Origin of the sequence: Blautia sp. HCN-1074 (genome assembly GCF_037890165.1) — a bacterium.
GTDB lineage: Bacteria > Bacillota > Clostridia > Lachnospirales > Lachnospiraceae > Blautia_A.
On record NZ_JBBKBP010000011.1, the window covers coordinates 57,672 to 115,342 of the forward strand.

The 57,671-nt window shown below is 40.0% G+C and carries 52 protein-coding genes, 2 pseudogenes and 1 riboswitch (1 of these 55 only partly in view); of the genes and pseudogenes, 45 read left to right on the plus strand and 9 right to left on the minus strand.

Annotation, left to right across the window (positions count from 1 at the left end; genetic code table 11):
• From WKT11_RS10875 to WKT11_RS10895, 5 genes are all read left to right on the plus strand, one after another.
• Positions 1-916, plus strand: the 3' portion of a protein-coding gene (locus tag WKT11_RS10875) for an ABC transporter ATP-binding protein (RefSeq protein WP_117674263.1). Its footprint begins 59 nt before the window's first position; only the last 916 of its 975 coding nucleotides appear in the window; its start codon lies beyond the left edge, outside the window; the stop codon is at positions 914-916.
• A gap of 80 nt (positions 917-996) precedes the next feature.
• Entirely contained in the window at positions 997-1,779 is a 783-nt protein-coding gene (locus WKT11_RS10880; protein WP_340284282.1) for a DeoR/GlpR family DNA-binding transcription regulator, read from the plus strand.
• Positions 1,780-1,876: 97 nt separating this feature from the next.
• Positions 1,877-2,623 (plus strand): copper homeostasis protein CutC, encoded by a 747-nt coding sequence (locus WKT11_RS10885; RefSeq protein WP_117674469.1) that lies wholly within the window; start codon positions 1,877-1,879, stop codon positions 2,621-2,623.
• A complete protein-coding gene (locus WKT11_RS10890) occupies positions 2,623-5,124 on the plus strand; it encodes a transglutaminase domain-containing protein (RefSeq protein ID WP_340284286.1) in 2,502 nt (833 codons plus the stop codon). The genes WKT11_RS10885 and WKT11_RS10890 overlap by 1 nt, the downstream gene beginning before the upstream one ends.
• A 24-nt stretch (positions 5,125-5,148) precedes the next feature.
• Complete coding sequence (locus WKT11_RS10895; RefSeq protein WP_118247381.1) at positions 5,149-6,459, plus strand: alpha-L-fucosidase; 1,311 nt, start codon at positions 5,149-5,151, stop codon at positions 6,457-6,459.
• Between the two features lie 221 nt (positions 6,460-6,680).
• Here the strand turns inward: WKT11_RS10895 and WKT11_RS10900 are convergent, their stop codons facing one another.
• Positions 6,681-7,199 (minus strand): hypothetical protein, encoded by a 519-nt coding sequence (locus WKT11_RS10900; protein WP_117845042.1) that lies wholly within the window; start codon positions 7,197-7,199, stop codon positions 6,681-6,683.
• Positions 7,200-7,442: 243 nt separating this feature from the next.
• On the opposite strand from WKT11_RS10900, the gene cobI reads away from it, so the two are divergent.
• The 4 genes from cobI to WKT11_RS10920 all read left to right on the plus strand — a co-directional run bounded on the left by cobI (position 7,443) and on the right by WKT11_RS10920 (position 12,993).
• Positions 7,443-8,138 carry a precorrin-2 C(20)-methyltransferase gene (cobI, locus tag WKT11_RS10905; RefSeq protein ID WP_117674268.1) on the plus strand — a complete coding sequence of 232 codons (696 nt, stop codon included), beginning with the start codon at positions 7,443-7,445 and terminating at the stop codon, positions 8,136-8,138.
• On the plus strand, positions 8,135-8,977 hold the full coding sequence (locus WKT11_RS10910; RefSeq protein ID WP_118247380.1) for an ABC transporter ATP-binding protein: 843 nt from the start codon (positions 8,135-8,137) through the stop codon (positions 8,975-8,977). Before cobI ends, WKT11_RS10910 begins: the two co-directional genes overlap by 4 nt.
• A gap of 161 nt (positions 8,978-9,138) precedes the next feature.
• Positions 9,139-9,870, plus strand: a complete 732-nt coding sequence (locus WKT11_RS10915; RefSeq protein WP_118136757.1) for an ABC transporter permease — start codon at positions 9,139-9,141, stop codon at positions 9,868-9,870.
• Positions 9,871-10,191: 321 nt separating this feature from the next.
• Positions 10,192-12,993, plus strand: coding sequence for an EAL domain-containing protein (locus tag WKT11_RS10920; RefSeq protein ID WP_182439650.1), 2,802 nt, complete (start codon positions 10,192-10,194; stop codon positions 12,991-12,993).
• Between the two features lie 3 nt (positions 12,994-12,996).
• Here WKT11_RS10920 and WKT11_RS10925 read toward each other — a convergent pair whose 3' ends face one another.
• Positions 12,997-13,893 (minus strand): selenium metabolism-associated LysR family transcriptional regulator, encoded by an 897-nt coding sequence (locus WKT11_RS10925; RefSeq protein ID WP_118247378.1) that lies wholly within the window; start codon positions 13,891-13,893, stop codon positions 12,997-12,999.
• A gap of 205 nt (positions 13,894-14,098) precedes the next feature.
• A complete protein-coding gene (locus WKT11_RS10930) occupies positions 14,099-15,262 on the minus strand; it encodes an aminotransferase class V-fold PLP-dependent enzyme (RefSeq protein ID WP_118136751.1) in 1,164 nt (387 codons plus the stop codon).
• 326 nt (positions 15,263-15,588) lie between these two features.
• Here WKT11_RS10930 and yedE point away from each other — a divergent pair, with 326 nt between their 5' ends.
• The 14 genes from yedE (at position 15,589) to WKT11_RS11000 (ending at position 29,060) form a co-directional block, all read left to right on the plus strand.
• Positions 15,589-16,671 (plus strand): YedE family putative selenium transporter, encoded by a 1,083-nt coding sequence (yedE, locus tag WKT11_RS10935; RefSeq protein WP_117674274.1) that lies wholly within the window; start codon positions 15,589-15,591, stop codon positions 16,669-16,671.
• Between the two features lie 89 nt (positions 16,672-16,760).
• The gene (locus WKT11_RS10940; RefSeq protein WP_117674275.1) at positions 16,761-16,967 is read left to right on the plus strand and encodes a sulfurtransferase TusA family protein; all 207 of its coding nucleotides are present in this window, start codon (positions 16,761-16,763) and stop codon (positions 16,965-16,967) included.
• Positions 16,964-17,206: a DUF3343 domain-containing protein gene (locus WKT11_RS10945; protein ID WP_008706323.1), complete on the plus strand. Its 243-nt coding sequence runs from the start codon at positions 16,964-16,966 to the stop codon at positions 17,204-17,206. Before WKT11_RS10940 ends, WKT11_RS10945 begins: the two co-directional genes overlap by 4 nt.
• 301 nt (positions 17,207-17,507) lie before the next feature.
• Positions 17,508-18,515, plus strand: coding sequence for a LacI family DNA-binding transcriptional regulator (locus WKT11_RS10950; RefSeq protein WP_118136749.1), 1,008 nt, complete (start codon positions 17,508-17,510; stop codon positions 18,513-18,515).
• 233 nt (positions 18,516-18,748) lie between these two features.
• Positions 18,749-20,023, plus strand: a complete 1,275-nt coding sequence (locus WKT11_RS10955; protein ID WP_118136747.1) for an ABC transporter substrate-binding protein — start codon at positions 18,749-18,751, stop codon at positions 20,021-20,023.
• A 16-nt stretch (positions 20,024-20,039) separates the two neighbouring features.
• Positions 20,040-20,927, plus strand: a complete 888-nt coding sequence (locus WKT11_RS10960; RefSeq protein WP_117674277.1) for a carbohydrate ABC transporter permease — start codon at positions 20,040-20,042, stop codon at positions 20,925-20,927.
• A complete protein-coding gene (locus WKT11_RS10965; protein WP_026649842.1) occupies positions 20,924-21,766 on the plus strand; it encodes a carbohydrate ABC transporter permease in 843 nt (280 codons plus the stop codon). Before WKT11_RS10960 ends, WKT11_RS10965 begins: the two co-directional genes overlap by 4 nt.
• Positions 21,767-21,809: 43 nt before the next feature.
• On the plus strand, positions 21,810-23,483 hold the full coding sequence (locus WKT11_RS10970; RefSeq protein ID WP_118136745.1) for a glycoside hydrolase family 13 protein: 1,674 nt from the start codon (positions 21,810-21,812) through the stop codon (positions 23,481-23,483).
• Positions 23,484-23,675: 192 nt separating this feature from the next.
• Positions 23,676-23,954 carry a hypothetical protein gene (locus tag WKT11_RS10975; protein WP_118136743.1) on the plus strand — a complete coding sequence of 93 codons (279 nt, stop codon included), beginning with the start codon at positions 23,676-23,678 and terminating at the stop codon, positions 23,952-23,954.
• Positions 23,955-24,185: 231 nt separating this feature from the next.
• A complete protein-coding gene (locus tag WKT11_RS10980) occupies positions 24,186-25,250 on the plus strand; it encodes an FUSC family protein (protein WP_118136741.1) in 1,065 nt (354 codons plus the stop codon).
• Positions 25,251-25,466: 216 nt separating this feature from the next.
• Positions 25,467-25,634, plus strand: coding sequence for a hypothetical protein (locus tag WKT11_RS10985; RefSeq protein ID WP_178761153.1), 168 nt, complete (start codon positions 25,467-25,469; stop codon positions 25,632-25,634).
• A gap of 22 nt (positions 25,635-25,656) precedes the next feature.
• Positions 25,657-25,795, plus strand: a riboswitch (FMN riboswitch).
• A gap of 186 nt (positions 25,796-25,981) precedes the next feature.
• Complete coding sequence (locus WKT11_RS10990; protein ID WP_117674282.1) at positions 25,982-26,617, plus strand: ECF transporter S component; 636 nt, start codon at positions 25,982-25,984, stop codon at positions 26,615-26,617.
• 328 nt (positions 26,618-26,945) lie between these two features.
• A complete protein-coding gene (locus tag WKT11_RS10995; RefSeq protein WP_118411074.1) occupies positions 26,946-27,935 on the plus strand; it encodes an AEC family transporter in 990 nt (329 codons plus the stop codon).
• Between the two features lie 342 nt (positions 27,936-28,277).
• Positions 28,278-29,060 carry a ZIP family metal transporter gene (locus WKT11_RS11000; RefSeq protein WP_118629460.1) on the plus strand — a complete coding sequence of 261 codons (783 nt, stop codon included), beginning with the start codon at positions 28,278-28,280 and terminating at the stop codon, positions 29,058-29,060.
• A 321-nt stretch (positions 29,061-29,381) separates the two neighbouring features.
• Here WKT11_RS11000 and WKT11_RS11005 read toward each other — a convergent pair whose 3' ends face one another.
• The gene (locus WKT11_RS11005; protein ID WP_340284310.1) at positions 29,382-29,696 is read right to left on the minus strand and encodes a hypothetical protein; all 315 of its coding nucleotides are present in this window, start codon (positions 29,694-29,696) and stop codon (positions 29,382-29,384) included.
• 409 nt (positions 29,697-30,105) lie between these two features.
• Here WKT11_RS11005 and WKT11_RS20010 point away from each other — a divergent pair.
• The 14 genes and pseudogenes from WKT11_RS20010 to WKT11_RS11070 form a co-directional block, all read left to right on the plus strand.
• Positions 30,106-30,204, plus strand: a pseudogene (locus tag WKT11_RS20010) (S8 family serine peptidase); the annotation flags it as partial.
• A gap of 117 nt (positions 30,205-30,321) precedes the next feature.
• Positions 30,322-30,528 (plus strand): helix-turn-helix domain-containing protein, encoded by a 207-nt coding sequence (locus tag WKT11_RS11010; protein WP_118247404.1) that lies wholly within the window; start codon positions 30,322-30,324, stop codon positions 30,526-30,528.
• Positions 30,518-31,375 (plus strand): KilA-N domain-containing protein, encoded by an 858-nt coding sequence (locus tag WKT11_RS11015; RefSeq protein WP_118629454.1) that lies wholly within the window; start codon positions 30,518-30,520, stop codon positions 31,373-31,375. The genes WKT11_RS11010 and WKT11_RS11015 overlap by 11 nt, the downstream gene beginning before the upstream one ends.
• A 133-nt stretch (positions 31,376-31,508) precedes the next feature.
• The gene (locus WKT11_RS11020; RefSeq protein ID WP_118247367.1) at positions 31,509-31,850 is read left to right on the plus strand and encodes a hypothetical protein; all 342 of its coding nucleotides are present in this window, start codon (positions 31,509-31,511) and stop codon (positions 31,848-31,850) included.
• Between the two features lie 164 nt (positions 31,851-32,014).
• Positions 32,015-33,586 carry an AAA family ATPase gene (locus WKT11_RS11025; RefSeq protein ID WP_340284312.1) on the plus strand — a complete coding sequence of 524 codons (1,572 nt, stop codon included), beginning with the start codon at positions 32,015-32,017 and terminating at the stop codon, positions 33,584-33,586.
• Positions 33,587-33,650: 64 nt separating this feature from the next.
• Entirely contained in the window at positions 33,651-35,372 is a 1,722-nt protein-coding gene (locus WKT11_RS11030; protein WP_340284314.1) for a S8 family peptidase, read from the plus strand.
• A gap of 195 nt (positions 35,373-35,567) precedes the next feature.
• Positions 35,568-35,915, plus strand: a complete 348-nt coding sequence (locus WKT11_RS11035; protein ID WP_118392771.1) for a TnpV protein — start codon at positions 35,568-35,570, stop codon at positions 35,913-35,915.
• A 110-nt stretch (positions 35,916-36,025) separates the two neighbouring features.
• A complete protein-coding gene (locus WKT11_RS11040) occupies positions 36,026-37,864 on the plus strand; it encodes a DNA primase family protein (RefSeq protein WP_227233690.1) in 1,839 nt (612 codons plus the stop codon).
• Between the two features lie 194 nt (positions 37,865-38,058).
• Entirely contained in the window at positions 38,059-39,003 is a 945-nt protein-coding gene (locus WKT11_RS11045) for a ParM/StbA family protein (RefSeq protein WP_227235235.1), read from the plus strand.
• On the plus strand, positions 39,000-39,452 hold the full coding sequence (locus tag WKT11_RS11050; RefSeq protein ID WP_117674288.1) for a hypothetical protein: 453 nt from the start codon (positions 39,000-39,002) through the stop codon (positions 39,450-39,452). Before WKT11_RS11045 ends, WKT11_RS11050 begins: the two co-directional genes overlap by 4 nt.
• A 223-nt stretch (positions 39,453-39,675) precedes the next feature.
• Positions 39,676-39,873: a hypothetical protein gene (locus WKT11_RS11055; RefSeq protein ID WP_340284322.1), complete on the plus strand. Its 198-nt coding sequence runs from the start codon at positions 39,676-39,678 to the stop codon at positions 39,871-39,873.
• A gap of 400 nt (positions 39,874-40,273) precedes the next feature.
• A complete protein-coding gene (locus WKT11_RS11060; RefSeq protein ID WP_181976052.1) occupies positions 40,274-40,654 on the plus strand; it encodes a plasmid mobilization protein in 381 nt (126 codons plus the stop codon).
• On the plus strand, positions 40,603-41,844 hold the full coding sequence (locus tag WKT11_RS11065; RefSeq protein WP_181977639.1) for a relaxase/mobilization nuclease domain-containing protein: 1,242 nt from the start codon (positions 40,603-40,605) through the stop codon (positions 41,842-41,844). Before WKT11_RS11060 ends, WKT11_RS11065 begins: the two co-directional genes overlap by 52 nt.
• A 13-nt stretch (positions 41,845-41,857) precedes the next feature.
• Positions 41,858-42,517 carry a DUF6040 family protein gene (locus tag WKT11_RS11070; RefSeq protein ID WP_233435631.1) on the plus strand — a complete coding sequence of 220 codons (660 nt, stop codon included), beginning with the start codon at positions 41,858-41,860 and terminating at the stop codon, positions 42,515-42,517.
• A 41-nt stretch (positions 42,518-42,558) separates the two neighbouring features.
• Here WKT11_RS11070 and WKT11_RS11075 read toward each other — a convergent pair.
• From WKT11_RS11075 to WKT11_RS11090, 4 genes and pseudogenes are all read right to left on the minus strand, one after another.
• A pseudogene (locus WKT11_RS11075) lies at positions 42,559-42,657 on the minus strand (cysteine-rich KTR domain-containing protein); the annotation flags it as partial.
• Between the two features lie 108 nt (positions 42,658-42,765).
• A complete protein-coding gene (locus WKT11_RS11080) occupies positions 42,766-43,392 on the minus strand; it encodes an ABC-2 transporter permease (protein WP_015541856.1) in 627 nt (208 codons plus the stop codon).
• Positions 43,389-44,246: an ABC transporter ATP-binding protein gene (locus WKT11_RS11085; protein WP_015541857.1), complete on the minus strand. Its 858-nt coding sequence runs from the start codon at positions 44,244-44,246 to the stop codon at positions 43,389-43,391. Before WKT11_RS11085 ends, WKT11_RS11080 begins: the two co-directional genes overlap by 4 nt.
• 11 nt (positions 44,247-44,257) lie before the next feature.
• Positions 44,258-44,629 carry a GntR family transcriptional regulator gene (locus WKT11_RS11090; RefSeq protein ID WP_015541858.1) on the minus strand — a complete coding sequence of 124 codons (372 nt, stop codon included), beginning with the start codon at positions 44,627-44,629 and terminating at the stop codon, positions 44,258-44,260.
• 323 nt (positions 44,630-44,952) lie between these two features.
• Between WKT11_RS11090 and WKT11_RS11095 the strand changes: the two genes are divergently transcribed.
• Positions 44,953-45,171, plus strand: a complete 219-nt coding sequence (locus WKT11_RS11095) for a hypothetical protein (protein ID WP_117674290.1) — start codon at positions 44,953-44,955, stop codon at positions 45,169-45,171.
• A 95-nt stretch (positions 45,172-45,266) separates the two neighbouring features.
• Here the strand turns inward: WKT11_RS11095 and WKT11_RS11100 are convergent, their stop codons facing one another.
• Positions 45,267-45,818 (minus strand): helix-turn-helix domain-containing protein, encoded by a 552-nt coding sequence (locus WKT11_RS11100; RefSeq protein ID WP_015541859.1) that lies wholly within the window; start codon positions 45,816-45,818, stop codon positions 45,267-45,269.
• Positions 45,819-46,462: 644 nt separating this feature from the next.
• Between WKT11_RS11100 and WKT11_RS11105 the strand changes: the two genes are divergently transcribed.
• From WKT11_RS11105 to WKT11_RS11135, 7 genes are all read left to right on the plus strand, one after another.
• Positions 46,463-46,708, plus strand: a complete 246-nt coding sequence (locus WKT11_RS11105) for a DUF6870 family protein (protein ID WP_008369874.1) — start codon at positions 46,463-46,465, stop codon at positions 46,706-46,708.
• Positions 46,709-46,837: 129 nt separating this feature from the next.
• Entirely contained in the window at positions 46,838-48,511 is a 1,674-nt protein-coding gene (locus WKT11_RS11110) for a recombinase family protein (protein ID WP_015541860.1), read from the plus strand.
• The gene (locus WKT11_RS11115; protein WP_015541861.1) at positions 48,512-50,167 is read left to right on the plus strand and encodes a recombinase family protein; all 1,656 of its coding nucleotides are present in this window, start codon (positions 48,512-48,514) and stop codon (positions 50,165-50,167) included.
• On the plus strand, positions 50,160-51,731 hold the full coding sequence (locus WKT11_RS11120; protein WP_015541862.1) for a recombinase family protein: 1,572 nt from the start codon (positions 50,160-50,162) through the stop codon (positions 51,729-51,731). Before WKT11_RS11115 ends, WKT11_RS11120 begins: the two co-directional genes overlap by 8 nt.
• Positions 51,732-51,804: 73 nt before the next feature.
• Positions 51,805-55,290, plus strand: a complete 3,486-nt coding sequence (locus WKT11_RS11125; RefSeq protein ID WP_015541863.1) for an SIR2 family NAD-dependent protein deacylase — start codon at positions 51,805-51,807, stop codon at positions 55,288-55,290.
• Positions 55,291-55,536: 246 nt separating this feature from the next.
• A complete protein-coding gene (locus WKT11_RS11130) occupies positions 55,537-56,865 on the plus strand; it encodes an AAA family ATPase (protein WP_117674292.1) in 1,329 nt (442 codons plus the stop codon).
• A 3-nt stretch (positions 56,866-56,868) separates the two neighbouring features.
• Positions 56,869-57,492: a hypothetical protein gene (locus tag WKT11_RS11135; RefSeq protein ID WP_015541865.1), complete on the plus strand. Its 624-nt coding sequence runs from the start codon at positions 56,869-56,871 to the stop codon at positions 57,490-57,492.
• The last annotated feature ends 179 nt before the right edge of the window (positions 57,493-57,671 follow it).

The following is a 57,671-nucleotide window of genomic DNA, read 5'->3' on the forward strand; positions in this document are numbered from 1 at the left end:
AATGTTCAGCAAGAAGAAATTTGTCCATGCGGTAAATGACGTATCTTTTGATATTTATCCAGGCGAGACTTTCTCTCTGGTAGGAGAGTCCGGATGTGGTAAATCCACGACAGGTAAACTGATCGATCATCTGATCACACCTGACTCCGGTGAAATCTGGTTTGAGGGAAAAGAAATCTCCAAACTTTCAGAGAAAGAAATGCGCCCGTTACGTTCAGATATCCAGATGGTTTTCCAGGATCCATACGGTTCCCTGAATCCGAGAATGAAAGTTCAGGATCTCATCGGTGAGCCACTTCTGATTCACACAAATATGAGTGCAGGAGAGCGCCTTAAGAAAGTACATGAACTTCTCGGCACTGTAGGATTAAGCCCGTCTCATGGAGAGCGTTACCCGCATGAATTTTCCGGTGGTCAGCGTCAGCGTATCGGAATTGCCAGAGCACTGACTGTACAGCCAAAGCTTATCATCGCAGATGAGCCGGTATCTGCCCTTGATGTTTCTATCCAGGCGCAGGTATTAAATCTTCTGCAGCAGTTACAGAAAGACTTTAATCTTACCTATCTGTTCATTTCCCATGACCTGAGCGTCGTTGAAATGATTTCAGACAGAATCGGTGTCATGTATCTTGGCACGATCGTAGAGACAGCACCGAAGAAAGAACTTTATGCAAACCCGAGACATCCATATACAAGAGCACTTCTCTCCGCAGTTCCGATCCCGGATCCGGAAGTGAAGAAAGAGCGTATTACTCTGAAAGGTGACCTTCCAAGTCCGAGTAATCCGCCGAGTGGCTGTCTGTTCCACACACGTTGTCCGCATTGTACAGAAAAATGTAAGACACAGGTGCCGACACCTGCTGAAATTGCACCGGGTCATATTGTAAAATGTCATTATCCGGAACTTACAGAATAGGAATTCCGAAATAACAATATCACACCTGGAGATGAACAGTGAAGAAAACAGGATTCACTGAGAGATACAGGTCATTATGAATGGATGAGGAAAGAGGGGCTATGTTTACTGAGGAAAGACAAAGCGCAATAGAGAATTGTCTTCGTGAAAACGGAAAAGTCAAGGTTAAGGAATTGAGTGAAATCTTTCAGGTCACAGAAGACTGTATCCGAAAAGATCTTAAGATTCTTGAAAACGCCGGTAAGTTAAAGAGAACCTACGGCGGTGCAATCCTTTCACAGGATTATCCGCTGAAAAGAGACGTAGTAGACAGACGCCAGTTTAACCTTGACAAAAAGAGAACAATTGCAGCCAAAGCATTTAAACTGATTAAGAATAACGAAACGATTTTCCTTGATATTTCTACCACAAATATCGAACTGGCAAAGCTTCTTGCCACGTCAAATATGCGTGTGGTAGTGGTGAGCAATATGATAGATATCCTGCAGATCCTTGCCACAAATCCGTCTATTACTGCAATCGGTACAGGGGGAACAATGTACCAGACAGTAAACGGATTTATGGGAGCTGCAACGATAGAAGTGATTAAGCAGTATAGCTTTGACCGTGCATTTATAGGAAGCTGCGGTGTGGATATGACTGATTGTGCAATTACTACATTGGGGGTAGAGGACGGATTGACAAAGAAAGCAGCCGTGTACAGCAGCAGACATAAATATGTTGTTATGGAAAGGGATAAATTCTATTTCAACGATTCCTATAAATATGCATACTTTGATGATATCAGCGGAATTGTTACGGATGAATTTCCAGATGATACGATCGTGAGTACACTGGAGAGAGCAGGGGTGAAATTGTTCTGATACAGGTAAGTCTTCGGGGGACTTATCTGATCTGGTTAAATCAGTCAGCAGAATGGATGATCTGTCTGGCTTAAATGAAAAAGATGGAGGCAAGTACGTGAAAGAATATATTTTGGAAGCCTGTGTAGATTCTGTAGAATCTGCTATGGCAGCGGTTGAGGGAGGCGCAGACAGGCTGGAACTCTGCGGCAACCTGATCATCGGCGGAACCACTCCGGGACCGTGGCTTTTTGATGAGATAAGGAAGCGTTCGGATATCAGGATTCATGCCCTGATCCGTCCGCGTTTTGGAGATTTCTGCTATACAGATGCAGAATTTTCCATGATAAAGCATGCAGTAGAAGATTTCAGAAAAATGGGTGCCGAAGGTGTTGTATTTGGGGTGCTGAAACCGGATGGCACATTAAACATGGAACAGATGAAAGAACTGATGGAGGCGGCAGGGGATATGTCAGTGACCCTTCACAGAGCTTTTGATGTATGCGTGGATCCAATAGAAACAATGGAACAGGCAATCTCACTGGGAATCAATACGATCCTTACTTCAGGCCAGCGCAATGTATGTCTGCAGGGGGCAGATCTTTTGCGGGAACTCGAGGAAAAGAGTCGTGGACGTATCACAATCCAGGCAGGAAGCGGTGTCGGCGCATCGGTGATCCGACAGCTTTATCCTCTGACAGGAATAAAAGCATATCACATGACTGGTAAGAGAGTAATCGACAGTGAGATGCAGTTCAGAAAAGACGGAGTGAATATGGGACTCCCGATGCTTAGTGAATATGAGATATGGCGTACGGATGTAGATAATATCCGCGCCGCAAAGAAAGTTCTGGAGGAATTATAATGGCAGAACCGAAGATTTTTTTGAAAGGGAACAGGGATCGAATTGAAAAGAGCTACCTGGAGCAGGCGAAGAACCTGCCCCGGGTTTTTGCGCCTGTAGATGAGAAATTACAGAAATGTACAGAGGAAGTGGCGCTTGCATGTAAATATTTATATGCGTTTATGCCGTACAGCGATATTGGCAATTATCCGTTTGAAGTATTTCTGGACTATGCAGAGAATGGTGTGAATCTCTGGAAAGAGAATCCACAGGTTGCAGATCTTCCGGAAGAAATCTTCCTGAATTATGTGCTGTTTCACAGAGTAAATGAAGAAGAAATTGCTCCTTGCAGAACTTTCTTCCGCACAGAGATTGGAACCAGAACGCAGGGAATGAATTTTAAAGAGGCAGCCCTGGAAGTGAACTACTGGTGCGCCGAAGAAGCAACCTATCACTGTACAGATGACCGTACTTTATCTGCGGTTTCCGTATATCGAAGAGGTAATGGAAGATGTGGTGAGGAGTCTGTATTTACAGTGAATGCCCTGCGAAGTGTGGGCGTTCCGGCGCGCCAGGTGTATGCGCCGAAATGGTCTCATTGTGATGACAATCATGCATGGGTAGAAATCTGGTGTGACGGTGAATGGTATTTCCTTGGAGCATGTGAGCCGGAAGAAATCCTGAATAAAGGATGGTTTACGAATGCTTCTTCCAGAGCGATGATGATTCACTCCCGTGTATTTGACACAAAAATTCCGAACGGAGAAGTGATCGGCAAAGACGGCATGGTTACTATGCTGAATGAATTGAAGAGATATGCTGTTACAAAGGAGATTACAGTATCCGTAAAGGATGAACAGGGAGCTCCGGCTGAGGGCACAGAGGTTTCTTTTGAAGTACTGAATTACTCTGAATATGCACCGATCGCAGAGAAGAAAACAGACAGTAAGGGAACCGCCAGACTGACAACAGGACTTGGGAGTCTGCATATTTCCGCAAGAATGTGTTCTGACGGCGAGTGGTTCTATGCGGAAACAGTTATGAACACTGAGAAAGAAGATAACTGTGAACTTTGTCTGGTACCGCAGGATAAAAGAAATGACGGCGAATCAGAAAAGTGGACAGCAGCAGATATATTTGCTCCTCATGACGCACCTGTAAACACAGACATGCCGACTTTAGAACAGAAGGCGAAGGGAAATAAGCGTCTGGCAGCAGCCAATGCACACAGAGAGCAGAAAGTAAGAAACTGGTCAAATCCGGAATGTGAACGTTTTCTGGAAAAAAAGGTAAACAGGATAGAAGAAGCCATTGCTGCCTCATACAGAGAGGATCTCCTGAGGGTTCTCACAGAGAAAGACAGAACTGACTGTATCAGTGACGTTCTGGAGGAACACCTGGAGCTGGCAATTCCATATCATGGTATGATGAAAAAGGATACCTTTGTATCTTATGTGTTAAATCCAAGAGTAGATGATGAAGTTCTTCAGAAATATAGAAGAGAGATTAAGAAGCATTTTTCCAGAACTGAGAAACAGGAGCTGAGAGATGACCCTTCCAGAATCTGGAATCTGATCGAGAAGGCAATTGTTTCCAGACCGGAGAAAGAGCGTTCCAGTGTGATCACAACACCGGCAGGATGCATAAGGACCTGTACAGGAAGCTTCCTGTCAAAGAAAATCCTGTTTGTTGCAATAGCGAGAACCTTTGGAGTAGCGGCAAGACTGAATCCACATGATTGTTCTATGGAATATATGGAAAACGGAAGATTCGTTCCTGTGCTTGCAAGAACAGAGAAGAACTGTACTCTGATCCTGAAAGCAGGAGAGACTGTAAAGTGGAAATATTTCCAGAACTGGAGTATTGCAAAACTGGAGAATGGAAGATATACATCACTGAAACTGGGAGCAGAGAATTTCGAAGATCAGATCCTGAATCTGCCGTTGGAATCCGGAAACTACAGGATTCTTACTTCAAACAGACTTCCAAATGGAAATATGTTTGCAAATGAATATCATTTTGAAATTCAGCCCGGAGAGACAAAGGAGATTGAGCTGGTACTCAGGGAAGCAGATCTGGAGGATATGCTGGAGAATATTTCCATGCCGGATTTTATGCTGAAAACTGAGGATGGTACAGAGTTGAAAGCATCTGACCTTACAGCAGACGGAAAACATATCCTGATGTTTCTGGAAGAAGAAAAAGAGCCTACTGAACATATCTTAAATGAAATGATGGAGCAGGAAGAAGCTTTTGCAGGATATGCAGAGCAGATTATTTTTGTAGTGAGAAGTAAAGAAGCACTGGAGACACCGACACTGTCCAAAGCACTTGCAAAGTTAAAAAATATTCAGATTTATTATGATGATTTCTCAGAGATTATCAATACTCTGGGAAGACGTATGTACGTAGACCCGGATAAACTTCCGCTGATCATTGTGACAAATGGAAGCCTGAACGGAATTTATGCGACCAGCGGCTACAATGTAGGAACCGGGGATATGCTGTTGAGATTAATGTAATGAAGAATTGTAGGAGAAAAAATTATGTATCAGTTTAACAGAAAAGAATATGAAGAACGTATGAAATGGTATCAGGATGCCCGTTTCGGAATGTTTATCCACTGGGGCTTATATTCTATTCCTGCAAGAGGAGAATGGGTACGCAGTACAGAGGAGATGCCTGAGGAAGAATACCTTCCGTTTATGAAAGAATTTGATGCCAGAGACTATAACCCGAAACAGTGGGCAAAAGAGGCAAAGGCAGCAGGTATGAAATATGTGGTTCTGACTGCGAAACACCATGATGGTTTCTGTTTATTTGACAGTAAATACACAGATTATAAAGTTACCAACACACCTGCAGGAAGAGACCTGATCAAAGAATATGTGGAAGCCCTTCGCGAAGAAGGCCTGAAAGTCGGTCTGTATTTCACCTTGCTTGACTGGCATCATCCGGACTATCCTCATTACGGAGACCGCATCCATCCTATGAGAAACCATCCGGAATGCAGTAATGAAAACAGAGATTTTTCTCGTTATATAGAGTATATGTACAATCAGGTGGAAGAGGTCTGCACAAATTATGGAAAAATCGATATTATGTGGTTTGACTTTTCATATGATGATATGCGGGGCGAGAAATGGGGAGCAACAAGACTGATAGATATGGTCCGCAGATTACAGCCGGGAATCATCATTGATAATCGTCTGGAAGTCAGCGGTGAGGGAAGAGGTTCTCTGTATGACTGCAATCCGACACCATATCATGGCGATTTCGTAAGCCCGGAACAGATCATCCCGCCGGAAGGAATCTGCGACAAAGAAGGGAATCCGATGGTATGGGAAGCATGCTTCACCATGAATAATAACTGGGGTTACTGTGCAAATGACCACTATTACAAACCTGCTTCCATGCTGATCAAGAAGCTGGTAGAGTGCGTTTCCAAAGGTGGAAATATGATTTTGAACGTAGGACCTGATGCGAAAGGTAAATTCCCGAAAGAATCCTCTGCGATCCTGGCGGAAATCGGACGCTGGATGGATAAGAACCATGACAGTATCTATGGATGCGCTCCGGCAACAGATATCCCGAAACCGGATTACGGACGTATCACCAGAAATGGAAACAAATATTATGTCCATATTTATGAGAATACATTAGGACCACTGCCGCTGATTGGCTTTGACAAGAATAAGATTGTGAAAGTACGTGCCCTGGATGACGGACATGAAGTGCCGATTTCTACTTTATGGGTGCACAGCGATTATCCGAATATCGCATTTGTTGACCTTGGTCCGGATCCTGTACTGCCGGATTCCGTAGACTATGTGCTGGAAGTGGAGATGGCAGAATAAAAACAGGTGATAAGCCCTAAAAAATTTATATTTGCTATTATCTTGCTTAAAAGTTTAACCGAATTAAGTAAGTCCCCCTGCGGAGGTTGCGAATATCCGATTGACAAGCCTTTTGTATCAATAGGAATAATTTGCAGACAATATAAAAACGAGTTGCTATATTCTTTGTTTCTGGAATATAGTAACTCGTTTTTTTGGGAAAAAAACAGATACCTTAAATTCTAACAGCGGTTTCTCTTATTAACAAAGTAGTTCAAAATCCCGCCGCCCACAATAATTACAAGAGCAACCGCAACAACTCTCTTAGCGGCTTCCTGTGGCATCTGGCTTTTGGAACCAATGGATTCTGAGTAGAATGTAAGCGTATAATTAATCTCATGAGGTGCGCCCATTGCAGTGGTATCTGCAATCACAGGCATGCCTTCATCCAGCGCAGTGACAGGAATTTCAAATTCTGAATTTGCTCCCTCTTCATTAACTGGGAGATACTTTTCCCCGTCCACGATCATATAATCATAGTTGGAACTGCTCCACTGAATTTTGGCGGTCACACTGCCATCTTTTACAGTGATAAGAGTCGGAGTAGTAACACTTGCCTTTCCACTTCCTCCCTCTAAGTCCACCTGGATAGAATATTCTCCATCTTCTTTATCAAGAGTCAGAGACTGCGCAGCAGGCACAAAACTCCACATCGACAGACAACAGATCAATGCTGTCAGAAATGCAAAAATCTTTTTCATTTGTTTTTTCCTCACTTAAATTTCAGTAATTTTCATCATCCCACAATTGAAATTAATTGTCAATACTTCGTTGAAAAAGTGGTTGGGCTTTAGTATAATAGGGATGTTGTCCGTAAGTTAAATAGAAGACAATAAAAAGGGATATTTCTGATAGAAACATTCAAACAGAGGCTTGAGGTGTAAGATCTTTGAGACAATAAAAAGGAAATTAAAAAAGAAACCATTATACAGGAGGATATAAGAATGAGTGGAATTTTATACGGAGTAGGAGTAGGCCCTGGAGATCCGGAACTTATGACATTAAAGGCAGTACGCCTGATTAAAGAAAATGATATTATTGCAGTCCCGGGAGCAGATGTCCGCGAGACTGTTGCATACAAGATCGCAGTACAGGCAGTTCCGGAACTGGCTGACAAAGAACTTCTTCCAATCTATATGCCTATGACACATGACAAGGCAGAACTGGAACTTAATCACGAAAAAGGTGCCAAAGCCCTTGAAGCAGCTCTGGATACAGGTAAGAATGTTGTATTCCTTACTCTGGGAGATCCGACAATCTATTCTACATTTACATATGTACAGAAGAGAGTAGAAGCAGACGGCTATCAGACAAAACTGGTAAGCGGTATCACTTCCTTCTGCGCAACAGCAGCACGCTTAAATATCCCGCTGACAGAGTGGAACCAGCCACTTCATGTACAGCCGGCAGTACACCGCCTTGACAGTGAACTGGATCAGCCGGGAACCTATGTACTTATGAAATCCGGCAAGAAGATGAATCAGGTAAAAGAAATTCTGGCAAGAAGCGGCCGCGAAGTCCGCATGGTCGAAAACTGCGGTATGCCGGATGAGCATATTTACAACAGTGTGGAAGAAATCCCGGATGACGCCGGATACTATTCCCTTATCATTGCCAAAGAGAAAGCCGAAGAGAAATGATAGAGACAAAAAATCTGACGAAAACCTTTGACAATTTTACAGCAGTGGATTCCCTGAACCTGAAAATTGAAAAAGGTGAGTTTTTTGGTCTTCTCGGACCAAACGGAGCAGGCAAGACAACGACCATCAGTCTGCTCTCAACCCTTCTTCTTCCGACAAAGGGAGAAATCCTCATAGATGGTCAGCAGCTTACGAGAAAGCGCCCGGACCTGAAAAGAAAAATCAGTGTGATCACTCAGGAGTATTCCATGCGCCAGGATATGAATATGGATGAGATCATGGAATACCAGGGGCGTCTTTATTTCATGCCGCGAAAAGAAATCAAGGCAAGAACAGAGGAACTTCTGGAATTCTGCGATCTTATCAAATTCCGCAAGCGTACAGTCCGTAAGCTCTCCGGTGGAATGAAGCGTAAGCTGATGGTCTGTCGCGCACTTCTGACAGAACCGGAAATCCTGCTTCTGGATGAACCCACAGCAGGAATGGATGCTCTTTCCAGGAGACAGATGTGGAATCTCCTGCGTAAGCTTAATGAGAAAAACCTGACGATTCTGCTGACTACTCATTATATGGAAGAAGCACAGAGTCTCTGCAATCGTGTGGCACTGATGGATCATGGTAAGCTGGAGGAGGTAAGTACTCCGTCAGCACTGATCGAGAGTCTTGGAGCCTATGCGGTAGATGAGATGACAGCAGATGGAACAAAGAATCACTATTTCCATACACGTCAGGATGCAATCCGGTATCTGGAAAATCTTACAGGGCAGGCCTCACTTCGCGAGACCACACTGGAGGATGTTTTCGTAGAAAGAGCTGGAAAATACCTGATTTCCAAGTAACAGGCGGTTGTTCGCCACTTTTGCTGCGTGGTTTTACACCGGATACTCCTTGGGCTTTACTCAAGGAGATTCATATTTTCTGCATTGCATAGCGTGTTACCGGGCACAGAGTGAACAGTTACGAATAAATGAGAATATAAATGAACTTGGAGAAAAGAGTAATGGGAATTATAACAATATTATGGGAGAAGTGGGTAGAATTCCGCAGAGATTTTTACAAGATCACACTGGCAGCCATGATCGCGCCTCTGATGTATCTGGTCGTATTCGGAATGGGAATCCAGACAACTTCTCATGGACAGCCATACCTGAACTTTTTGATTCCAGGTGTGGTATCACTTACAACTATGAATGGAAGCTTCAACGCCATCGCGCAGAACCTGAATGTCCAGAGACTTTATGAGAAAGCCTTTGACCAGGTTATGATCTCACCGACTCCACTGTGGCAGTTTATCGCAGGCCAGATTATCGGAGGAAGTCTGCGTGGACTGTATGCAGGAGGAATTATCCTGCTCCTCACAGCACCAATCGAGACAGGCCTGATCTTCAACGGCTGGTCATTTCTTGTGATGTTCCTCAATGGAGCGGTATTTTCTGCTATCGGAGTGGTAGTATCATTTCTTGCAAAAAATCATGCAGACGTGCCGAGATTTTCCAACTACATTATCATGCCTATGGCATATTTATGTAACACCTTTTTCTCAACAGAGAAACTTCCGGGATTTGTAGGCAAGTTTGTATCAGCTTTGCCATTATCCCAGACCAGCCATCTGATGAGAAGTATTTCATCAGGTGAGGCGGTGAATTACACCGGTATTGGGATTCTGCTTCTTTATCTGCTGGTGTTTACTGTAGCAGCATCATGGTTTATTTATAAGAAGAAAAACCTGTAATAAGAAGAAAAAAATCTGTAACTGACTGACAAGGAGGAGTCTGTGCTCCTCCTTGATCTGGTTATGCATTATATATCAATGTGAATCTTTGTAAAGAGAAAAAGGGGAATCATTTACTGGCAATGTACGAAAACGTTACTGTTCACTCTGTTCTCAGTAATCCTTTTACCGGTGAATAGCAATGAAATGGTATATTCCAATTATTGACTTTTATTCTTTGAATGATATACTTAAATTATGCATAACCGAGCAGCTGTTTTTGGCATCTGTCCGGTTAAATTTTCACACAGCCATAATAACAGAAGAAAGGGCATACATTATATGAGTAAGCCAAAGATATTGATCGTTGATGATTCACAATTAAACAGAGAGCTCCTTGCCTGTATGCTGGAAGATAACTATGATATCTGTGAAGCTGAAAATGGAGAGCAGGCAGTTGAAATCCTTGAAAGATGCCATAAGGATTTCAAGCTGGTGCTCCTTGACCTGATCATGCCGGTGATGGACGGTTATCAGGTACTTGCTGTTATGAAGGCAAAGCAATGGCTGGATATGTTGCCGGTTATCTGTATTTCATCAGAGACTTCCGGAGATAGCATCCGTCGGGTTTACAGGCTGGGAGCAAGTGATTACTTCTCGCGTCCCTTTGATGCAATGACAGTTTTTCATCGCGTTGAGAGTACGATTGCGCTGCATGACAAGATGACGGGAGATCTGCAGGATGCGATGAAAATGCTATCATCTATTTTTCACAGGATACTCAAGATTAATCTCTCGACAGATACTTATACAGTTATCAGAGGAAAAGACAGTATTGTTTCCATGCCATCAAGTCTCTCTGAAAGTCTTAAAATGATGGCAGATCTTAAATATATTTATGAAGAGGATCAGGAAGAATATCTGAAATTCTGCAGTATGGATAATCTGAGAAAAGAACTTGCAAAAGGCAGAGAACGCATTTCCCTGAACTACAGAACTCTGATAAAACAGGAGTACCGCTGGGTATGTATGGAAGTCATCAGAAGTGCAGAATATAAACCGGATGACCAGATTGCCATGATGTATATCCGGGATATCAATGATGAATATCTGAAACAGCTGGATAAGATCATACGCCATGCAAAAGATGCGTTTGCCTCAGTTACAGTAAATATTTCGGATGGAAGCTGTATTATGGCAAACAGCAGGATTGCTTCACTGGAGCTGAAAGATGTAAATGAACCACTGGATTCTTATATTGAGCGGATCAGTCAGTCTATTCCGCAGAGAGAAGTGAGAACTCAGTACAGAAAGGTGTTTTGTGTAGATAATCTGAGGGAATGTCTGGCACAGGGAAAAGATATGATCCAATGGGAATGTCCTGTGTATGCCGCAAAAGGGATCAGCCTGAGGATGATCAGAACCACAGTTGAGATGGTTCGGAACGTTTCTTATGACAGGCTGGAAGCACTGATCTATTTTTCTGATATTACAGAGAACTATTTTTCAGAGCAGATTCCGCATATGCTGTACAGAAAGAATTTTGATAGAATAGAGATTATTGATGGGCAGAGAGACTGTGTGAGACTGGATCATCCGGGTATCTGTGCCATGGAGATGGTCCTAGCAGAAGAAATCAGTTATTCCGGTTATGTTACTGAAGTTATGAAGAGATTTGTTCCGGATGATGAGAAATCCGTATATGACAAATGTGTGCGTCTTGATACCATTCGGAAAGAACTGCAGGAGAAAGAGAGATATTCTTTCTCTGTTCATCAGTTTAATAAGGAAGGGGAGAAATGTTTAAAGAACTATACATTTTTTTACCTCAATAAATTTTTTGACATTATTGTATCTACAGTTGAGGATATTACGGAGAAATTTGAACAGGATATTCTGACGGGCGGATATAACAGACAGGGCTTTATCCGTCATGTGGAACGGATTCTGAAAGAAAGTGAAGACAGAACCGGATATGCGGTTGTATTTTTCGACATTAAGAATTTCAAGGCAGTCAATGAGCTTTTTGGAACAGAAATCGGAGATATGATGCTGCGCAAAGTGTACGAAGATGTCCGAAAATCTGAACTGAAGCCTCTGGTGTCGGCACGTGAAGACGCGGATCATTTTATCTGTCTGGTAGAACGTAAGAATCTCAATCTGGATATGCTTACCGGAATGTGTCAGAAGAAACTTACCCGGGGAGGAAAAACACTTCATTTGTCTGTCAAATGTGGAATTTTTATGCTTGAAAAGAAAAAAATGTCTGTAAATGGAATGATCGACAGGGCAAAGATTGCTCAGAGATATATTACCGATGAGTTTGTCCAGTCATATAAGATTTATGATTCTTCCATGAAGAATACATATATAGATAAAGCGACATTGGCAGGTGAACTGGAGGAAGGGATTGCGAAGGGACAGTTCAAAGTATATTTTCAGCCTGTTGTGGATGTAAAGACCGGAAAGATTGCATCAGCAGAATCTCTGATCCGATGGTTCCATCCGCAAAAGGGATTTATTTCACCGGGTGTATTCATTCCTGCGCTGGAGGATAGCGGACATATTTCCGAATTGGATCTGTATGTGCTGGATTCGGTTAATGAATTTCAGAAGAAACGTTATCAGTCCGATAAGATTACAGTTCCGGTATCAACTAATCTGTCATGGATGGATTTCTATGATGAGACGATTATGAACTGGCTGGAGAGAAAATGTGCGGATACTTCCATACCGTCCGGTCTGAGCAGAATGGAGATTACAGAAACTTCCTATGCTGCCATTGAAGCAGACAGAAGTGCAACTCTGGAGGCATTAAGAGAAGCAGGGATTCTGCTGCTTCTGGATGATTTTGGAAGCGGATATTCTTCCTTTGGAATGCTCCAGAATTACAACTTTGATATTATGAAAATTGATATGAGTTTTGTGCGGCAGATAGAAACCAATACCAAAACACGCAGTATTATCCGCTTCATCATTGAAATGGCACATACTATGGATATAAAGATTATAGCGGAAGGTGCTGAAACTAAAGAGCAGGTCGAGTTCTTAAGAGATAACGGTTGTGATTATATCCAGGGGTATTATTTTTACAAACCGATGCCGGAGGAAGAGTTTGTGAAACTGTTGGATGCCGGCAGATAACAGTTACATATAATAGTCTCGCGCAAACTGCACAAATTGCTTTACATGGGGTTTCAGAATCCTGTTTTTGCTATAGACAATATAGAAACTGCGTTTATGAGCAGATTCCTCCAGCGGAAAGACAAGAATCTGATTTGTCCTCTGCAGGTCAGTGACAGAGCGTGATGAAAGAATAGAGATTCCCAGACCATTAACAATGGACTTTTTGATGCTTTCTAGGTCATTCATGCGGGCGATCACATTCAGATTGCCTGTTGTGATGCCTGCGCGATCCAGAAAAAGGTCCATTTCTTTTTTTGTGCCGGAGCCTTTTTCCCTGAGAATAATAGAATCTTTCAGGAAATCATGAAAAATAGCGGGTGTTTCCCTGTCCTTGAGTGCAAGATAGTGATCTGTTACAGGAGTTGCAATGACCAGCTCATCATGGCAGAAAGGAATAAACACGCAGCTCTCATCACGTGTATTCTGGCCTACCAGAGCCAGATCTACAGTTCCGTCCAGTACCCGGCTGATGGATTCTGAACTGTCTGACTGTATGGAGTGAAAATAAACATCAGGATGCGTTTTTCCGAAAGCAGCAAGCAATTCCGGCAAAAGATAAGAAGAAGGAATGGTAGATGCAGCCAGATCTATCATATGTTTGTGGGCACCTGTAAAATTCTCAAGCAGATTATTTCTGATTTCCAGCATACGGACTGCACTGTCATAAAGCTGGTAGCCTTTGGCTGTAATCGTTGTCTTCTTTGTAGTGCGGATGATCAGTTTCATATGCAGTTCATCTTCCAGAGAACGTATATGAGCACTGATCGTAGGCTGAGTCAGATAGAGGCGGCGGGCCGCCTCTGAGAAGCTGCCGTAATCCACGACAGCGACGAATGCTTCTAACTGTTTAAATTCCATTGTGAAAATCTCCTTTTATGTACGAAAACGATGTACGAGTGTACCGACAAGTTGATTCTTGAAACAATCTTGCAGGATAAATTTTCTTATTTCAAGGCGGAGGAGAGAGGCGTAGCGGTGGCTACGGCGACCGACGACAACGCGGAAATAAGAAATTTAGACGTAAGATTGTTCAAGAAATCAACTTGTTGGTACACTGGGATTGCTATAGTAATGCGGATAATGCATCTAAAGCAATATCCAGTTCCTGCTTTGTATTCTCAGGTCCGAAAGAAAAACGGAGAGTACCCTCCGGGTATGTTCCAAGAGTTTTATGTGCGTTTGGTGCACAGTGAAGGCCGACTCTTGTCATAATTCCATAAGTACTGTCCAGTTCAAAGGCGGCCTGAGCCATGTCCATATGTAAGGTCTGGACGGATACAACTGCACAACGGTTTTCAATATTTTTTTTACCGATAATACGCAGGAATTTTTCTTCAGGATCCAAATTCAGGATACCATCTATAAAGTATTGTGTCAGCATTAATTCATGTTGGCGGATTTCTTCCATGGACTGTTTCTCCAGATCACAGAGTGCGGCATGAAGTCCCAGAATCCCCGGGATATTGGGAGTTCCGGGTTCGAAACGATCCGGAAGAAATGCCGGTACTTCCTCAGAATGAGAGGCGCTTCCTGTTCCGCCGCTGATAAGAGGCTCGATCTGCGCTGCCAGTTTATTGCGGATCAGAAAGCCACCTGTTCCCTGTGGCCCTCTGAGTCCCTTGTGACCTGTAAATGCCAGTGCGTCTATGTGATATTTCTCCATATCAATGTCAATGGTTCCTGCTGTCTGTGCAGTGTCCAGAATAAAAAGAAGTTCATGTTCTTTGCAGAAATTCCCGATTTCCTGTGCAGGCATGACAGTTCCGCATACATTGGAAGCATGAAGACAGACCACAAGCTTAGTCTCAGGACGAAGGAGTGCAGCCGCTTTATCAAGCAGAAGACTGCCGTCAGAAGCGCATGGGATCCTGTCAAAAGAAATTCCATGTTTCTCCAGCTGTACAAGAGGACGCATCACTGCATTATGCTCCATAGCAGTTACAAGTACATGATCGCCGGGTTTCAGAAGTCCTTTCAGAAGAACATTCAGACTGGCAGTGATATTTTCTGTAAAAATAACATTCTTACCCTTTCCGGAAGTAAAGTGAAAGAGCTTCAGAAGCTGTTCTCTTGTCTCAAAAATCTGCTCCTCCACAGAATAAGCTGCCAGGTATCCTCCCCGATTCACATTCACAGCAGAGCCTGACAGGTAATCATAAACTGTCTGTGCAACAGATGGTGCCTTGGGAAAAGACGTACTTGCCTGATCCAGATATATTTTATTCATAGTAACAAATCCCCCCGATTTTTATATAATTAAAGATTATATGAGAATTGCAGGAGCTGCTTTGCTGCGGAGCAATTCGTAAATATCAGGTTAGGGGCAAAATATCTTTTGACCCTAACATCATTATAGTATAGCACAACTTATAAATGATTTCTATAAATAACTATAAAATACGGCTATAATGAATTAGTGATTTCAGCATAAAAATGATAAAATAGATACAAAGAAATTGTGCTGACAATAAAAAAAGTCAGTGATGTACTCTCACAAAAGCAAGTGCAATAAAGACGCTGAGAGTACATAATGCAAAAGGAGGAAAGAAATAAATGAAAAACGAAAAGGGAACCATAGTTCTGGCAGGAGGCGTGATCGGTCTGATCGCTGCAATTCTGGTGTTTTTTGGAAATCCGGCAAATATGGGCTTCTGTATTGCCTGTTTCCTGAGAGATACCACAGGTGCGCTGGGACTTCATTCAGCGGCAGCAGTTCAGTATATCCGCCCGGAGATCATTGGTCTGGTACTTGGAGCATGTATCATTTCACTTGCTAAGAAAGAATTTCGTCCAAGAGGCGGCTCTGCACCTGTGACCAGATTTACACTTGGCGCATTTGTTATGATCGGATGTCTGATGTTTCTTGGATGTCCTTTCCGTATGATTCTGCGTCTGGCAGGCGGAGACGGAAATGCTCTGTTTGGACTTGTTGGATTTGTAGCCGGTATTCTTACAGGAACTGTTTTCCTGAAGAAAGGTTACACACTGAAACGTTCTTATAAGATGCCGAAGCTGGAAGGTGGTATTTATCCTGCATTCCAGATCGTGATGCTTCTGTTACTGACAGCTGCACCTGCATTTATCCATTTCACAGAGCCGGAAGGCGGACCTGGAGCAAAACATGCTGCAATCATTATCGCACTGGCAGCAGGAATCATTGTTGGTATCCTGGCTCAGAGAACACGTCTGTGTATGGTCGGCGGTATCCGTGATGCGGTACTTTTCAAAGAATACAAATTACTGTTCGGCTTTGTTGCAATTCTTGTGACAGCATTGGTAATGAATCTGATCCTCGGTGCAGTTACAGGAACATCCTATTTCAATCCGGGATTTGCGGGACAGCCGATTGCACACACAGATGGACTGTGGAACGCACTTGGCATGTATCTGGCAGGCTTTGGATGTATTCTCCTCGGTGGATGCCCGCTTCGCCAGCTTATTCTTGCAGGCGAGGGAAATACAGACTCTGCTGTGACTGTTCTCGGTCTGATGGCAGGTGCGGCTTTTGCCCATAACTTCGGACTGGCATCTTCCGGTGAAGGTCCTACAGCAAATGGAAAAATCGCAGTTATTATTGGGATTGTGGTAGTTGCAGTAATCGCAGCAGTGAACTCCATGAGAAAAGAAGAAGCCTGATTGTCGGAATGCAGACATTATTTCCGCAATTAATACGCTCATTTTGCGGAAAGTATTTTTTTAGACACACTCTAAAAGGAGAGAGACGAATGAAGAAAGTAGATGCAAGAGGTTTATCCTGTCCGGAACCAGTGATCCGTGCAAAGAATGCAATGGAATCCGGAGACAAAGAATATGAGATTCTGGTTGATAACGTAGTTGCAAAAGAGAATGTATCCAGATTTGCAACACATCAGGGATATCAGGTACAGGCAACAGAGCAGGGAGATGATATCCTGCTGAAACTTAAAAAATGATCACATATATAGCAACCTTCTATTCCCATTATGGAGCTATCCAGTTTCGAAGAAACTGCCAGGCAATGAATCTGAGTGCAGAAGTCATGCCGGTCCCAAGAGATTTAAGCTCCTCCTGCGGAACCTGTGTGAGATTTCATACAGAAGCGGACTTCCCGGAGAAAACAGAGGAAGTCGAACAGATTGTCAGAGTAGAACCGCAGGGATATGTTGGGATTTATCATGCGGATGAAGAATAAAAGTATCATTCAGTTCATCCTTTGAATAACTGCGCGTCGCATTCTCGTTATTTTCCAATGAAGAGAGTCAGACGCGCAATTTTGTTTCAATCTGGAAAAAACTATACCATTCGCTTGTCTGCAAATCCGATTGTACGGGTATAAAAGCCTCAGCGTAGCTCGCTATGCCTGCGTTTTTATAATAATATAAGAACGGAAGTTTACTTAAAAACATATATATGGTATAAACATTTTATAGAAAAGGATATCTTTAACACTATTGTATGAATCTATAAAATATCGTAAAGCAGGAGGCGTTTAAATGATCAGACTTCAGGATATTGCAGATATGGCGGGGGTGAGCCGGACTACGGTTTCCAATGTAATCAATGGAAATACCAAGAGAGTGTCTCAGGAAACCATAGATAAGATTACCCGTATTCTGAAAGAACAGAATTATGTTCCACATATGGGATCTGTGATGTTGTCAGGTCATGGCTCCAGAATCATCGGAGTAGTGCTTGGATTTGCCACTGCCCATGGAATGCAGTCTCTGCAGGATTCCTTTGTGGGAGAGCTGATCGGAACCATACAGACAGAAGCAGAACGGAAAGGTTATTTCGTCATGCTTATCGGCGGGGAAAAAATTGAAGATGTAGTAGATATGGCTTCCAGGTGGAATGTTGAGGGTCTGATCATTCTGGGATACGATGAGGAACGATACAGACAGCTGTCCAGAAAACTGAACAAGAAGATGATATTGATCGATGCATATCCGGAAGGGGAATACACCTTCCAGAATGTAGGAATTGACGATTATTCCGGTGGATATCAGGTTGGAGAATACCTGTATTCCTGTGGATACCACAGGGCATTGTTTATCGCAGAGACAGATAAGGACAGTGATTCCCGCAGATGGAACGGATTCAAACAGGCTATGGAAAAGCAGGGCGGTTTCTGCAGCAAATCCCGTCTGATCGTAGTTCCGGGGGAGAAGAGACAGCGCCTCAGCAGGTATGAAGAGCTGCTTCCCCGTTTCCTTGAAGTAAAGGCACTGGCGTTTTCTTCGGATTACGGAGCGATTGAGGCTATGAACTATTTCTTTGATCATGGGATTAAGGTTCCGGATCAGATTTCCATAGTAGGTTATGATGACAGTATTTATGCGGAGTTTGTCCGTCCCAGGTTGACTACGGTTCATCAGGATATCCACCAGAAGGGCGTAATCTCCCTGCGCCGTCTGCACCGGATGATAGAGGGAGAAACTTTAAAAGAAATGAATATCAAGAGCCCGGTGCGGCTGATAAAAAGAGAGTCTGTGAAAGAATAGCAGGCTCTTTTTTACAATTTACAGAACTTATCCGGTTGGGTTAACAGTGTAAAAACATACTGATTATTGTATGATATGCACAAAAATGGATTGTGAATTTTGTGTGAAATTTAAGTTTCCCGAGAAACCTGTTGATTTTTACAGACAGACTGCGTTATGATAAAGTCACCAAGGGAAAACAGAGGTTGCGCAGCCTTCGTAGTTAATGAAAATTAAATTATGGAGGAGAAAAAATGTATAAAAAAATAATAAGCACATTGGTAATTGGTACTTTGCTTGCCGGCACATTAACAGGATGCGGCGGTTCGTCTGACGCAGGTTCCTCAGCGAAAAGCTCAGGTAAAACAGAACTGGAACTTTTTTCCACAAAACCTGAGAACAAGGATACGATTCAGAAACTGGTAGACAAATATAATGAAAGCCATGACGATGTGACAGTAAAGGTTACTGCTCCGCCGGATGCAGGAACTGTATTAAAGACCAGAATGGCAAAGAATGATATGCCTGATATCGTAGCAATGGGTGGCGATAACAACTACACTGAGGTTGAGGGTGCAGGTATGCTGCTTGACCTGGGTGATCAGGATTATATCAAGGATGTACAGGAAGCCTATATTGACATGGTTTACGATGTAAATAAGGACAAAGAAGAGACAATATATGGTGTTCCATTTGCTACAAATGCTTCCGGTGTCATCTACAATACAGAGAAATTCGATGAGCTTGGACTGGAAGTTCCGAAGACCTGGGATGAGTTTATAGATCTTCTTCAGAAAATCCAGGATGCAGGTGAGCAGCCATTACTGATGACTTACAAAGATGCATGGACAGCAAATGCACCATGGAATTCAATAGCAGCAGACCTTGCACCGGAGAGCTTCGCAGATGACCGCAAAGCAGGCAAGACAACATTTGTGGGAACTCATGAGGAGATTACAGAGAAATATCTGACACTTCTTGATTATGCACAGGATGATTTCATGGGACTTAGCTATGATGACGGAAACAAGAAATTTGCCAACGGTGACGCTGTAATGATCATCAACGGAAACTGGGCAATCAGCCAGTACCGTAATGCTAACCCGGATGTAAAAATAAACATGTTTGCAATTCCGTCTTCCAATGATGAATCCCAGAATAAGGTTACCTCAGGTGTGGATGTGCTTCTGGGCGTAAGCAAGAGCAGTTCCAATGTAGATGCAGCTAAAGATTTTGTTTCCTTTATGATGGAAAAAGAAAATGTACAGACTTATATTGATGAGCAGTTCTCATTCTCCGCATTAAAGGGTGTAGAGCAGAGTGATGAAGCAGTATCAGGTGTACAGGAAGACATCAGCAATGGTAAAGTTGCCAACTTTGAAGACCACTACTACCCATCAGGATTTAATATGTCTGTACTGCTTACTGAACTTAGTTTAAATCGTGCAAATGGAATGGATGATAAGGAAAACATCGAACAGTTCCTGAAACAGTGTGACGAAAAATATGATGTTGCGAATGTAGATTAAGTGAGGGGATGAGCCTATGAAGAAAGCAGCGAATCGTAAAAGACCTGCTGTCAATAAAGTTTACTATATTTATGTTGGTATTCTTGCAGTATTATTTTTCATCTTCCATACAATTCCTTTCCTGAAAGGTGTATTCTACAGCTTTACTGACTGGAGAGGATATGGAGACTGGAATTTCGTAGGGTTGCGTAATTACCTGCATATGTTTGTAGATGCAGATACAGGAAATGCCTACATTTTCACCTTTAAATTTGCTGTGATCACTACGATCCTGGTTAATGTGATCAGCCTTGTGCTCGCATGCGCATTAAATGCAAAGATTAAATTCAAAAATACCATTAAAGCATTTTATTTCCTGCCGTATATGCTGGGAAGTCTGATCGTGGGATTTATCTTCAACTATATTTTTGCAAACCTGGTTCCGGAGCTTGGAAAAGCTCTGGGAATCAAGGCTCTCAGTGTGAATATCCTGGGTACTAACAATGCGATGTGGGGAATCATTGCAGTATCTCTGTGGATCGGATGTGCATTCAATACATTGATCTATATTGCAGGACTCCAGTCTATTGATACAGATGTATATGAAGCTGCTGACCTGGACGGAGCTACAGGATTCAAGCGGTTCAGCAAGATCACTTTCCCTCTTCTGGCACCGTCCTTTACCATTAATATGGTGCTCTCGGCCAAAGGTTACCTGATGGTTTACGATCAGATCATGGCCATGACAGATGGTGGACCCGGAACAGCAACTACTTCCATTGCAGTCCTGATCTATAAGAAGGGATTCGGCGGAGGACAGTTCGCCTACCAGTCAGCTAATGCAGTTGTGCTTTTCATTGTAGTTGTGCTGATCTCTGTGTTACAGCTGCGTATACTTGAGAAGAGAGAGGAGAAGTTAGGATGAAACAGGGTGTAGCGAAGGTAAAAGAACGTTACAACTGGCCTGTAACGATTCTTCTTATTATAGGAATTGTGCTGATTATTCTTTTGCCTCTGTATATGGCACTGATGATCGCAATCAAGGATCCGTCTGACATGAATAACATACTGGCACTGCCCAGAAAGCTGCGTCTGCAGAACTTCGTAGATGCCTGGGTGATGACAAATTTTCCACAGAAATTTTTTAACACTGCATTTATTACAGTGATCAACCTGTTCTTTACATTGATCACAAACTCTTTTGCAGCATATGCAATAACCAGAAACAGGAAAAAGAGTAAATTCTTTTCCATTATGTACTACTACTTTATCAGTGCTATGTTTATCCCATTCCAGGTAATCATGCTCCCATTGGTTGTACAGGCGAATGCCTTCCATCTGGATAATATTTACGGTATTACTTTTCTGTACATTATCTTCGGTCTGCCTATGAATACTTTCCTTTATACAGGTGCGATCAAGGCGATACCGGAAGCACTGGATGAAGCAGCAATGATCGATGGTGCCAACCCCATCCAGATTTTCAGCCGGGTCATTTTCCCGGTATTAAAACCAACTACAGCAACAGTAGCAATCCTTTCCTTTATGTGGACATGGAACGACTTCAGTATGCCACTGGTACTCTTAAGTGATGAGAGCCAGCAGACCTTACAGCTTGCACAGTATGTATTCAAGAGCCAGTTCTCTGTAGACTATAATCTGGCATTTGCCTCTTATCTGCTTGTACTGGCACCTGTACTGATCGTATATATCTTCTGTCAGAAATGGATCATGAACGGTGTTGTTGCCGGTGCAGTAAAATAACACATCAATAAACTTGAGAAATGCAAACAGGAGGCTTACGTTTATGAAGAAAACCTGGTGGAAAGAAAGTGTTGTTTACCAGATCTACCCCAAAAGCTTTAAAGACAGTAATGGAGACGGAATCGGGGATATCAGAGGAATTATTGAGAAGCTTGACTATTTGAAGGAGTTAGGTGTGAATGTTCTCTGGATTTCTCCTATGCTGGAGTCTCCTCAGGATGATAACGGATATGATATTTCTGATTACAGAAAGATATACAAAGATTACGGAACAATGGAGGATTATGAAACTCTCCTTGCAGAAGCGCACAAAAGAGGAATCAAGATTCTCATGGATCTGGTTGTAAACCATACTTCCGATGAGCATTCCTGGTTTGTCGAGAGCCGTAAATCCAAAGATAATCCTTACCGTGACTATTATATCTGGAGAAATCCGGTGAATGGTAAGGAACCAAATAACTGGGGCGGAGTATTCGGAGGTTCAGCCTGGGAATATGACGCACAGACAGATATGTACTATCTTCATCTGTTCTCCAAGAAACAGCCGGATCTGAACTGGGAGAACGAGAAGGTTCGCCGGGAAGTTTATGATATGATGAACTTCTGGTGTGAAAAGGGAATCGATGGTTTCCGTATGGACGTTATCAGCATGATTTCCAAAGATCAGAAATTTCCTGACGGAGAGATGAATAACGGATTGTATGGCGATTTCGGTCCGTATAGTGTTCATGGTCCAAGAATCCACGAATTCCTGCATGAAATGAATCAGGAAGTTCTTTCCAAATATGATGTGATGACTGTGGGGGAAACCTCAGGAGTTACCATTGAGGAAGCACAGAAATACGCAGGTGATGACAGAGAAGAACTGAATATGGTATTCCAGTTTGAGCATATAGAAATCGGTGGTGGTGATTATGGCAAATGGACCACAGAACGGTATGATTTCAAAGAGTTCAAGAAGATCATGATCAAATGGCAGGAAGAACTGGCAGGAAAAGCATGGAACAGCCTTTTCCTTGGAAACCATGATCAGCCAAGAAGTGTATCCAGATTCGGAAATGACAATCCTGCTTACCGCGATATTTCAGCCAAGATGCTGGCGACCTGCCTTCATATGATGCAGGGAACCCCTTATGTTTATCAGGGTGAAGAGCTTGGAATGACTAATGTTTATTTTGATAAGCTGGAGGACTACCGTGATATCGAGAGCCTTCATTATTTCACTGAGCTGACAGAGACAGGCAGACTGACACCGGAGTATATGATGAAATGTCTGATGCTCAGAAGCCGCGATAATGCCAGAACACCAATGCAGTGGGATACTTCCGCAGGTGCAGGTTTCACTACAGGGAAACCATGGATCAAGGTAAACCCAAATTACCGGCAGATCAATGCGGCAGATCAGTTAAAAGATCCGGACTCTGTTTTCCATTATTATCAGAAACTGATCCGTCTGCGTAAAGAAATGGATATCATCGTATACGGAGAATTTGAGGCTCTGTACCGTGATCATGACCAGATCTTTGCTTACATAAGAAAGCTTGAATCAGAGAAGCTGCTCACAGTATGTAATTTCAGTGCACAGGAAGCGGAAATGGAACTTCCGGAAACATTCACAGAAGGAGCTCAGTGCCTGATTACGAACATGGGAAGAAAAGTATTTGACAGGAAAATCATCCTGAATCCATATGAGGCATTTGTGCTTTACAAAAAATAAAATAGTCTGAAAAAATACCCTTTCGTATAATATGACGAAAGGGTATTTTGTATGTATTACTCCTGTGAAGGCATGTCTTCACTAAGTTTCAGCAGTGCTTCAGCAAGATTGGAGTCCAGGATCAGCACATCCACCAGACCACCCTTTAAAGCGCTTAACACAGCATTTGCCGTCTGGGAAGGATTGAGGTAATTGATCAAAGAATATATGGGTGAGATCGTTAAACTGGTAGTGATCCGACACATTTTTGCGGCAGTCTGTGCAGTATTTTTCTTCTTTGTATTACCATTTGACCTGGTAATCAGACAGACCCTTGTTTTACTGTGCTTTGCTCCTATGAGTGCAGTTGCACCTGCCTACACAGGAATGTGTGGAGGAGATGAAGGAATGGCAAGCTGTGCGAACAGCGTGACGATTCTTTGCAGCCTTGTAGTGATCACGGCATTGCTGGCGATCATGGGATTGTATTAAGTGGTAATTAATGATACATAATGTGAACGGTGTATGGAATAATACCTCTTTTGAGTGAGTAAAAAAATTTATGGAGTGCGAGAAATGACTCTTGACGTTTTTGGAAAATTGCGGTATAGTGCTCGTTACTATTTCAAAATTCATAGTAGGTACGTAATCATTTGGCGTTTTGTTATTCTGTGAAAACGTTGGATTTTTACGTAATTTTACAAAAAAGGAGACGACTTGGAAATGACATTTTATCAGGAACTACAGTTGAGTTCCGTTGGTTCTAAGCAGCTTATTAAGAACACAACGGATCCAAAAGAAAAAAGACGTCACATATTAATTTATAACTTCAAAGTATATCTGGTCATGGCGTTCTGTGTTGCGGTGGTGAGCCTGTACAGTAAACTCACAGGAAGCAATAACAGTGTAGTCGGGGTTACAGTTCTGCTGGCGGTTCTCGTATTGCGACAGGCGGACTTCGGAATCAGGACAACACATGGGTTGATTTCCATTGCAGGAATCTTTGGAATTCTTATGGCGGGGCCAAGACTGGCAAATATGGCAGCACCACATCCATTTGCCGCATTTCTTGTCAATGTGGTCTGCATTCTGCTTCTGATGATTCTTGGATGCCACAATGTGATCATGTATAATCATTCTACATTTGTACTGGGCTATTTACTCCTTCTGGGATATGATGTGACCGGGCAGGAATATGCGTTACGCATCGCAGGACTTTTCATAGGAATGCTGATCTGCATGGCGATTTTTTACAAAAATCAGAAGAACAGACCATATAGAAGAACTTTCCTTGACCTGTTTCGTGAGTTTGACATCCGTTCAGCAAGGAGCAGATGGTATCTGAAACTGACACTGATTGTGTCCAGTGCTATGTTATTTATGAATCTTCTGGGACTGCCGAGAGCCATGTGGGCAGGAATCGCCTGCATGTCCGTATGCCTGCCATTTACAGAAGACTGTGCGTCCAGAGCCGGCAACAGAGGGCTGTTCAACATTGTAGGATGCCTGCTCTTTATTGTCCTGTATCTGGCACTTCCGGAATCCATGTATCCGTATATCGGAATGATTGGTGGAATCGGAGTCGGATATTCCGCAGGATATGCATGGCAGACTGCATTTAACACTTTCGGAGCACTCTCTATCGCAGCAGGACTTTTCGGAATGCCTGCGGCAGTGGCACTTCGTATTGGCGCGAATGTGTTTGGCGCGGCTTATACGTTGATCTGCAATAAGGTAGTGGATAAGATTGCAGAGAGGATCTATATAAGAAAGAATATTACTGCATAAGGGGAAAACTATTTCTCTGATGATGAAAAAGCAGGACTGTTGAGTACAGTTCCTGCTTTTTTTGCGGGAAAGATAAATATACACTGTCAGTGAATAAAAGAAGTAAAAAATAAAGTTATAATAGAAAAGGAAGAAAAAGAAAATAATCAAACCACCAGTTGAACTGGTGGTGCATGACTTAGAATTACAAAGAGAGGAGAGAACATTACAGAAACTTTGATAGAATCAAGAGAACTTGGCGCAAATGAGAATTATACAGAATTCGATAATAAAATAGAACTGTTTGCACCCGATGAGATTCCAACGGACAATACGACTCCTTCTTACAATGTACACTCCGGTAAAAAATCTGAAAATTGTATTGAAATGAATATACTTATGTAGTATAATCAAACGCAGATAAAAGAAAATTCTTCGGGGTTGTGGTGATCAGCATTAGCTGAGATTCCCTACCGGCGGTTATAGTCCGCGACCCGCTTAGCTTAGGCGGCTGATCTGGTGAAACTCCAGAACCGACAGTATAGTCTGGATGAGAGAAGAACACGCGATATTTTTACCATACGTGCTCATTACCCTGGATGATTTATCCAGGGTTTTTTATGTGGTGAAATTTTCTATGAGATATGACAGTTTTGCCATGTAAAGAAGCTTGTGGAATTTTCTTTTAAACAGGATATGCAGCGAATAAAACTTTATATCCATAAAGAATAATTTCAAAGGAGAGAAACAGTATGAGTGAACAGGTATTAAGAAATGGAAACGCAATGGCAAGGAGTAAGACAAGGACTATCACACAGATAGCCATGCTTGGCGCTATCGCAGGAATTCTGATGAATCTGGAGTTTCCGCTTCCGTTCCTGGCACCGACATTTTATCAGTTGGATTTCTCTGAGATCCCTGTACTGGTTGGCTCTTTCGCAATGGGACCGATTGCAGGTGTTCTGATCGAGCTGGTGAAGATTCTGGTGCATCTTGTAACAAAGGGATCTATGACAGCAGGAGTCGGTGACGTGGCAAACTTTATCTTCGGATGTACATTCGCAGTTCCGGCAGGATTAATCTACCGCTACAAATCCGTCAAGAGCAGAAAACACGCAGTTGTAGGAATGGCAGTCGGAACAGTTCTGACAGCAATAGTTGCATGCTTTATTAATGCATTTGTTTTACTTCCGGCTTATGGAAAAGCTTTTGGAATGCCAATCGAAGCATTCATCGAAATGGGTGGCGCAGTACACAGCTCTGTAAACAGTCTGCTTTCATTTGCAGCACTGATCATCTTCCCATTCAACTTATTTAAATATGCACTGACATCCCTGGTTGTATTTCTGATCTACAAGAGAATCCGTGTGGTTCTTAAAGGGGATTGAGAAATAAAAACAGACAACAGATAGAATATTAAATAGAAAAGATCAGCCGTATGATGAAGAATCTGCGGCTGTTTTTCATGCCTGAGCACAGAAAAACAATCTTCGAAATTGTTGGAGAGACTTAAAAAAGGCATGATAATATGGTAAGATAAAACAGACAGAATAGAAATAAAAAAGTTAGTAGAAGTTATAAAAAATGAAGGAAGAATCCTTTATGAAAAATAAATAATGCGAATGCAGAAGAAAGGAAATAGCAACAATGGGACAGATACATGATATTGAAAAATTAAAAATCAAGACAGGCAAAAACACTCCGGAGAATTGACTTATGAGTACATTAAATATTCTTCTTAACCAGATCGGAATGTTTGTCATCTACATTCTGGCAGGCATCATTCTGATCCGGACACATGTGCTGAACCGGGAAAATATGGAAGTCGTTTCCAGACTTGTGATCAAACTGGCACTGCCGATTATGATTTTTACAAATACGGTAAATGGAGTGGATAAGGAAATGCTTTTCCACTCCCTGCCGATTCTCGGAATCGCATTCTTTATGTATATCTGTTTGTTTGGACTCAGCTTTCTTTCAGGAAAAATACTGCACCTGCAAGGTGACCACCAACAGCTTTATTCTGCTATGAGCGCTTTTGGAAATATTGGATTTATGGGAATTCCAATTGTCACAAGTATCTTTCCGGAAAGAGGAATGCTGTATATCTCGGTATTTACCATGATAGACCAGCTGATGCTGTGGACAGTCGGGGTAAGGCTAACTTCGAAGACAGTGGATATAGTGGAAACTACCTCAAAAAATTCATCACAATGTGGAAAAAATGTTGGTGCCGTAAAGCATTCTACATTTGACTTTAAAAAGCTAATTAACCCGGTAACAGTTGCTATCGTATTGGCATTATTTTGTATTATTGTAGGTCTTGCCTTACCGGAGATTCTGAACACAGCATTCTCAAAAATCGGAGCAACAGCAACACCTCTGGCAATGATTTATCTTGGCGGAGTCTTTGCATGTATGGATGTAAAAAAATACATTTGCAAACTGGACTATTATGGAATCGTCGCAATCAAAATGCTGATTTTTCCGGTGCTGTTTTATCTGATACTGGGGTTACTTCCAATATCGGCAGAAATCCGTATGACCATGACACTCACATCCGCTATGCCGGTAATGTCATCAGTAGTTATGATGGCAAATACATACGGCACAGACGGCGACTATGCCATGGGTGGAATCCTGGTGACGACAGTCTGTTCAATCGTGACTTTACCGTTTGTATACTGGGTGCTGCAGTTTATCTGAAACAGGAGCAAAAACAATGAATGAGCGTAAACAAAGTTTACGAAAAGAAATAGTCCGGCTGCCCGCAGTCTATTCTTTAACTGCTTATTGCTCTTCGCAACCCCCGCAGGGGACTTACTTGATTCGGTTAAATTTGGGCATATAGAATTTGAAAAAAGTTCTGTATGCTCTTTTTATTTGGAAGAAAATCTGATATACTTACATGAGTTAGACTAAACTAACTAACAAACTGGATTTTTCATCCACTATTATTTAACCAAATCAGAGTTATTTGTATGATTGGTGGAGAATAGGAACAATTACTTATCTTAGGCATACAAATAGAATAGGAGGAGTAGACAGATGAATATAAATGTATTTTACGGAATCCTGATTCCTTTTATCGGAACTTCAGCAGGAGCAGCCTGCGTATTTTTTATGAAAAGGAATCTGAATGAACAAGTACAGAGAGCACTTACCGGCTTTGCGGCCGGGGTCATGGTGGCAGCTTCAGTGTGGAGTCTGCTGATTCCATCAATCGAGCAGTCTGCAGACATGGGAAAGTTTTCTTTTATCCCGGCAGCAGTGGGATTCTGGATTGGAGTGCTCTTTTTGCTCTTGCTGGATCACATGATCCCGCACCTTCACCAGAACAGTGACAAGGCAGAAGGTCCAAAGAGCAGACTTCAGAGAACTACTATGCTGGTTCTGGCTGTAACTTTACACAATATTCCGGAAGGAATGGCGGTAGGAGTGGTCTATGCCGGATATCTGACCGGAAATACGAAGATTACCGTGATGGGGGCCATGGCGCTCTCTATTGGAATCGCTATTCAGAATTTCCCGGAAGGCGCGATTATTTCCATGCCATTGCGCTCGGAAGGAATGGGAAAAGGCAGAGCGTTTGCAGGTGGTGTGTTATCCGGAATCGTAGAACCAATCGGTGCGGTACTGACGATCCTGGCGGCAGGACTTATTGTACCAGCGTTACCATATCTGCTCAGCTTTGCAGCGGGAGCAATGCTCTACGTAGTAGTAGAAGAACTCATCCCCGAAATGTCAGCAGGGGAACATTCCAATATTGGAACAATTTTCTTCGCAGTAGGATTTTCACTGATGATGGTGCTTGATGTGGCATTGGGGTGATACAAGTAAGCCCTCTGCTTCAATTGCGAATATTCGATTGACTTTCTTAAACTGGTTGTGATAGCGTTTTTGTATCTGATTGCAAAGATAAAAAAGTCTCAGCGTAATATGCTGGAAACATTCTTCTGGTAGGTATTAATTATTCGAAAAAAGATAAAGAACATCAGTGTATGATAGAAAAAATTAAGAAGTAATATATTTGATTGGAAACAGATGCACTGGGACCTGGCGGTGTGTGGATCGGTATTGCACCGATGGAGAATCGTTTTGATGAGACGAGAATCCATTTTGTAGAAAAATAAAACAGCTGTCTGATATAAATCAGGCAGCTGTTTTACTCTTAAGAGAGAGTCTGGCGGTAGCAGAGGGAGAAGATTCTGCTGAGGAATGGCGGGAATCTGTTCTGTACAGATATAAAATTCCGCCAAAGAAACCAAAAATCAGTCCGGTATATCCACCGGCACAAAGGATAACAGTCAGTTTGGTAATAGCAGACATTCCGCCAATTATAGAGATGAAAAATCCTGCCAGAAGTCCGAGTGTTGTCCATTCAATAAGTGAAACTGCCAGAAAAGCGGCAGAAGCATGTGATTTTTTTACCTGATTGTTAATAGAAGTCCATAATGTCTGATACATAATCATTCCTCTTTTCTTATATCTATGAATGTATAATGTTTTCTCATTTCTTTGTTTCCTATTATAGGAATGCTTTGTAAAATACACATGCGCGCTAATGAAAAATTTATGTAAAATTTTTTTAGATATTTCAGTGATGTGTCGATTGAGTGTTTATTCTGAAATATATCCATAAAAAAATTTTTTTAGGAGAAATTTTATGTTTCAATTATAGATATGCGGTGATGGATACGTTCGGAGTATCAACGAAAACAGACTTGTGTCAGCGGCTGCACCGGCTCTGAGACCGACGTATGGCGGTATTATAAATCAGACTTTAGGATCTGCTGTATGCAGAACTGGGAGCAGCACTTGGAAAACCAAAACAGGAAATCTGCCAGATGATCATAGATCAAAGCAGGGAAAACTAAATGGAAGCAGCAGGATTTTGCGGCTGTGGGACCAGAGCATACCGGGAAAACCACCGCAAGGATATGTGACAGGAACAGAATATACGAAAGAAGAAATAGGGTGGCGCGCTGTGTACCGCCGGGAGTATACCAAAATGAAGATGATAAATGTTGTGACTGATAAAAAAATATGTTACAATATATACACAATGTGTAAAAGCAAAAAGGGGAAAGAAATGGAAATAAAAGACGAAATAAAAAAATTACGGGAAAGTACAGGAATGAATAGAAAAGAATTCTGTGAATATTTTGAAATCCCGTACAGGACGGTAACAGAATGGGAACGAGGAACCAGAAAGATGCCGGACTATGTGTTGCGTTTGTTAGCGTATAAGGTAAAGATGGACAATCTTATTGTAAAGGAAGATGTGAATGAAGAATAAAGTAATCGAAGTACAAAATGTGCAGATTTCTATTTCAAAACAAGAGTTAGACGATTATATTTGTATTACAGATATTGCTAAGGCGAAGTCAGGAGATTCACGTTGTGCAGATATTGTGAAAAACTGGTTAAGAAACAGAAATACATTGGAGTTTTTGGGAACTTGGGAGAAAATTTATAATTCCGATTTTAAAGTGGTCGAATTCGACCACTTTAAAACAGAGGCGGGGTTACATACATTTGTATTAAGTGTAGCGGAATGGATAAATAAAACAAATGCCATTGGATTATATGTAAAGCGTGGAAAATATGGTGGCACATATGCACACAAAGATATTGCTTTTGAGTTTGCCTCTGCAATAAGTCCTGTGTTTAAGTTATATCTGATAAAGGAATTTCAGCGCTTGAAGGAAGAAGAAAACAACTCTGATCAGAAAAAATGGGATGCAAAACGTTTCTTAAGTAAAAATAATTATCTGATTCAGACGGATGCTGTAAAAAAATATTTGCTTCCTCAAATGAATTACAGAGAAAACCTTCAATGGCTGGCATATGCGGAAGAGGCGGATATATTAAATGTGGCATTATTTGGATTTACGGCGAAAGCATGGAGAGAAGCAAATCCTGAACTTGCTAAGAAAAATAATGTCAGAGATTTTGCAACAATTAATGAATTAACAGTTCTTTCTAATCTGGAATCACATAACGCACAGATGTTGCGCGAAGGAAAAGAAAAAGAAGAAAGATTCAAAATATTGCAAGAGATTGCTGAATATCAGCTGAATGTCTTGAATACAGCAGAAGAGATTAAAATGATAGAGAGTGATGATGCACTGCCAGAGGTATGAACCGGGTATATGTTAGTGCATTTTATAAAAGTTAAATTGCCCAAAAAAACAATAGTATGGTGACGATGATAAGATAATTTTTCGTATATCGTAATATTTGATACGGGATATGAGAACCACGGAAGAGGAAAATATGGATTACGTTTATAATTATAATGATATGCAATTTTTTATTGAAACAAAAAATAATATAGAAGAAAAAATGCACAGAAGACTTACTTATTACAAAATGTATATTTATGCGGATATTATTGGAGAATTCAGCGAAGAAAAGACAAAAGGTTGTGTAAAGAAAAGCAAAATGTATGTATTCTGGGACAAAGAAAGTTGTTTAGAGCAGAAAATATATGGGATGATGACAAAATGGAAAGTAAGACATCCTATAATGGGAATTGTTCTTTGCACGATATTAGGAAGTGTACTCCTTAGTTTGCTGACGGAGATTATTATAGATGCAATTATTATGATGCTATAAAAAGTTGTATATTTTTTATGGCAATTAATTAATATTTTCGGGGCGCAATCATTGCCGATGCCAGAACAGATGGGGATAAGTAAGACAAATATTGCCTGTCTTTGATTTATGCCTTATAATAAGAAGCAAAGGAAAATCAAAATAAATGCGGAGGTGAAATCGGAATGGGAAATTATTTAAATCCAGATATAAATAATTTCATGGAAGTAGTAAATTCCAGCATATACGTAGATAAAACAGAGCTTTTAGAATATCTGAATTCGATTGCTCAGACAACACAAAAGTATATTTGCATTAGCCGTCCACGCCGTTTTGGAAAATCTATTACAGCTAACATGATCGCTGCCTATTACAATTGCGAGGCTGATTCAAAAGAACTCTTTTCAAGATTCAAAATTGCATCATGTGAGAGTTTTGAAAAATATTTAAACAAATATGATACGATATTTCTCAATATGCAGGAATTTTTAAGCCAGAGTGATACAGTAGAAGAAATGATTGCGCTGATTAGGAAAAGTGTGATCTGGGATCTGTTGGAAAAGTATCCGGATTTTCGATATTTTGATGAGACCAATCTGATGAGAACTATGCAGGATGTTTATAATAAAACAAAGAGGCAGTTTGTCGTAGTTATTGATGAATGGGATTGCATTTTCAGAGAATATAAAACAGACCGAGAAGCACAGGAAAAGTATCTGGATTTTTTAAGAGATTTACTGAAAGATAAAGGCTATCTTGCCCTTGTATATATGACTGGGATTCTTCCAATTAAGAAATATGGAACACATTCTGCATTGAATATGTTTGATGAATTTTCGATGATCGATCCGGGACCACTTGCGGAGTATGTAGGATTTACAGAGGAAGAAGTAAGGAATCTATGTAAAACATACAACATGGATATGCAGGAAGTGAAAAGTTGGTATGACGGATATTCTTTTGAGAAAGCTTTGTCTATTTACAGTCCACGCTCTGTGGTGAGCTGCATGAGGTTTAGAAAAATAGGGAATTACTGGAACCAGACAGAGACATTTGAAGCTTTACAAGTATACATTGACATGAATTTTGAAGGCTTAAAAGATGATGTTCTAAGTATGATCGCAGGAGAAAGCGTTCCGGTAAATACAGGAAGCTTTGCAAATGATATGGCAACATTTCGTACAGAAGATGATGTTCTTACTTTATTAATTCATTTGGGGTATCTTGCTTATGATTATGACAACAAAATTGTAAAAATACCCAACAGTGAAGTACGTACAGAATATGTGAACAGTGTTGCGGCATCTGACTGGGGAGAAGTTTCAAAGGCTTTGAAGAATTCTGCAGATACACTCAATGCAATCTGGCAGAGAAGACCTGCGCAGGTAGCGGAAGGGATCAGACAGGCACATTTCGAGACATCTCATATACAGTACAATGATGAGAATGCGTTAAGTTATACGATATCGCTCGCCTTGTATGCAGCAAGAAATTTCTACACAGTTCACAGAGAAATGGCTGGTGGAAAAGGATTTGCGGATCTTGTTTTTATCCCGCGAAGAAAATTTCAGGAAAAACCTGCGCTGGTAGTTGAATTAAAGTGGAATCAGAGTGCAGAGGGAGCAATTGCGCAGATCGGGAAAAAAGAGTATTGCGCCAGTCTGGAAGAATATAAAGGAAATATTCTTCTTGTTGGTGTGAATTATGATAAGAAAACAAAGGAACATAATTGTGTGATAGAGGAATATAGTAAATAAGAACTATGCGGTTTCAGGCTGTATGATTAAATGTATAACAGGTTTGAAGCGGAAGGAAATGTTTATGGCAGATCAGAAAATAGATAATCTCTTAAATCTGGCTATGGATGCGACACCAGAGGAACGCAGGAAATCTGAGAACCTGAATATAGGATATGATATGACTTCGAGGCAGTGGGACATTATTGTAAAATACAGTGGTCCGGAGAGTGGGCTGGCTGGCAACGGGATTCAGGTAGTGCCATTGCTTGGCGGCTATGCTGTTGTAACTTTGCCGGAATCGGAAATTGATGCTTATTCAGACCGTGTACAGGTAGAATTTATAGAAAAACCAAAACGACTCTATTTTGAACTATTTCAGGCAAAAGGAGCCAGCTGTATCCGAACAGTGCAGACTGGCAGAGACGGGCTGACAGGAAAAGGAATTCTGATAGGTATCGTCGATTCCGGAGTTGATTATTTTCACCCGGATTTCAGAAATGCAGATGGGAGTAGCAGGATTTTGCGGCTGTGGGACCAGAGTATCCCGGGAAAACCACCGCAGGGATATGTGACAGGAACAGAATATACGAAAGAAGAAATAGATGAGGCGCTTGCACTTGGAGAAAACCAGGGCAGGCGCCTTGTTCCATCTGTGGATTACAGTGGACATGGAACCTCAGTGCTGGGAATCGCGGCAGGAAACGGGAGAGCTTCCGATGGAGTCAATCAGGGAGTAGCTTATGAGAGTGACCTGATAGTGGTAAAAATGGGGATTCCCAGAGAAAATTCTTTCCCAAGAACAACCGAACTGATACAGGGAATTGATTATTTGGTGCGTCAGTCATTGTTTCTGGGGCGGCCGATGGTTATCAATATCAGTTTTGGAAATAACTATGGGTCACATAAGGGAGATTCCCTTCTTGAAACATATATAGATATGGTTTCTTCTACGGGACGTCTGGTTATCTGTACAGGTACAGGAAACAATGGCAATCAGCCTCTGCATGAGGGCGGAACCCTGAAACAGGGACAGACCAGACAGATAGAATTATCTGTGAGCAGCAGGGAACCAACATTAAATGTGCAGTTATGGAAAGCTTATGAGGATGAGATGAGTATTTATATTGAAAATCCATCCGGAAACCGGATCGGCCCCTTAGATGAAAAGCTTGGTCCTCAGAGGTACAAACTGGGAAATACAGAGCTTTTAATCTATTATGGAAAACCTGGACCCTATCATCTGACACAGGAAATCTACATAGATTTCCTTCCTGTGGAAACTTATGTGGACAGTGGAGACTGGAAAATCATTCTAAGTGGAAAAAAGGTCAGGGGAGGAGATTATTACCTGTGGCTGCCAGGTGGAAATACCCTGAACAGAGGAACCGGGTTTTATGAACCAAGGGCATATGGAACTTTGACCATACCCGCTACTGCCCGGCGGATTATTGCAGTTGGGGCATATGATTCGCTGGTTGACTCCTATGCGGATTTTTCCGGAAGGGGCAGCAGGAGGCTGCCATATCTGAAGCCGGATCTGGTTGCACCTGGAGTAAACATAGTTGCTCCCGTACCCGGCGGCGGTTATAGAACAGTAACAGGGACTTCCTTTGCAGCACCCTTTGTCAGCGGAGCCGCAGCATTGTTAATGCAATGGGGGATTGTAAATGGAAACGATCCCTACCTCTATGGGGAAAAAGTAAAAGCCTATCTCCGAAGAGGTGCCAGACCATTACCGGGGTACGAGGAGTATCCCAATGAAGAGGTGGGATGGGGGGAGGACGTTATAATAAGGTTACATTGAAGAAAGTCAGTAAAATCAAGTGTTTCCGTTCATTTTTCCGACACAGAAACGAAGCACTTTCACCATGATTTTGAAGAAAATCTGCCCGGGTTGGATTCAAAATGATATGGAAAGAAAGATTTGTAGCAATGACGTAACATGAACATCTGGTTTTGTTACAGATAAAAGTTTAAACGAAAGAGAGGTCACAGTAATATGAAACTGACTTATACAAATGTAAATGAATACCTGATCCCGAATCTCACCTATAAATCCGGTGAGCAGATGGAGCAACTTGGCAAATATGGATTCTTACGTAGAGATTATCTGAAAAACCATCGAAATTCAACGTATCAGGTGATGCTTTTACAGGATACCATTGGAGAGCATCTTCTGGAAGTGGACAAGGCAGCTAGGGAACGGGAGGAGGTAATTCTGAAACAGTTGGAAGAAAAAGAACCGCTGCCGGATAAGGAGAAAGACCAGATGGCATGGGTAAGAGCTGCCAATCAGCACAGAGCGATTGCGGAGGAGATTATTCTCAAGGAATTGATTTATGTATAAGGATTGCCAGTAACTAATCTGGCAGTAACTGATAAAAATAGAATATTGTGAGCGAAGTAAGGCGTGAGTCATAAAATATGGCTTGCGTCTTTTTCTTTGCCTGAAAGGAAGTGATAAGTTTGAACAAGAAGTTTTTGAAGCATTATATGGAAACCAATCCGGAAGGGACAGCACAGACCTATATCTTTCTGGTGGACAATCAGGATATAGCGTTGAATATTGTGATGTCAGGTTATCAGGCACTTTGTCTGGTGCAGGAAGATGATGGGTATTATTTCAGTGCAGATTCCTTTATAGAGGAAATGAGGTCTATTCAATTTACTGGAAGCTGTCAGAGTGCCTATCATTATGTGTCTGCCTGTACGGTGAAGTGGATGAATGATAAGTTACAGACATTTTTCAAAGACGCTGGTCTCGACGGAAAAGCAGGCTGGCAGTTGTTCAAAGAGAAAGAGTATCTTGGCAAACTGGATAATCAGAAAGAAGTTGAGAAATTACTGGAACAGTATATTCTGCGTTTTGAACGAGATCCGAGAGAAGAACCGGAACTGAGTCGTTTTCACTTATTTGATGCAAAAGGAAATGTGAAAGGTGTCCGGGATATGGAGATTGTAGATTATCTGGTGGAGAATGTTCAGTTTTTTGTGGTAGGAATCACACCGTATTATTATGAGCATGGCGTTTTCATGGAAGACCATGATGGGGTAAGAATGAAATACCGTATCCAGAAGCTGATCTATCGAGATCAGGTACAGAGTGGAGTGATCAAAAGAATCTATAATCTGCTGATCACACAGCCAAAAGTTCACCGAGAGGCATATGAACTAAATAAACAGCCTGTGCGGTGGATCAACTTCAAAAATGGATATTATGATCCGGTTACGGGTGAAATGCTGGAACACAATCCGGATTATCTGACAATCAATCAGATACCATTTCCCTATTATCCAGAGGATTGTGAGCAGGTGTTACAAGGTGGAGAAAATATCAAAAAGTATCTTGCATCTTCTCTTCCGAACAAAGAAGAACAGCAGACATTCTGGGAGTATTTTGGATACTGCATGACACAGGATACGCAGTTTCAGAAATTCCTTACACTGAAAGGAAATGGTGGAACAGGAAAGTCGGTGGCAGTATCGCTGATCCAGCATGTCGTTGGAATCACCAATATGTCCAGCATTTCTTTACAGGATTTAAATAAACGATTCTATGCGACTGGAATGTATGGAAAGCTGTTAAATGCCTGTGCGGATATTCCATGCAAGGCAATGGAGAATACAGATGTATTAAAGAAAGCAGTCGGTGAGGACACACTGATTTATGAGAAAAAAGGACAGGATGCAATTCATTTCCACTCTTATGCGAAGCTGCTTTTTTCTACCAATGAAATGCCGCAGAATCTTGAGGATAAGTCAGATGCTTTTTACCGTAGACTACTGATTCTCGATATGAACCGGGTAGTAAAAAGTGGTGAAAAAGATCTGCACTTAAAGGAAAAGGTACAGGCAGAATCTGATTATGCAATTCATATGGCGATGATTGCATTGAAAAATCTGTACGAACAGGGAAAGTTCACGGAGAGCGAACACAGCAAAGAATGTGTAAGAGAAGTGCAACGGACGTCAGATAGTATCTGTGCTTTTATTGATGAGTCATTGGTGCGTGCCAAAGGAAAACGTCTGAAACGAAGTGAAGTGTTCCATATGTATGAGGAATACTGCAAAGAGAATGGCAGACAGGGGCATGGTAAATCTAACTTTTTCAGGAATATGACAGATAAAGGTTTCCTTCTGAAGCAGTACAATGGTGAGTTTTATTATCAGGATATTGCAGTTAAGGAAGAAGATTTTTGTCCTGTAGATCCAGAAGAAAGAATACCTTTTGAAGAAACAGATACAGATTATAAACAGTTACAGTTAAATATGAATCAGGGAATTAAGGGCATTTAGGGCAAAATAAGCAAAAAGAAATGTTACCGGAGCAGGAGAAATAACAAAGATAGCTGCCAAAGTACATAAAATTTTGCTTTTTTTACACTGACTGCCCTTTTTATGTATCAACATTTTAGCTGATACAAATATAGGTTTTTCCCGAATTTGGGAGAAAGTCAAAAATAAATATTAAGAAAGTATGAGGTATGATTATGAGAATGATGAAAAACAACAATAATGAGACAGTTATGGTGATCGGGATTGATCATGGGTATGGAAACATGAAAACAGCCACCAGATGCTTTCCATCCGGTGTAGCCAGATATGACAAGGAGCCAATCTTCCAGAATAATCTTCTTGTTTACAATGGCATGTATTACCAGATCGGAGAGGAACACAAGGAGTTCTGTGCAGAGAAAACGCAGGATGAGGACTATTATGTGCTGACACTGGTGGCTATCGCAAGGGAACTGGATGGGAAAGGAATGAATCAGGCGAAGGTGCACATTGCAGCCGGACTTCCGCTTACCTGGGTAGCTACACAGAAAGAAGATTTCCAGAAATATCTCCTCCAGAATGAAAGCGTGGATTTTATATTCCGCAATAAAGAGTATCATGTGGAGTTTGCAGGTGCTGACATTTACCCACAGGGATTTGCAGCAGCCTTTTACCGCTTACAGGATTTCAAAGGAATCAACATGCTTGTGGATATCGGAAACGGAACTATGAACATCATGTATATCAACAATTTCCGTCCATTAGAGAAGAAATGCTTTACAGAGAAATATGGAACACATCAGTGTGTGCTTGCTGTAAGGGAATCCCTGCTGAAAGAACTGGGAACAGTGGTGGACGATCTGGTGATTGAGCAGGTGATCCGTACTGGTACAGCAGATATTGGTGAGAAATATCTGACAGTCATTCGTAAAGCTGCCGGAGATTATACGAAAGAAATCTTCCATAAGCTGAGAGAACGGGAATACAATCCGGAATTGATGCGTCTGTATGTGGTAGGCGGTGGAGGTTGTATGATCCAGAATTTTGGAGAATATGACAAGAGCCGGGTGACAATTGTACGGGACATCTGTGCCACAGCGAAAGGCTATGAAGCAATGACCGTAAGGAAAATCCAGAGAAACGGAGGGATGCTTGTATGAGAAAAGAACGGAAAATCATCAACACAAATATCCGTTTAAATCTTTGTGATGAACAGGACAGACAGGCATGGGAATATTTGCAGACGATGGACAGGGAAAAATATAAATCGTACACCAGAGCAGTTGTAGTTGCTTTAAACGATTATTTTTCCAGAGAGTACAGGAATGAAGCAGATCCGTATCTGGAAACCAGAGAAAAGGAAGATGCTTTTCTGGAAAGAGTGGAAACAGCTATCCGGGATGGAGTAAAAGAATCCGTCCCGATGGCTATGGCGAAGAACCTGCTGGAAATGCTTGTACCGTTTGTAAAAGAATCGGTAGGAGAAATTAATCTGCCGGAAAGAACACTAACAATGGAGAAAACGGATGGAGAGATCGCAGAGGATAATCCGGACTGGGAGAAAGAAGCTGATATGGATGCAGCATTGGATTTTGCAGACAGTTTTTAGATGGTTATGAAATAGCAGTAAGAGGAAAACAGACTGACAGTAAGGAATAGCTTTACAAAAATAGAATAGCAGAAAAAGACAATGGCAGTGGTGGCATTTCAGACATTATGAATTGAAGAAATGTTTATGACTGCTATTTTTATGTCTTTTAGCAGAAATGGAAAGAGATCCAGAAAAAGAAAGGTAGAAATAAAAGGAAAATATAACAGAAAAGCGTTGGCAGATGGGTGGATTGAACAAGCAAGGCGAAGAAAAGAATAGAGTGCCGGATACGGCACATGATTGTCCGATACTTCGCATCGGAGTGATGCATGAACAGCCTGTTTCAGAAAGAGAAAATCTATCGAAATGGGAGCTTTTCTCTTTCTTCCACAGTCTGTCCCTGCACCACAAAACCACCGTCATCTCCATTTTGATCTGATAATGTAGGGTGGAAAATATGGCTTGGTGGGTGTCGGTTCAGTGGTGGGGCGATGACAGGCAAGTTTCGCAAAGTGGCAAGTCACTCTGCACCGGAGCCAGCCTTTGGGCTGTTCCTAAACTTGCCAGAGGGCTCTGCCCCTGGAACCCCGGCACGTCAATGGCGTAAGTATTCCTGCGAAATGTCCACCGGACATTCCTACGGAACATTTACTGATTGACTAGGGTTTCACCCTGCACCCACCAAAGGGGCGTTGTCTTCGCTCCACTTCGGTCGGTGCTAAACGGACATCCACTGGATGTCCAGCACCCTTATGGAATCCCTTTATTGGTTTATCAGCCAGAATATCGTATCTGTCAATAAAGAATGAAAATTAAGCAAAGAAAGGAGCAGAAAGCCTATGAGAAAACGAAATCATACAGTAACCATACGGATGAATAAAGCAGAATATGATCTGCTTCAAAACAAGGTGAAAGAATCAGGAAGAACACAACAGGAAGTTGTGATAAAAGCAATCGCAGACTTGAAGATAGCATCGGCAGAGGAAATAGAAGAACTGAAAAGACTGAACCAGATGTTTGCGGATATCCTTTGTCAGCTCCGGGGAGCTACGACAAATATCAACCAGATTGCAAGAAAACTGCATACAGATGGAGAAATCCCAAACGACAGTATGTTGTATTTCCTCAATAAAAATATTCTCAAGTATCGGAAGGAGAGTGAAAGGATATGGCAGTTAATAAGACGATTAATAAGCGGACAAATACACATGGAGCAATGAGAAATTGTATTGAATATGTTTTACGGCAGGACAAGACAAGTGAGCTGCTTACTTATGTAACAGGCCCGTACTGTCACAATGAAATTAATTATGATCTAGTGTACAGAACCTTTTTGGAAGAAAAGAAGATGTGGAATAAAGATACAGGGAGAATGTATGCCCACAACATTATTTCCTGGCATAAGGATGAGCAGATCACCCCGGAGCAGGCATTTGAATTTGGAAAAGAGTTTGCAGAAAATTGGTTCAGTGGATTCCAGACCTTAGTGGCTGTGCATAAGGATAAAGACCATGTCCACTGCCATTTGGTTACTAATTCAGTGAGTTATGAAGATGGGAGAAAGCTGCATAACACCAGAAAAGATCTGGAACGTATGAAACAGCTTACCAATCAGATGTGCCGGGAACGAGGACTGACAGTTGCCGAGAAAGGAAAGCACTTTGATGGAAGCCAGATTGAAAAAGGGGAAGTCATTGCGTGGAGCAAAGATAAATATAACCTGTTCCGTCAACAGGTAAAGGACAGTTTTGTAGCGGATTGTGCAATGGCGGTATTAAAGGCACTGGAAAATTGTATCAGCAAAGAAAAGTTTATAGAAAAAATGAAACAGTTTGGATGGAACGTAAACTGGACAGAGAAACGGAAGCACATCACTTTTCAGAACCAGGATGGGAAGAAAGTGCGAGACAGCAATTTGTCAAAAACATTCCATCTGGACATCAGCAAGGAGGGATTGGAGAATGAATTTGATAGAAATAGGCAAAAAGACAGAGATTCAGCCAACAGAGACAGCAGAGCAGACGAAGAACTCAGAAACTATTACAGAGAGCTTGACGCAGCCATTGCAGACACCAGAGGAATCACCAATCAAGCTCAAAGTGGAGAGGGATATTCTCGTACAGAGTTTCAAGAAAGCGAAAGAGTTCATGCGAACACAGAAAAAGCAGATACAGACACTGGAAGAAGAGAAACAGACGATCTTATCCGACAGGCAGAGATTGCGAGAAGAAGTTCGGAAATCAACCGTAGAAATTCAGCGTCTAACAACAGAACTGTCCGAAACGCAGAAGCTGAATCAATCGCTTCAGCAGAGCAACGACGATCTGAGGAACAGGAATGGTTTGAAGAGCAGGAGCGAGCAAGAGCAGCTCGAAGAAGAAATAAGAGACGTTCGGGACCAGAACTCTAAACTTCAGATACAGGTGAATAAATCATCTGTTGAAGCAGTAGATGAAGCACAGAAGAAACAGAAAGAAGCAGAGAAAAAGATGGAACAGGCAGAAACAAAGGCCCGTAACGAAAAGAAACGGGCAGAGCTGGAAATCCGTAAAGCGAAAAAAGAAGTAAAAGCCAGAACCGAAAAAATGAGGGATACGGAATATTTTTGGGGAATGGGATACATTACGGTAATCCTGTTTGTAATTATACAGAACGGTGCTTTTCAAAATGATTTCATAGATTTTTTCAGGACTCCATTCATGTGGTATTTTCAATTTTGTGAATGGTTGGCACATCCAACCTATGATAACGGATTTAACCAGAAAATAGCATATACATGTGGAGAAGCATGGGTTATCAGAATTCTGGCAATCGTAGCTGTCCTTCTCATAGTGGTAATTATAATGGCGATAATTATGGAAATAATAAAGAAATACAAAAAAATGTGGGATAAAATTTCACAGATGTTTTTAATCGGAAGTCTTTCGGGGATAGCAGTACTTGGAGATGTAATTAGAGAATATCTGCCAGTGAATTTGATTTTGACATTTGGATTTATCAATGTGGGAATCATGTTGCTTAAAATATATTTTCAAAAGAAGTTTGAAGAGAAAAGCCTGTATGCTGATAATCACTATGATTAGGAAAATACAAAAGCCGATAACCACAGTTCAAGAACTGTGTATTATCGGCTCTGCGGCTGTGCGTCTGGCGTTTTAATAGCAGTTATATGGAATTGTTCAATGTCGATTAGGCATTCGCTTTTGCACTTCGACAAAAGAGTGGAAAATTTTTTTACTGGCTCATTTTCTCAGATTTTGTCGCGTGTTTTATTTCCGTAGACAGGGAAATGCACCCACTCGACACTTACTTTTATTTGCGCCTCTACTTTTTATTTTTTCCTTGAATATCCTATAACACTAACAAAATACGATGCAACTACTATACCCAAAACAAAAATAGCAATCAACATAGAATTTTTAACCAAATTTTGAGTAACGTATTTCATATCTTTTGATATTTTACTTACGAAAAAGATAACGAGAAGTGTGCAAATCATTCTCACATACTGAACACTCATATAGCCAAACCACTGTGCTATTGCTAAACATATAGAACACCATAAAACAGGTAATGCTATTGCAATGGCGATAGAAAAACCAAACTGGCTAAGCGTAAAATTATGATAAACCACATAACGAATGATATAAATGATAACTGTACCCATTATACTAATCGGAACAAGAAGCAAGCTAGTCAAATACTTACTGAAAATGATTTGGTACTTACTCAGCGGCAAGGTTAATTCATATTGTTTCCATGAAGTCAATCCATCATAGGTCATGGTCATCATTAAGTGCATACCGATAAAAAGTGAAAAAAAAGCCGATGACATAATTGAGTAAACTTCATTCTCTCCGAAGAATGAAATTGCTATTACAAAAAAATACATTACAAAAATGACTTTTTTATTCATTTTCTTCATAAGCAATAAATCCTTAAAAACCAATCCTTTCATTTGACACCTCCTTTGATATAGAACAGCATAATGTCCTCAATAGAAGCATTATCAATAATTAGATTTTGGTATCTTTTTTTTGCAGCTACTTTGTCATGTATTAAGCATTCCACGCTAAGATTTGTTTCTCGACAACATACATAGTCATCTGGTGAAACAGTATTAAATTCTGATTTTTTACAGCGTATAATTCCATAATTATAAATGAGGTCATCTTTCTTTTCCTCAAAAATAATTTTTCCATTATGAATCAGAATTACATAGTCAGCAACCTTTTGTATGTCAGAGGTTATATGTGTAGAGAACAAAATAGAGTGTTCTTCATCTTGAATAAATTCTAAAAAAATGTCCAAAATTTCATCTCGTACAACAGGATCTAACCCTGTTGTTGCTTCGTCTAAAATCAAAATCTGGGGTCTATGCGATAGTGCACAAATAATTGACAATTTCATCTTCATACCTTTTGAAAGTTGCCCTATTGATTTATTTAATGGAACATCAAGGCGTTTCATATATTCTTCAAACAAATTCATATCCCATGTTTTATAAGATCCCGAAAGGATTTGGGCAATATCTTTTGCATTTAAGACGTAATGGAATTTACATTCGTCAAAAACAACACCAATGTTTTCTTTATGCAAATAAGAATGATTTTGTTTACCCAATATTCTTATTTCACCCGCATCCAACTTCAACTGGTCTAAAATTAAATTGATAGTTGTACTTTTTCCAGCACCATTTTCTCCTATGAAACCCACAATACGTCCTGTAGGAACTGTAAATGAAATATGATCTAACATAAAATCATCAAATTTTTTAGTCACATTTTTTACAACAATACTGTTCTGTTCCATAATTCCACCTCTCATTCTTCAAAAAATAGTTTTAGAATATTAGCCATTTGCTCATAGCTGATACCATGGGTACGACCGATTATAGCAACCTTTTCTAAAAGTTCTTCCGCTATTCGTAGTTGTTCTTCTTGAATAAATTCTTTATTTGGTGATGCAACAAAACTACCTTTTCCCGATACGGTTTCGATAAACCCATCTCGAGTTAAATCTTCGTAAGCTCGTTGAACAGTAATAACACTTATATGCAGGTCTTTTGCCAGTGCACGCATGGAAGGCAGGGCTTCTCCGGCAAATAGGGTACCATTCATGATTAAACTCTTGATCTGCATAGCAATTTGTTCATAAATAGGCTTATCACTACTATTACTTATGATAATTTCCATTCTAATTTCCTCTCACCACCTTCCGATATATGCGTACTTATACGATATGTACAGTGTATATGATAGTGTCAGAAATGTCAATAAAGTAATCCTACAATTCATTAAAATATACCATATAAAGTTTTCAAAAAATCAGCGTAATCCAACCTGTCAACCGGCATAACAAGGTTATTTCTTTGTGCAAATCAGCACGATAATGATAGGATGAGCGATGATAAATTAAGAACTTCTGGCTCCATGGAACGAAATCGTCAAAGCTGAAATCGAACGTCGTGCAAACGAATCAAATTGATCATATGTGAATTGTCAAGGTGCTCCGGCTATTGAAAAGTAGTCGGGGATTTTTTCTATCGTATCTAAAAATTAAGCGGTTACCATATATTCAGATTGGCAGTGAAGTAGTTGTTAAAGAATATCCAGATAGACGGGAATATGCTGTTTGGGAAGAGGTGCTTAATGCTTGTTTGAAAGAAAAATATATTGAAAGAAAAAGCGAAGCGATTTGTGTAATTACAAATGCTGGCTATAAAGTAGTTGAGTGATGAAAAATACATATAGCAGAAGAGCATTAGATTAAAAAAGAATAGTAACTCCCCATTATTGGAATATTTTCCAGTTTTGGGGAGCATTGTATTTGCTATATTCGCCATTTTTTCTTAGGTTCATATTTTCCACAACCATCACAGGTCTGCGGCCAGTTGATTTTCCATTCAAAATATTCATCTCTGGTAATTGTACCAGATTTCAATTCTTCTTTTCTGATAATCCATTCTTTCATAAAATCATTCAGAACCCCATAGTTGAACCATAGACCAACAGGTGGATGAGCAGGCCAGTTATCAGAATCGTGATAACGGACAGCGGTATCCTCATTAGAATTGCACTTTTCGATTGGATAGGTTTCTAACTGGAAGAGGTTGATTGCTGCCGGGTTAAATTCATCAATCCAGAATAGAATTTCCATAAGTTCCGAAGCATCCATAGTAGTAGGTTCGTGCAGTGCCAGCGGATTCACGTCCAGAATCTTAGCCATTTCAGTTACCAGATCTTTGCGGGGAACCCGGTAATTCGTTTCATATTGGGCAAGGCGGTTTGCGCCTTTATCGCCCCAACCGAGGGCGGCTCCAAGTTCTGCCTGTGTCATATTTCGGAATGTCCGGATTTTTTTTATTTTATCACCGATTGTCATATCAGATTTCCAACTTTCTTTTTGATAAATCCATTTTACTACCAAAAACAGGGAATGTAAACAGAAAGATTCGCATTGAAGCGAATAAAACACTTGACATTCGCATTAAAGCGAATTAAAATGACGGTACAATAAGGTTCGCATTAAAGCGAAACAAAAGAGGCGAATGTAAATTTTTTATGAATTTTTCAAAAAAGGGTGTCAAAAGTGCCTCTGTAACGCCTTATTAGTGAGAGGATTTTTTTGAAGCGAACAACATTTTGGTGTTTCCAGGCTGTAATAAGTGAAAGGATATTCAAAAAACTCTCTTTTGTACCTTGAAAACTGCAAGAGCTGTATAATCTGATTCCACAGATGCCATAACCCTGTAAATGATTTTACAGGCGAGCGTCGAAGATACTCCGGAAACGGCTGGTAAGTTTGCGAGGAAGCTACCAGCATTCAGAAATACTTTGATAGAGGTCAGATGTAACGCTGACAACAGATTATACGAATGGAAGCCAATACGCTGAACAGAATACAAAATGCTATAGATATCTGGATAACTGGAGAAAAGAGGAAGAAAGATAAGGTGATGCGGTTGAGAAAATTGTAGGTATAGGACGACTTATACAAAGAATATGTTGGAAAAAGAGGTGAGCATCATGGTGAATCAGTCAGTAATAGATTCCAGTGTTGATCTGGAGCAGTTAAAGGACATTGAAGATTTAATTCCTGATATGGATAAAGCTATTTCTGAGAAAGTGGAAACTTTTCTGGATAAATCCGGCGATCAGCCGTATGCTCACATGAATGAAGGGTATGTGGTGGTCGTGGAAATGACCGGAGAAATGGATGCCACAGATGCCATTAGCGATTATCTTAGAAAAAGAACGGAGTTGATGTATTAGATGCAAGTCTTGAAAAAATATCTTGCGAAGCTACAGATGTTATGTTAATGTGAGGTCAGGGAAAATGAACGTGATACATGGTTTCTGACTTCAAATTCAATGGAATAAGTAAGTTGGGAGCGATGTAAAATGGAACAGATGCAAATGAATATGCCAGATATATACGATGCTGCATTGTATCTTCGATTATCGAAAGATGATATGGAAGAGGGCGATGTGAAGTCAGAGAGCAACAGCATTGCAAATCAGAGAGAGTTACTTCGGAGCTTTGTAAAAAGCCAGCCGGATATTCAGATCTTTGATATATATGTGGATGACGGATACTCAGGAGGAAATTTTGACCGACCTGAGTTTAAACGAATGACAACTGATATAGAAGCTGGAAAAGTAAACTGCGTGATTGTAAAAGACTTATCCAGATTCGGAAGAGAGTATATAGAAGCCGGGCGATGGATCGAAAAGACCTACCCGGCTTTAAATGTGCGTTTTATTTCAGTTACAGACCAGTTTGACAGTAAAACAGCAGATTTTTCAGAAAAGTCATTTGTTGTTCCAATCAAAAATTTTGTAAATGAAAGCTATTGCCGGGACATTTCCGGTAAAGTGCGAAGCCACCAGAAAATCAAACGTGAAAAAGGTGAATTTATTGGAGCATTTGCCCCGTATGGTTACTGCAAAGATCCGGAGAATAAGAACTGTCTGGTGATTGATTCTTATGCAGCGGATATTGTAAGAAAAATATTTTCATGGAAAATTGATGGATTCAGTCTTGGAGCAATCGCAGAAAAACTGAATGTACGTTATGTGCAGTCTCCAAAAGAATATAAAAAGGCAAATGGCGAGAATTATAATTCTGGATTTCACAGCTCAGACACACCGAAATGGTCGGCAGTGCAGATTAAAAGGATTCTAACCAACGAGGTTTACATTGGAAACATGGTACAGGGCAAGCAGGAACGAATCAGCTATAAAGTAAAGCAACGCCTGGATAAGCCAGAATCAGAGTGGGTGAAAGTAGAAAATACGCATCCGGCAATCATCAGGCAGAATGATTTTGATGTGGTGCAGAAGTTACTCCAATATGATGGCAGAGCATCGAAAACATCAGACAGTGCAAACTTTTTTGGGGGATTTGTGTTTTGTGGAGATTGCAAGACCCCGATGATACGCAGGGTAAATCAGTATAAGGGGAAGAAAAAAGCTTTTTATATCTGCCAGATAAAGAATAAAGGTGGAGATTGTACCAGACACAGTATTCCGGAAGAGGTGCTGAAAAGGATTGTATTGAAAGAGATTCAGGCATATACAGCACTTTTTATAGACTATCAGATGATTATGGAAGAACTTTGTGAGATGCAAGTTAGTTACGATCAGGTAATCGGTTATGATACACAGATTAGTAAGTTGCAGGAAGAATATAACCGTTATTACAGTCTGAAAGCATCTTTGGGTGATGACTTGAAAGAGGGACTGATCAGCAAAGCGGAGTTCGATGATTTTCGGGAAAGTTATGGAAGAAAATGTGAAGAACTGGAGCAGATGATTGAGAATCAGAAAAAGCTGATAAAGCAAATGTTTGAGGGTGGAGTGTCTGCAACCGTTCAGTTGGAGGACTGGAAGAAATCACTGGAAATCAAAGAATTGGATCGCACATTGCTGGCACTGACCGTAGATAAAATCTATATTTATGAAAACAAGCAAATTAAAATTCACATCCGCTATCAGGATATGATTGAGAAGATGAAAGTCATAAGACGGTTTTATGCGGAACACAGGACAGAATGCAGGAAAGAGGTGGGATAAATGGCAAGAACAGCAAAAAGATATAAGAAAAACACAGAGAAGAAGATTCCTGGTATTCTGGTATGTATGGCTGCAATTTATGCCAGATTATCCGTAGACAATGATGAAAAAAAGTCAGAATCTATTGAAACACAGGTTACGCTGATAAAAGAATTCATTCAGAAGCACAATGAAAATCCGGACAAAGAGTATGAGATTGCTGTATATGATATTTATTCTGATTTGGGAAAAACCGGAACAAATTTTGACAGACCGGGATTTGAACGGATGATGAATGATGTCAGGGCAGGTAAACTAAACTGTATTCTGGTAAAGGATTTCTCACGATTTGGAAGAAATTATATCGAAACTGGAAACTATCTGGAAAAGATTCTTCCTTTTATGAAAGTGCGGTTTATTTCTGTATGTGACAACTATGATTCATTTGCACCGGATGCCAAGAATCAGGAATTATCCATGAATATCAAGAATCTGGTGAATGATGCTTATGCGAAAGACATTTCCGCAAAAGAACGGGCAGCGAAACGTATTGCACAGAAAAATGGTGAGTATGTGGGATCTACAGCTCCATATGGATATTGTGTGGAAAAGATAAATGGAATTTATAAGTTGATGGTGGAACCGGAAGCTGCAAAGATTGTCCGCAGGATTTTTGAAGAATATGCTTCGGGAGATGGCATACAGAGCATTATTGACAGGCTGTTTGAGGATAGGGTACATCGGATTTCAGATTATAACCAATATCATCATGTGTACTGTCAGGATGGAGAGAACCTTCATCAGTGGGGGAATTCTTCGATACGTGCAGTGCTGAACCGAAATAATTATTATGGTGATCTGGTTCAGAGGAAATACGAATCCAGATTTCAAAGAGGGGAAAAATGGTGTGACATATTGGACGAGAGCCAGTGGATTATTACGCCAAATGCCCATGAACCGATTATCAGCCGAGAACTGTTTGAAAAAGCACAGGTCAGGCTAAAAGCAGCACAACAGAAAGCAACAAAAACTACTGCAGGGTGGGAAGATGATGAAAGAGCATTTTACAATGTATTCTATTGTGGTGATTGTAAGCGGAAAATGTGTACACGTAGATACAGAGGCAATGTATATTACTTTTGCAATGCTGCCTGGTATCGGGATGAAAGAAAATGTAGTCACAAATCTATTTCCGAAGAGAAGTTGCAGAAAATTGTCCGTTCGGAGCTGACCAGACAGTTTCAGTTATCTGGATTGCGGAAAAAGGATATGTCTGCTATAAGCAGTGCGGTATTTCTTTCCAAAATCAATGAGATTCAAACTGAGATCAGAAAACTGAATATAGATATGGAAAGACGTTCAGAAAAACTGGCACAGGCATTTATGAAATATAAAGAGGGTGAACTTTCCAAAGAAGCCTATATAGAAATGAAAGATGACCGTAATAGCTGGAAAGAGTTCTGCGAAGAGAGAAAGAAGTCTTTAGAGCAGACCATACGAAAGCTGGAAAAACAGCAGAAAGAAGAAGCCAGATTTTTACGAAGCCTGCTGGAGCTGGATGGGACAACCAGAATCAATGCGGAACTTGCAGAAGGCTTGATTGAAAGTATGTATCTATATGGTGATGGCAAACTGGAAATCAACTTCGGGTTTAAGGGGGTGGTAGAACATGAGTGATCAGAAACTGATTATTGGATATTACCGCCTTTCCATGGAAGATGACTCAGAGGAAGAAAGTAACAGCATTATTAATCAGAGAAAACTGGTAAAAGATTATATTTCCAATATTCCTGAACTGGTGGCTATGCCCTTTCAGGAGTTCTACGACGATGGATATTCTGGTTCCAGTATGGAACGTCCGGCAATTAAGCAGGTTCTGGAACTTGCCAGGGAGAATAAAGTGCAGTGTATCGTAGTAAAAGATTTTTCACGTTTTGCCAGAAACTATATTGAGATGGGAACTTATCTGGAACAGATTTTTCCATTCCTGGGAGTACGATTTATTTCTATTTCAGACCGATATGATTCTAAAGATTATAAAGGAAAGAGTTCAGACATCGAAGTACAGTTTAAAGGATTGATCGCAGACTTCTATGTGAAAGATCAGTCTGTAAAGGTAAAGGCAGCAGTCAGCACCAGACGGGGAAAAGGTGAGTATTGTTGTGGTTCTGCACCTTATGGGTATCGAATCAATCCAGAAAATAAGAAAGAACTGGTGATTGTAGAGGACGAAGCGGAAGTGATTCGCAGAGTATTTGAACTGACCAATCAGCGATATTCCAAGATGGAGATTTGTAAGTTATTCAATGAAGAGGGTGTATTGACTCCCTTGCAGTCTATGAGCAGACGACAGAAATCAGACAGCAAGAAAGCTGCATCAAGAGGATTGCAGTGGACGAGTGATATGATACGGAAGATTGTGGATGATAAGACCTATATAGGCTGTATGGTCTATGGAAAGACAAAGATTCCAGATCCCGGAACTGGGAAAGAAGTACCCGTTCCGAGAAGTCAGTGGAAAGTGATGGAAAATCACCACGAGCCAATAGTGTCAAAAGAAGTCTTTGAGAAAGCACAGTCCCTGCAGATCAGATACACCAAGAAAAGCAAATTTGACAGGGAGATAACACTATTAGGTGGCTATGTGAAGTGTGGAAATTGTCATAGAAGTCTGACTTCAAGCAGTCCGGTTCATGGTCATATTCTTTATAGCTGTGCTTACAGTAAAGGAAAAGAAGATACAGGGTGTTTTGCCGGGAAAGCGGATAACAAAATGCTAGAGCATATCGTACTGGCAGAAATAAAGGCATATTTACGCCAGAATATCAGCCAGGAACAGATGCAGCAATCTATGAGAAAACAGCATGAGGACAGTATAGAAGCCTATAAGACGGAAAGTGCAGACTGTGAAAAACGTCAGGAGCAGATAAAGATTCAGAACCGCCAGAACTATGAGAAGTATCATGAGGGACAGATGAATCAGAAACAGTTCATGGAAGCAAAGAAGCAGTTGGAAGAAGAAAGAGAACGACTGCAGAAACGTGTACAGGAACTGGATGAACTGATAAACGGAGAGAAAGAAATTCTGATGAAAAAAAATGTTCCGGTGGAGCAGATGTTGAAGTATTTAGGCTATGAGAAGTTGACACGAGAAATGCTGGAAGAATATGTGCAGGGAATATATGTGTATGATGACGGGAGAGTGGAGGTGGAATGGAGGGCACTTAAATTAGCACGATGACAATATTTAATGTGCTATGGTAGAATAAATATAGATTTAGATAATGTTTTTATGTTGAAAGAAAGGTGAGAACATGAATATGAATTATATTAGAGAAATTGCAGAAGCTTTGTCTGAGAATCATGCTGCATTGATGGTAGGGGCTGGATTTTCAAAAAATGCTGAAAAGGTTTCTATTACAGATAAAAAATTCTTAAATTGGAATGAGCTTTCTGATTTGTTTTATGAAACAGTTTATGGGAAAGAAGGGCCAGGGAAGCAATATAATAGTTCTCTGAGGCTTGCTCAGGAGGTAGAGATTACGGTAGGACGTCCCAAATTGGAAAAAATAATTAAAGATGCAGTACCGGATTTGGAATACGCTCCTTCTGAAGTGTATGTGAAGTTAATGGAAATGCCATGGAAGGATGTATTCACTACAAATTATGATACTTTATTAGAGCGTGCAGCAGATAAGGTAACAAACCGTCGATATAATGTTGTCATTTGCCAAGAAGATTTAGTCAATAGTAACAATGCTCCCAGAATTTTAAAATTACATGGTTCGTTTCCATCATACCGTCCATTTATAATTACCGAAGAAGATTATAGAACATATCCAGTGAAGTTTGCTGCAATGGTTAATACAGTTCAGCAAGCATTATTAGAGAATGTATTTTGCATGTTAGGTTTTTCTTGTGAGGATCCTAATTTCATAAAGTGGATTGGATGGATACATGATAATCTTGGAAAGAGTAGCTCGCAAAAGATATATATGGTATCAGTTACTCATATTGCTGAGGCAAAACGTAAATTACTTTTTGAACGTAATATTATTGTTATTGATTTACAAGAACTATGGCCAGACAAAAATATTGGTGATAGATTGAATTCTTTTTTAGAAGAATTAAAATTAAGAGTGGAAGAAAAGCGGAGAAAAGATAATTGGTTTGATTTAAGACAGTTGCATTTACAGTATGATACTGATTTTGTGAAAAAAACAGAAATAATGAAAAAATTAAATGAATCATATCCGGGTTGGATTTTTTTACCGTGGAAAATGAAAAATAAGGTAAGTTATGTATTAAATGAACTCGATAATATGAATGAATTTGAACATATTTCATTCACAGATCAAGTAAACTATATGTATGAATATGTAAAGTTTATGGATATCGCAGGAAGACCGATTCTTTCTCAGGTAGTGGATCAGTTTTTGAATGTATTGGAGAAAAAAGAAGGGGATGAACTAGTTGACAGTTTTGGAACAGAATTAGAATACAAAGAACAAGTAATATATTTGCATCTCTTACGTTCTTATAGAGAGTTGGCAGAATGGGAAAAGTATGAAGCATGTCATGAAAAAATAAAAGATGCATATTTAGACTATGATAATAAGCAATTTTTATATGCGTGCGATTGTCGGAAACAGCTATTTAGATTTCAAGCTGAAAAATTAGCGGGAATGCTGGATTCGTGGAATTTGGTAAACGGTGATATGTACTGGCCTTTGGTTAAAGCCAATATGTATGCACTTATTGGAGAAATATCAAAAGCGGATGCAATCCTATCGGATGTACTTACATTGGTGAGGAAACAGTTGGTCAAAGCAAGTGGAAACGAATATTTGTCTTCGATAGAAGAAAGTATTGTATCATTAATTAATTTTATCAGACAAGGAAATATTGTAGATGAGACAGAAGAATGTATACATGAAAGTGATGTATCTTGGTGGAATGAAAATGATAAGTATTGTTTATATTTAAATACAGAAGAAAAAGGTAATAAGAGTTTTGAAACAAAAGATAATTTCGATTTGTCCTCTACATATACAATGCATATGGGAAGGGATAATTCAAATGTGTTTTATGCACTGGAATATTTGAGGTTTCTAGAACAAACAGGTCATCCATTTCGGTTGCAGAATGTTACTAATACTAAAGGATTACACAGCACAGTAAAACTATTAGCACCATATTATCCACACTGGTGCCTTATGCAAATTTTAATAGCACAGGATAATAAACATATAGATTTAATGTTTGGACGAGTTAAGTTGTATGAGTTATCACAAAAAGAAGTTGATGATATTGCGAAAGAATATTTAAGAATATTTCAGATTGTGATGAAAAATGTTAAGCCAGAGAATTTCTTTTTTGCAAAGTCTATATATGAGCAGTCAGCAGTAGTTCTTCCAGATATTATAGCGAGATTATGTTATAAATGTTCAATTAATATATTGGATGAAATTTTCGATTCAATTCTTGATTTGTGCTTAAGTAATGTTCGAACAAATTTCAAGGGTATTCGAAAAATATTTAAAGGATTGTTTGAAGCATTTTCACTTCAAGATCAAGAAAATCGAATCGAGAAAATACTACAATTTCCGGTGGATGTAGATCGAATGAGTGATTATTGCGATCCAATAGTATTTATATCAAAACCGAGAGAAAAATATGTGCTTGATATTGAAATATATAACAGGATACTTTTCCAAATTAAACAAACAATAAAAGAAGCAGAAAATGAAAAAAGACAAGCTGCAGTGAATCGTTTGGTTATACTTGCACAAGTTATTATACTAAATGAGGAGGATTTGAGATATTTATGTAAGGTATTAGAAAAAGAAGAAACGCTAGAAAATAAGTCTATATTATATGTGTTGGATAAACAAAAGTATGAGAAAAATAAAAAAGAAATATTTGAAGATACATTAAAAAGAATGAAATCAGATTCAAATACGCAAATGTTTTCGGCTGGAGGAAATAATTATAGAGACTTAATAGGAATTCTTAATGATATAGATATTAGTAAAATTAATTTGGAAGAAGCGTTGGAAGTGCTGACGAATTTAGTGAAAACTAACCAATCATGGGTTGAGAGAAATCAACCAAATGCTAGTGAAAGAATTCGTCAGAGCTTTTTAATTGTCATGGGATTGATTATTTTACGTGAGAGTAAAAATATTGATTTATCCGAGACAGAAAAAGAAAAGGTGTATGCATATTTTGAAGCTTTAAGCGAGCTGTATAAAAATTCCATTGCAATTGACATGATAGAAGCATGTTTTGTTGATGATAGCAAATTTTATTTTGAAGATTTTCAAAATAAAATTTGGTTAAGTAATGAGCAAGAGTTGGGGTTGATTAAAGATTTTTATGATGTACTTTATATAAATGATTTTAAGTTACAAAACAATGACATGTTGTTGAAGTGTTCAAATATGCTTTTTAGGATTTCGATATATAGAGTGATAAGTAGTGAAATACTTCACAATATGGCTGCATTGAAATTGTGTTATGCAATAATAAAAAATGAAATTGTTTTAAAAACAGAAATACAGACTTTACTTGTATGTTTGCTAAAGCTTCAAGATGAGACGGTAATAAAACAAACAGATTCTGAACAAGAAGCTTTGTATAAATTAAGATGTCGAATAATATCTTGCAAGATTGCGAAAGAACTGTATGTAAGAGGAATAAAATCTGATATTGTAGATGGGTGGAAAAGAATTAGTGAGAATAAAAATGAATTTATAGAAATAAGAAATGTTGTTTTTGATACTACAGGAGATGAGTAAATATTATTGTTGAGCTCTTATACTGTATGACAATGACATGACATCCTAGAGACAATTAAGTATTGTTGAGAGCATACCATACGCTACTTGAAGAGAATGTGATAAGTGGAGTTGTTGAAAAAGAAAAGTGCATATGTTACTATTAAAATGGATATAATTCATGAGAAACAAAAGAATAATTAAAGTATAAAAAGCGTATATTTGGGGAAATATATAAGAGCAATATGTACGAGAAGGGAGACTGGAATGAATAAAAAATGGACACTCCATGTTGAAAATTTTGCAAAAATAAAAAGTGCGGATGTTACTATTGCACCGTTGATGTGTTTTGTGGGTGATAATAATAGTGGAAAAAGTTATTTAATGAGTATATTATGGGGGATTTTAACATTAGGAAAAGATATTTTTCCCAAGAAGCCTTCAGAAGCCAGAGTATATAAACAGTGTGAAGATTGGTTAAAAGCACATATCAATACAGAGATTGAATTATCTGAGAATGATATGGAACTATATATAAATTGGTTTAATGAATTGTTAAATACTCAAAAAAAGTCTTTAGTTAGAAAGATTTTTAATTACGATGTTGAGGTTGAAAAATTAAAGATTACTAATTATGAAAGAACTAAACCTATTAAAATTGTCTGGGAAAAATCAGGATCTAGATATTCTGTAACAAACAATTATATTAAATTTCCGGAAGTAGATTTACCTAATAGGGATGAGTTGCTTCGGATGAATGCGTATATTTGTTGGAATTTATTAATGGAGGGTATTGCTGCTCCACTATATACACCAATTGTAAAGGGAAGAAGAATTGGCGAGCCAATTTATCTTCCGGCTTCGAGAACAGGCTTTATGCTTACATACTCGCAGCTGATTGAAAATTCGTTACAAATTAGTTTTTCGGCAGAATTACATGAAAATACAAGTACTCTTACACTTCCATATGTAGATTTCTTACAGCTGATAACGAAGTTTGAAATTAATAAAAAAGATAGCAAAAAGTATTCAGGCATAATTGAATATATTGAAAAAAATATGACAAAAGGAAATTTGTCAGTAAAAAAAGATATGTTACCAGTTATCCAATATCAGCCGGAGGGAAGTGATAAAGAAATTCCATTGTATGTTGCATCATCTATTGTTTCGGAAATTTCACCATTACTTTTGGTACTGAAATCCGGCATTAATTTTAAAGCAATGATTATTGAAGAACCAGAAGCACATTTACATCCAGAGTTACAACAAAAAATGGCTAGACTGATTATTAATATGATGAATTTGGGTATACCGGTATGGATTACTACTCATAGCGATACCATTTTGCAACATATAAATAATATGATGAAATTAAAAAATCATGTACGAAGCAATGAGTTGCAGCAGGAATATGGATATAAAAAGGAAGATCTTCTTTCTAGAGAAGATATTCAAATGTATCAGTTTGTTACGGAAAATAGTGGGAAAACAAGATTGATACCATTGGAGGCAACAAAATATGGATTTGTTGTTCCAACATTTAATAATGCTCTTGAAAAAATAGTTGAGGAAGTATACGCATTTCAGGAGGACTGATAAATGATTGAAGAACGGATACAGTATGGAATTGATAATTTTTTAGAAGATAATTTTTTCCTGCCCTTTAGCAATTCCTATTGTTTAGAGGAAAAAAGTGAGACAGGAAGAAGCAAATTGCACGTAGATGTACAAGGGGATAATTTATGTAGTGAGGATTATGACCATAAAGGAAAGTGCAATTTTCTTAAGAAAGAAAGTCCATTTAAATTAAGAAGAAGTGTTGATCATGTTTTGCTTCAAAAAAAGGAAGAGAAATGGATATTGCATCTTATTGAAATGAAGAGTAAGGTTGATAACAAAAAATGGCATGAAATAAAACAAAAAATACGTGCTAGTTATTTTAATGTTCGTGCATTGGAAGGGGTATTGGGAATACATATTGATGAGATTAGGACATATACAACGTATGAGAGTACTGGATTTTGGAATACAGATAGAAGTGAAGATCCTAAAATAATGGTTGCACCTTTAGGAAAACCAATGCCACCAGCACCAGAGAAAGAATGGGAAAATAATATTATTAGCGTAGATGTTGGCGCTGTGAGGAAGTTTCAACATGTTGCAGTTAAGATGCAGAGAACAGAAGAGGGAGATAAGCTAATAGGAAATTTGCGTATTTGCTGATTTGAGAATTCTCTGTACTGTTGCTTGCATAGAATGGATAATATTAAGTTTTGTGACAATAACGTTACATCCTCCCCACCCACTTTGTGACAATTATATAACGTCCTCTATACAGAAATATGCGGTTTTAAGCCATTTTCGTGGCAAAAAAGCCGCATATTTTTTGTAGCAATGACTTG

Bases quoted from the DNA above. Each gene is read 5' to 3' on its own strand.
- WKT11_RS10880 (WP_340284282.1), top strand. From the start codon at position 997: ATGGATGAGGAAAGAGGGGCTATGTTTACTGAGGAAAGACAAAGCGCA.
- WKT11_RS10890 (WP_340284286.1), top strand. From the start codon at position 2,623: ATGGCAGAACCGAAGATTTTTTTGAAAGGGAACAGGGATCGAATTGAA.
- WKT11_RS10895 (WP_118247381.1), top strand. From the start codon at position 5,149: ATGTATCAGTTTAACAGAAAAGAATATGAAGAACGTATGAAATGGTAT.
- WKT11_RS10900 (WP_117845042.1), bottom strand. From the start codon at position 7,199: ATGAAAAAGATTTTTGCATTTCTGACAGCATTGATCTGTTGTCTGTCG.
- cobI (WP_117674268.1), top strand. From the start codon at position 7,443: ATGAGTGGAATTTTATACGGAGTAGGAGTAGGCCCTGGAGATCCGGAA.
- WKT11_RS10910 (WP_118247380.1), top strand. From the start codon at position 8,135: ATGATAGAGACAAAAAATCTGACGAAAACCTTTGACAATTTTACAGCA.
- WKT11_RS10915 (WP_118136757.1), top strand. From the start codon at position 9,139: ATGGGAATTATAACAATATTATGGGAGAAGTGGGTAGAATTCCGCAGA.
- WKT11_RS10920 (WP_182439650.1), top strand. From the start codon at position 10,192: ATGAGTAAGCCAAAGATATTGATCGTTGATGATTCACAATTAAACAGA.
- WKT11_RS10925 (WP_118247378.1), bottom strand. From the start codon at position 13,893: ATGGAATTTAAACAGTTAGAAGCATTCGTCGCTGTCGTGGATTACGGC.
- WKT11_RS10930 (WP_118136751.1), bottom strand. From the start codon at position 15,262: ATGAATAAAATATATCTGGATCAGGCAAGTACGTCTTTTCCCAAGGCA.
- yedE (WP_117674274.1), top strand. From the start codon at position 15,589: ATGAAAAACGAAAAGGGAACCATAGTTCTGGCAGGAGGCGTGATCGGT.
- WKT11_RS10940 (WP_117674275.1), top strand. From the start codon at position 16,761: ATGAAGAAAGTAGATGCAAGAGGTTTATCCTGTCCGGAACCAGTGATC.
- WKT11_RS10945 (WP_008706323.1), top strand. From the start codon at position 16,964: ATGATCACATATATAGCAACCTTCTATTCCCATTATGGAGCTATCCAG.
- WKT11_RS10950 (WP_118136749.1), top strand. From the start codon at position 17,508: ATGATCAGACTTCAGGATATTGCAGATATGGCGGGGGTGAGCCGGACT.
- WKT11_RS10955 (WP_118136747.1), top strand. From the start codon at position 18,749: ATGTATAAAAAAATAATAAGCACATTGGTAATTGGTACTTTGCTTGCC.
- WKT11_RS10960 (WP_117674277.1), top strand. From the start codon at position 20,040: ATGAAGAAAGCAGCGAATCGTAAAAGACCTGCTGTCAATAAAGTTTAC.
- WKT11_RS10965 (WP_026649842.1), top strand. From the start codon at position 20,924: ATGAAACAGGGTGTAGCGAAGGTAAAAGAACGTTACAACTGGCCTGTA.
- WKT11_RS10970 (WP_118136745.1), top strand. From the start codon at position 21,810: ATGAAGAAAACCTGGTGGAAAGAAAGTGTTGTTTACCAGATCTACCCC.
- WKT11_RS10980 (WP_118136741.1), top strand. From the start codon at position 24,186: ATGACATTTTATCAGGAACTACAGTTGAGTTCCGTTGGTTCTAAGCAG.
- WKT11_RS10990 (WP_117674282.1), top strand. From the start codon at position 25,982: ATGAGTGAACAGGTATTAAGAAATGGAAACGCAATGGCAAGGAGTAAG.
- WKT11_RS10995 (WP_118411074.1), top strand. From the start codon at position 26,946: ATGAGTACATTAAATATTCTTCTTAACCAGATCGGAATGTTTGTCATC.
- WKT11_RS11000 (WP_118629460.1), top strand. From the start codon at position 28,278: ATGAATATAAATGTATTTTACGGAATCCTGATTCCTTTTATCGGAACT.
- WKT11_RS11005 (WP_340284310.1), bottom strand. From the start codon at position 29,696: ATGTATCAGACATTATGGACTTCTATTAACAATCAGGTAAAAAAATCA.
- WKT11_RS11010 (WP_118247404.1), top strand. From the start codon at position 30,322: ATGGAAATAAAAGACGAAATAAAAAAATTACGGGAAAGTACAGGAATG.
- WKT11_RS11015 (WP_118629454.1), top strand. From the start codon at position 30,518: ATGAAGAATAAAGTAATCGAAGTACAAAATGTGCAGATTTCTATTTCA.
- WKT11_RS11020 (WP_118247367.1), top strand. From the start codon at position 31,509: ATGGATTACGTTTATAATTATAATGATATGCAATTTTTTATTGAAACA.
- WKT11_RS11025 (WP_340284312.1), top strand. From the start codon at position 32,015: ATGGGAAATTATTTAAATCCAGATATAAATAATTTCATGGAAGTAGTA.
- WKT11_RS11030 (WP_340284314.1), top strand. From the start codon at position 33,651: ATGGCAGATCAGAAAATAGATAATCTCTTAAATCTGGCTATGGATGCG.
- WKT11_RS11035 (WP_118392771.1), top strand. From the start codon at position 35,568: ATGAAACTGACTTATACAAATGTAAATGAATACCTGATCCCGAATCTC.
- WKT11_RS11045 (WP_227235235.1), top strand. From the start codon at position 38,059: ATGAGAATGATGAAAAACAACAATAATGAGACAGTTATGGTGATCGGG.
- WKT11_RS11050 (WP_117674288.1), top strand. From the start codon at position 39,000: ATGAGAAAAGAACGGAAAATCATCAACACAAATATCCGTTTAAATCTT.
- WKT11_RS11055 (WP_340284322.1), top strand. From the start codon at position 39,676: ATGGGTGGATTGAACAAGCAAGGCGAAGAAAAGAATAGAGTGCCGGAT.
- WKT11_RS11060 (WP_181976052.1), top strand. From the start codon at position 40,274: ATGAGAAAACGAAATCATACAGTAACCATACGGATGAATAAAGCAGAA.
- WKT11_RS11065 (WP_181977639.1), top strand. From the start codon at position 40,603: ATGGCAGTTAATAAGACGATTAATAAGCGGACAAATACACATGGAGCA.
- WKT11_RS11080 (WP_015541856.1), bottom strand. From the start codon at position 43,392: ATGAAAGGATTGGTTTTTAAGGATTTATTGCTTATGAAGAAAATGAAT.
- WKT11_RS11085 (WP_015541857.1), bottom strand. From the start codon at position 44,246: ATGGAACAGAACAGTATTGTTGTAAAAAATGTGACTAAAAAATTTGAT.
- WKT11_RS11090 (WP_015541858.1), bottom strand. From the start codon at position 44,629: ATGGAAATTATCATAAGTAATAGTAGTGATAAGCCTATTTATGAACAA.
- WKT11_RS11100 (WP_015541859.1), bottom strand. From the start codon at position 45,818: ATGACAATCGGTGATAAAATAAAAAAAATCCGGACATTCCGAAATATG.
- WKT11_RS11105 (WP_008369874.1), top strand. From the start codon at position 46,463: ATGGTGAATCAGTCAGTAATAGATTCCAGTGTTGATCTGGAGCAGTTA.
- WKT11_RS11110 (WP_015541860.1), top strand. From the start codon at position 46,838: ATGGAACAGATGCAAATGAATATGCCAGATATATACGATGCTGCATTG.
- WKT11_RS11115 (WP_015541861.1), top strand. From the start codon at position 48,512: ATGGCAAGAACAGCAAAAAGATATAAGAAAAACACAGAGAAGAAGATT.
- WKT11_RS11120 (WP_015541862.1), top strand. From the start codon at position 50,160: ATGAGTGATCAGAAACTGATTATTGGATATTACCGCCTTTCCATGGAA.
- WKT11_RS11125 (WP_015541863.1), top strand. From the start codon at position 51,805: ATGAATATGAATTATATTAGAGAAATTGCAGAAGCTTTGTCTGAGAAT.
- WKT11_RS11130 (WP_117674292.1), top strand. From the start codon at position 55,537: ATGAATAAAAAATGGACACTCCATGTTGAAAATTTTGCAAAAATAAAA.
- WKT11_RS11135 (WP_015541865.1), top strand. From the start codon at position 56,869: ATGATTGAAGAACGGATACAGTATGGAATTGATAATTTTTTAGAAGAT.